The following is a 57,671-nucleotide window of genomic DNA, read 5'->3' as shown; positions in this document are numbered from 1 at the left end:
TGCGCTGCCGGGGCGAGTGGCACGAGGTGGGCTTCCGGCCGGGCGGTCTGCTGCGCATGCCGCACAGCGACGAGGAGCAGCAGCGCGAGCGGGCCCTGCGCGCGTTCGGCGGCGACGTCGCCGGATGCTTCGCCGTGGAGCAGACCTGGGCGTCCGGCGAGGGCCGGCTGCCGAAGGCGCTTCGCGCCCAGCGCCGCGACCTGTACCTCCGCGCCCAGCACGGCGACACCGACGGCGTGGTCCGGCTTCTGGACATGGGCGTGGACCCCCGCGTGCGTGCCGCCTCCGGACGCTCCCTGCTGCATGTCCTGAACCTCCTCGACCACGAGCCGCTGCTGCCGCGGCTGCTTGCGGCGGGGCTCGACCTGGAGGCCCGGGACGCGGAGGCGCGGACCCCGCTGTTCGTGGCGGTCGCCGAGCGCGGCTCCCGCGCCCTCGTCGAGGCGCTGCTCGACGCGGGCGCCCGGATCGACGTCGAGGACCACATGGAGATGTCCCTGGCGCACGTCGCCCGCCGGTACCGCCGCGCCGACCTGTCCTTTCTCGAGAAGCGCGTACGGGAGGAGCACCCGGGCGCCGGGGCCGACTGGTGGGACGACCATATGGACAGCCTCGAGGACGACGAGTAGCGCGTCGAGCGCGACGGCCCCCGACCGCACCCGTCTCCCCGTGGGACGAGCCCGCCGAGTACAGCGAGGAACCCCGTCTTGACCACCGACCCCGCCTCCCGCACCGCGCCCGCCTCCCGCACCGCCCCGGCCTCCCGCACCGCCCTCGACCCGCTGGCCGCCGCCGACGCCCTCGTCGCCCGGCTGCGCGCCCGCCGCACCGAGCCCGTCGCCAGCTCGCAGCTGGAGGCGCTGGCCCTGGCGGTGACGGCCAACCAGCCCGTCCTGCTGTGGGGCGAACCCGGCATCGGCAAGTCGGCCGGACTGGAACAGCTCGCCGCCGGACTCGGCCTCCCGCTGGAGACGGTCATCGCGAGCGTCCACGAGCCCTCGGACTTCGCCGGGCTGCCGATCGTCGGGGACGACCCGGCGGCGACGGGCGTGCCCATGGCGCCGCCCGACTGGGCGGTCCGGCTCCGGGACGCCGGGCACGGGCTCCTCTTCTTCGACGAACTGTCCTCCGCGCCCCCGGCGGTGCAGGCGGCGCTGCTCCGCGTGGTGCTGGAACGCCGGGTCGGCAGCCTCGTCCTGCCCGACGCGGTGCGGATCGTCGCCGCCGCCAACCCGCCGTCGAGCGCCGCGGACGGCTGGCACCTCAGCCCGCCGCTCGCCAACCGTTTCGTCCACCTCCACTGGACCCACGACCCGGCCACGGTCGCGCGCGGCATGGCCGGCACCTGGCCGGAGGCCACGGTCCCCGTGGTCGACCCCGCCAAGGCCCCCGGCGCCGTGGCGCGGGCGCGCGGCGCCGTCTCCGGTTTCCTCACCGCCCGACCCGGCCTGGTCCACCAGCTGCCCGGCGACGCGGAGGCGCGGGGCCGCTCCTGGCCCTCCCCGCGCACCTGGGAGATGGCGCTGCGGCTGCTGGCGACGGCGTACGCGACCGGCGCGGGCCGTGAGGCGACGGCCGCCGCGCTCACCGGGGCCGTCGGGGACGGCGCGGGCATCGAGCTGCTGTCGTACCTGGAGCACCTGGACCTGCCCGACCCCGAGCGGGTGCTCGCCGACCCCGGCGCGTTCGCGCTGCCGGACCGCGGCGACCGGCAACTGGCCTTCCTCATCGCGGTGGTGGCCGCCGTCCAGAGCGACCTCACGCGGCCCCGCTGGGAGGCCGCCTGGGTCGTCCTGGCGAAGGCCGTGGACGCGGGCGTCCCGGACGTCGCCGCCCGTGCCGCCACCGATCTCGCGCAGATGCGCCGGCTGGACTGGCCCGTACCGCCGGGCATCGACGCGTTCCTGGACCTGCTGCGGCTGTCCGGCGCCCTGCCCGGCGGCCGGTGAGGCGTACGGCATGACGGGATCCCGCGGCCGCCTGGACCGCACCAAACTGCTCGCCGCCCGCTACCGCGCGGCGCAGGACCGCCCCTACCTGGCGTCGGCGCTCTACGCCCTCGGCATCGTGGCGAGCGACGAGGTGCCGACGATGGGCGTGGACCGGCACTGGCGCTGCTACGCGTCCCCAGCGTTCGTCGACGCGACGCCCGTCGAGGAGCTTGCGGGCGTGTGGATCCACGAGGTGGCGCACCTGCTGCGCGACCACCACGGCCGCGCCGGCCGGCTCCCCGCCGCCGACCAGCGCGACCACTACCGCGTCAACGTCGCCCAGGACTGCGAGATCAACGACGACCTCCTCGCCGACGGCCTGCGCCTGCCCGCCGGACGCGCGGAGCCCCGCGTCTTCGGCCTGCCCGACGGCCAGTTGTTCGAGGAGTACCTGCCGGCGCTGCCCCCGCACGTACGGGGACACGACTGCGGCTCGGGCGCCCACGGCATCCCCGCGCCATGGGAACTCCCGCCGGCCGAGGGCCCCGACGGGGTCGGCGCGGCCGAGGCGCAGGCGCTGCGCCGGCACACCGCCGAGGCGATGCGCGCCCACCAGCGCTCCCGCGGCACCCTGCCCAAAGGCTGGCAGCGCTGGGCCGAGCAGCTCCTGGAACCCACGGTCGACTGGCGGCAGGCCCTGTCCGGCGCGGTACGGGAGGCCGCGGCGTGGGCGGGCGGCGCCGTCGACTACACCTACCGCCGCCCCTCCCGCCGCACCCCGGCGCTGCGCGGTGTGGTCATGCCGAGCCTGCGCCGTCCCCTGCCCCGGGTGGCCGTGGTCGTCGACACCTCGGGCTCGATGGGCGACGCGGAACTCGCCGCCGCGCTGGGCGAGATCACGGGTGTGCTGCGCGAGGTCGGCGTACGGGGCAACCGCGTCACCGTCCTCGCCTGCGACGCCGACGTGCACGCCGTGTCGAGGGTGACGTCGACCGAGCAGGTCACGCTCGGCGGCGGAGGCGGCACGGACATGCGCGTCGGCATCGACGCCGCCCTCGCCTCGCCCGACCGCCCGTCGATCGTGATCGTCCTCACCGACGGTTACACCCCCTGGCCCGCCGAGACGCCGTCCTGCCGCCTGATCGCGGCCCTGATCGGCGAGGGCGCGCCGGAGCCGCCGCACTGGGTGGAGACGGTGCGGGTCCCGGCCGCCCCGGTCTAGGCGTGCCTAGCCCGCCAGGTCGAGCAGCAGCTCGCTCAGCTCGACAGGCATCGTGATCATGCAGTCGTGCCCGGTGGACAGCTCCCGCACCCGCGCCGGCGACCCGTTGGGCTGAACCGCCGGCACCGGGCGCCGCACGATGCCCTCCGGGGCCGCGCCCACGCAGTGGATGTGCGTGCGCGGCACCTGGCGCAGGGCCGGGTTGTCCATGCGGACCGGCTGGCGCAGGCTCAGCACCGGGTGGTCGGAGAGCATGCCGCGCAGCCACGCCGCGTCCGCCGGGTCGGTCACCCCGAACAGACCGAAGGGCGGCGGCAGTTCCGGCAGCGGCGGTATGCGCCACGGGGTGTCCGAAGAGGCGGCGGCGTCGATCAGCCGTTGCGTCACGGGCTGCGCGTCGACCGCGCTCTCGCCGTGCTCCGGCACCATCGCGTCCAGATACACCAGGTGCGCGACCCGCTCCGGGACCTCGTTGGCCGCCGACGAGATCACCAGGCCCGCGTAGCTGTGACCGACCAGGATCACGTCGGTCAGGTCCTCGTCCTTGATCAGCCGGACGACGTCCTCGACATGGGTGTCCAGACCCACCTCGGGCCCGAGCAGATGCGCCGTGTCGCCGTAGCCGGTCAGCGAGGGCCGGAACACGCGGTGCCCGGCGGCCTCCAGCAGCGGGGCGGTCCGGTCCCAGCACCGGCCGTCGTGCCAGGCGCCATGGACAAGCAGATAAGTCGACACAGGGGAACCTCTCAGGAGGGCGGAGGGCACAAGGAGGAAGACGGTTCCCTTCCGTGCCTCGGTACGCTTCAGGAACCGCCCCTTCATCGTGGTGCACGCGCCCGACCTGGGGCAATAAGGCACATTCCGGTGACCCGGTTCCCTGGAGGTAACCATGACCGCGGCCGACGGCCCGTCGTCCACCCCACGCCGGCAGGACCCCTGCCGCACCAGCGACGTCCTCGGCATCGTCGGCGACAAGTGGTCCCTGCTCGTCGTCCGCAACCTCAGCCAGGGCCCGCGCCGCTTCACCGAACTCAAGCGCGCCACCACGGGAATCAGCCAGCGCATGCTGACGGTGACCCTGCGCAGCCTGGAACGCGACGGCATCCTCACCCGCACCGTCCACAACGTCATGCCGCCGCACGTCAGCTACGCCCTCACGCCCCTGGGCCTGACCCTGCGCGAGGCCACGGCGCCCCTGCTGGAGTGGTCCACCCGCAACCTGGACGGCATCGAGGCGGCCCGCGCGGCGTACGACTCGCGCGCCGAGTCGGCCCAGCAGGCGCCCTCCCAGGGCCAGTCGGACCGGACCTAGGCGACCTGGGGCCGCACCACCGCGAACCGCGCCCCCTCCGGATCCGCCACCGTGGCGACCCGGCCGTGTTCGGTGTCCCGGGGGCCGGCGAGGACCTGGCCGCCGAGGTCGAGCACCTGGGCCGCCGCGGCGTCGGTGTCCGTCACCGTGAAGTACGTCGTCCAGTGCGGCCCCCGGTCGCGGGGGAGCGCGTTGCCCAGGCCGTGGACGCCGGTCACCGGGCGGCCGTCCAGGCGCAGCGTCACGTAGTCCAGGTCGGCGGAGACGACCGGGTCCTCGTCGTAGCCGAACACCGTCTCGTAGAACTTGGCCACGTTCGTCGTCTCGTAGGTGGCCAGTTCGTTCCAGGCCGGGGTGCCGGGCCGGCCGGTGGCGCCCGGGGTCGCCCCGTCCGCCGCCTGCCAGATGCCGAAGACCGCGCCGCTCGGGTCCGAGGCGAGCGCCAGGCGTCCCGCGTCGGCGGCGTCCAGCGGCCCCACGCCCACGGTCCCGCCGCACGACCGCACCGCCTCGGCCGTCAGGTCCACGTCGTCCGAGGCGAAGTAGGGCGTCCACGCCACGGGCAGCCGCCGGTCCGGGGGCAGCACCCCGATCCCGGCCACCGCCTGCCCGTCGAGCTCGGCACGCACGTACGGGCCCAGCGGCCGTGCGACGGGCCGGAACTCCCAGCCGAACAGCGCCCCGTAGAACTGCTCGGTCGCGTCGAGTCCGCGCACCATCAGGCTCACCCAGCAGGGTGTGCCGGGCGTGTGCCGTGCGTCGGTCATCGTCACTCTCTTCTCGGCCGCCCGTACGTCGGCCGTGTCCGCTCGCCCCTGCGGGGCCGTCCCGCGCCGGCCCGGCGGATCGTTCCCGCAACGCAGCCGACACCGTATGTGCCCGATCCCGTACGCGCGGTGACCGGATGTGCCCGGCCGAGCAGAGTAGCCGGACCGGGACGACTCGGCCACCCCGTGCGCGAGGATGGTGACCATGAACGCCATCATCTCCGCCTCCGAACTCGCGGACGCGCTGCGCTCGGAGCGCCCTCCGGTCCTGCTCGACGTCCGCTGGCAGCTCAGCACGGCCGCCGCGACCGGCGAGCCGTTCGACGGCCGCGCCGCCTACGCCTCCGGCCACATCCCCGGCGCCGTCTTCGTCGACCTGGACCGCGAACTGGCTTCCCCGCCGGGCCCGCGGGGACGCCATCCGCTGCCGGACCTCGAGGTGTTCGGCGCGGCGATGCGGCGCGCCGGGGTGTCCGCCGGGAGGCCCGTGGTCGCGTACGACGGCGGCATCGGCTGGGCGGCGGCCCGCGCCTGGTGGCTGCTGCGGTGGACCGGCCACCCGGACGTGCGGGTCCTGGACGGCGGACTCCCCGCCTGGGACGGCCCGACGGAGACGGAGACGCCCGTGCCGGCCGAGGGCGACTTCGTGCTGAAGCCGGCGGACGGCGTGGTGCTGGACGCGGACGGCGCGGCGGCGCTGGCGCGTTCGGGGGTGCTGCTTGACGCGCGTGCGGGGGAGCGGTACCGGGGCGAGGTGGAGCCCATCGACCCCGTCGGCGGCCACATCCCGGGTGCGCTGTCCGCGCCGACCTCGGACAACGTGGGCCCGGACGGCCGCTTCCGGCCCGCCGCCGAACTGCGCGCCCGCTTCGGCGAGCTGGGCGCGACGCCGGACGTCCCGGTCGGCGTGTACTGCGGCTCGGGCGTGTCCGCCGCGCACGAGGTACTGGCACTGGAGATCGCCGGTGTCCCGGCGTCGCTGTACGTCGGCTCCTGGTCGGAGTGGTCCTCGGACCCGGAACGGCCGGTCGCGGTGGGGCCGGATCCGCGGTGACGGAGTCTTGTCAGCCCTGACGGGCCTCGCCCGGGAGCGGCGGACGGGCATCTTCCAGCCCCTCCGGCGTTTGAGGAGCGGGGTCCGGGGCGGAGCCCCGGAAACCCGGCTACTCCTGCTTCTTGCGCCGCGTGCCGAACACGATCTCGTCCCAGCTCGGCACCGCCGCACGGCGGCCGGGGCGGACGCCGTCCGCCTCGGCCTGCCGGTCGGTCGAGCCGATGAGACGGTCCCGGTGACCGCCCACCGAACGGGGCATCAGCACGTCCGCGTACGCGGAGCCCGCGGACGCGGCCGGCGCCGGCGGCTCCTCCGCCTCGGGCTCCGACTCCGGCTCCTCCGCGGCCGGTTCGGTGCGCTCCGGCACCACCAGGTCGCCCCGGAAGCTCGGCACGGCCTCCAGCAGGCTGGTCAGCGAGTCGCGTTCACCCGAGGCGGTGGCCGCGGTCGACTCCTCGGGCGGCTCGGACGCCTGGGCGGGCAGGCTGGGGCGCTCGCGGTCGGCGGGGCGGTCCAGCGGGCGGTCGCGCGGCAGCCGGGCGATGCGCGGCACGAAAGGGAAGCTGGGCTCGGGCGCGGCGAGGTCGTCGGACTCGCCGATCAGCGAGCGGGCCTCGTCGTCGACGGCCTGGACGAGCCGCCGGGGCGGGTCGTACGTCCAGCTCGCCGAGTGCGGCTCGCCCGCCACCCGGTAGACCAGCAGGACCTCCCAGGTGCCGTCGTCGCGGCGCCAGGAGTCCCACTGCACGGTGTCCTTCTCCGCGCCGCGCAGCAGCAGCCGCTCCTGCACGGTCTCGCCCAGCGGGGGGCCGGAGTTCTCACCGGGGCGGCGGACCGGCGTCTTGCGGGCGCGCTCGGCCATGAAGGCGCGCTCGGCGAGGACGGGGCCCTCGAAGCGCCGTACGCGGTCCACGGGGATGCCGGCCATCTGCGCGACCTCTTCCGCGGTCGCGCCCGCCCTTATACGGGCCTGGATGTCGCGGGGGCGGAGGTGGCTCTCCACCTCGATCTCGATCTGGCCGAGGCGGGGACGGTCGCCGCGCACGGCGGCGCGGAGCCGTTCGTCGATCGGAAGCGTGTACTCCGTGCTGTCCGCAGCCTTCAGCACCAGCCGTGTGCCGTCATTCGAGACGGCCACGACACGCAGTTCGGGCATGGGGACCTCCCGGGTGGTGCCTGCCGACGTCACGTGCGTCGCTGCTTCCGCTAGTCGAGTGTGGCCTGCCCGGGTGCAGCCTGCCACAACCTTGCCGAGTTGCCCGGCGTGTCGGGCGCGGGCCCTGGATCGCCGTTATGGCACGGTGACCTATTCGCAACGCTAAGTGACCAAATGCGTCACCCTGTGCAACTAGCCCCCTCCCGGCGGTCCTCCGAGGACCCGGGCACCCTGACGGGAGTCCGGACCCAGGGCTCGCAACAGTACTCCATTTGGGCCACGTGCGTGGATTGGCACGCCGTGCGAGTTCGCGCAAGGGGCGGGACTTGGCCGCCGTTGTCCCCCTCATCCACCCCTGGGCCAGGCGGACTTGTGGGGAACTTCACGCAATCACCGGAAACGGAGGCAATGTCCACGCACCGGACCGCACGCAGACCACGCCCCGGACTACGCGCCCAGAACCCGCCGCAAGTAGTCGTTGCGGAACCGCCGTTCCGGGTCCAGCCGGTCCCGCAGCGCGACGAACTCGCCGAAACGCGGATACACCCGTGAGAGGTACTCGGCGTCACGCGTGTGGATCTTCCCCCAATGGGGTCGTCCCTCGTGCGCGGTGAAGATGCGCTCGGCGGCGGTGAAGTACCGCTGGTACGGCGTCCCCTTGACCATGTGCACCGCCACGTAGGCGCTCTCCCGGCCGGACGCCGTGGACAGGGTGATGTCGTCGGCCGGCGCGGTGCGCACCTCGACCGGGAAGCTCACCCGCAGCGGGGACCGGTCCACCATCGCCTTCAGCTCCCGCAGCGTGTCGACGAGCGCCTCGCGCGGCACGGCGTACTCCATCTCCACGAAGCGCACCCGGCGCGGGGAGGTGAAGACCTTGTAGGGGATGTCGGTGTACGTCCGCGCGGACAGCGCCCGGCTGGAGATCTGCGCGATGGCCGGAATCGTCGCCGGCGCGGCGCGGCCCACCCAGTTGACGGCCTGGAAGAGGCCGTTGGAGAGGAACTCGTCCTCGAACCAGGCGCGCAGCGGCGGCACCGGGCGCTCCGGGCCCGCGCCGCGGTTGTTGCGCTTGGTGTTGGTGTTGCCGGTGTGCGGGAACCAGTAGAACTCGAAGTGCTCGTTCTCGGCGTGCAGCGCGTCGAACTCGGCGCACACCCGGTCGAACGGCATGGGCTCCTCGCGCGCGTTGAGCAGGAAGAGCGGCTCCACGGCGAAGGTGAGGGCGGTGACGATGCCGAGGGCGCCGAGGCCGATCCGGGCGGCGGCGAAGACGTCCGGGTTCTCCTTCTCGGAGCAGGTGAGCACCGAGCCGTCGGCGGTGACCAGTTCGAGGCCCTTGACCTGGGCGGCGATGGAGGCGGACTCCCGGCCGGTGCCGTGGGTGCCGGTGCTGGTGGCCCCGGAGACCGTCTGCTCCATGATGTCGCCCATGTTGGTCAGCGACAGCCCCTCGCGCGCGAGGGCGACGTTGAGCCGCTTCAGGGGGGTGCCCGCCTCGACCGTGACGGTGCCCGCCTCGCGGTCGATCCTCCGGATCCCCGTCAGCAGCTGAGGGCGTATCAGCAGGCCGTCGGTCGCCGCTATGGAGGTGAAGGAGTGGCCGGTGCCGACGGCCTTCACCGGCAGCCCGTCCTCGGCGGCCCGGCGCACGGCGGCGGCCAGTTCGTCGACGGAGGCGGGCGTGACCTCCCGGGCCGGCCGGACGGAGACGGTGCCTCCCCAGTTACGCCACGTGCCGTTCCTCGTGCTCGTCGTGCTGCCCAACGGAGCCTCCCCGACCCGGCGCCGGCCGCTTGAGCCGGCGGTACCCGAGGAAACCGACCGCGACCGCGACGGCCCCGGCGGCCGCCGGCACCCCGTACCCGGCGCGCGCCCCGGCCGCGTCGATCACCCAGCCGCCCGCGGAGGAACCGAGGGCGACGCCGACCGCGAGCCCGGTGCTCACCCAGGTCATGCCCTCGGTGAGCTGCGCGCGAGGTACGTGCTCTTCGATGAGGGACATGGTCGTGATCATCGTGGGAGCGATGGACAGACCCGCAACGAACAGCGCCACGGCCAGAAACGGCAAGTTTCCGACCAGTAGGAGTGGGATCATACTCACGGCCATCGCGCAAACGCCCAGCAACCACCGACGTTCCGGCGCCCCCGCGAAGTGCAGCAGCCCGAACACCAGACCGGCCACGCAGGAACCCAGGGCGTACACCGCGAGCACGAGGCTGGCCGCGGCCTTGTGTCCCTCCTCCTCGGCGAAGGCGACCGTCACCACGTCCACCGCGCCGAAGATCGTGCCCGTCGCCGCGAACGTCGCCACCAGCACCTGAAGTCCGCGCGAACGCAGCGCCGTGCCGCCGCCCTTCCGCTCGCGCGGGTGTGGCTCCGGCTCGGTGGCCCGCTGCGCGGTCAGCCAGAAGACGCCGGCCGCCAGGAAACAGGCGGCCAGCAGTGGGCCGGCCTCCGGGAACCACGCCGTGGACAGGCCGATGGAGACGATCGGGCCGACGATGAAGCACACCTCGTCGACCACCGACTCGAACGAGTAGGCGGTGTGCAGGCTCGGGGTACCGCGGTACAGCGCCGCCCAGCGGGCCCGGACCATCGCGCCGAGGCTCGGCACGCACCCGACTCCCACGCACGCGGCGAACAGCACCCACTCGGGCCACGAGAAGCGGACGGCGAGAAGCAGCACCGCCCCCGCGGACAGCGACAGCAGCGTGGCGGGACGCAGCACCCGGCGCTGCCCGTACTGGTCCACCAGCCGCGAGACCTGAGGGCCCGCCAGCGCGGCGGACAGCGCGATGGTCGCCGAGAGGGCGCCCGCCAGCCCGTACCGGCCGGTCACCTGGGAGATCATCGTGACGACGCCGATGCCCGTCATGGACAGCGGCAGGCGGCCGAGGAACCCCGCGGCGGAGAAGGCCTTGCTGCCGGGGGCGGCGAACAGGGCGCGATAGGGGCTGGACACGGCTGCTCCGGGAGATCGGTACAGATCGGTAAGGTGCTAGCGCAGTCGATACAGATTACCGGCGGTGTCACCCGTTCGCGCCGGTGATCTCCGGCACCTTCCGGGCACATCCCCGGCCCCCGTCCCCGCCGTCGGCGCCGGGTGGGAGGATCGAGACATGTCTGACGTGCTCGATGCCAGCCCCTACGACGCCCTGCTCCTGCTCTCCTTCGGCGGCCCGGAAGGCCCGGACGACGTCGTCCCGTTCCTGGAGAACGTGACACGCGGGCGGGGCATCCCCAAGGAACGCCTCAAGGAGGTCGGACAGCACTACTTCCAGTTCGGCGGGGTCAGCCCCATCAACGACCAGAACCGCGCCCTGCTGCACGCGCTGCGCAAGGACTTCGCCGAGCACGGCCTGGACCTTCCGGTGTACTGGGGCAACCGCAACTGGGCGCCCTACCTCACGGACACCCTCCGCGACATGGTCCGCGACGGCCACCGCCGCGTCCTGGTCCTCGCCACCAGCGCCTACGCCTCCTACTCCGGCTGCCGCCAGTACCGCGAGAACCTCGCCGACGCGCTCGCCACGCTGAAGGAGGAGGGGCTGGAGCTGCCGGCGGTCGACAAGCTGCGGCACTACTTCAACCACCCCGGCTTCGTCGAGCCCATGGTCGACGGCGTGCTCCGGTCGCTCGCCGACCTCCCCGAGGACGTGCGGGACGGCGCGCACATCGCCTTCTGCACCCACTCCATCCCCACCGCCGCCGCGGACACCTCCGGCCCCGTCGAGGCCCACGGCGACGGCGGCGCGTACGTCGCGCAGCACCTGGACGTGGCCCGGCTGATCGCCGACGCCGTCCGCGAGCGCTCCGGCGTCGACCACCCCTGGCAGCTCGTCTACCAGTCCCGCTCCGGCGCCCCGCACATCCCGTGGCTGGAGCCCGACATCTGCGACCACCTCGAGGAGCGGAAGGCCGCCGGCGTGCCGGCCGTCGTCATGGCTCCCATCGGCTTCGTCTCGGACCACATGGAGGTCCTGTACGACCTCGACACCGAGGCCACGGCCAAGGCGGAGGAGCTGGGCCTGCCGGTGCGCCGCTCGGCGACCGTCGGCGACGACCCGCGGTTCGCCGCCGCGGTCCGCGAGCTGATCCTGGAGCGCGCCACCGCCGAGCGGGGGCAGGAGGTCTCGCCGTGCGCCCTGGGCACGCTCGGCGCGAGCCACGACCTCTGCCCGGTGGGCTGCTGCCCGGCCCGCGCCCCACGCCCCGCCGCCGCGGGCGCCGACAGCCCCTACGCATGAGGAGCACCGTGACCGACCCCCTGCACGCGGAACTGCTGGACCTCGCCCGGGAGGCCGCCCGGCGCGGGGGCGAGCTGCTGCGCGACGGCCGCCCGGCCGACCTCGCGGTCGCCGCCACCAAGTCCAGCTCGGTCGACGTCGTCACCGAGATGGACATCGCGGCGGAGAAGCTGATCACCGGGCTGATCGCCGAGCGCCGCCCGGAGGACGGTGTCCTCGGCGAGGAGGGCGCCTCCACGGCCGGCAGCAGCGGCGTCCGCTGGGTGATCGACCCCCTCGACGGCACGGTGAACTACCTGTACGGGCTGCCCACCTGGGCCGTCTCCGTCGCCGCCGAGCAGGACGGCGTGACCGTCGCCGGCGCGGTGTTCGCCCCGATGCGCGGCGAGGCGTACCACGCGGTGCTCGGCGGCGGCGCGTGGGCCACGGGCGCCTGGGAGGGCGAGCGGCGCCTGGCCTGCCGGCCGTCGCCGCCGCTGGACCAGGCGCTGGTCTCCACCGGCTTCAACTACGTCACCGACGTCCGCGCCCACCAGGCCGACGTCGTCCGCCGGCTGGTCCCGCTGGTGCGGGACATCCGCCGCGGCGGCTCGGCGGCGATCGACCTGTGCGACGTGGCGGCGGGCCGCCTGGACGGCTACTACGAACGCGGCCTGCACCCGTGGGACCTGGCGGCGGGCGCCCTGATAGCCCGAGAAGCCGGCGCCCTGACCTCGGCCCGCCACCCCGACGCCCCACCGTCCGGCGACCTCACGGTGGCCGCCTCCCCGGGCGTCTACACGCCCCTGCTCGCCCTGCTGGACGATTTCGGGGCGTGGCACGACTGAGAAGGTCGGCGACCGGCGCCGCCGACTGACGGGATGGCGGCGGCGCAGGTCACCGGGCCGGGGCTGTGCGGTGGCCCTCGAGCGTCCGGGCCGACACAGCCCCGCCCGACGGTGAACAGGTGTGCGTACGCACAACCCCGCGGTGCCTCACGGCATGCGGGGGGTGGCGGTTCGATACCGTCCGCGGCCCGGTGGGGGCTCGGCGCGCAGTTCCCCGCGCCCCTACGGGTGCTGCGGTGAACGCGCCCCGTAGGGGCGCGGGGAACTGCGCGAGCAACCCGCGACAACCCGCACCCGACTACGCCCGAACCGCCGGATGCCGCAGGGGGCGGCGCCGACCGGGCGGGAAACCGCGGCGAGCCCCGGTGGAGTGATCCACCGGGGCCCGCCGGGTGGTGCCGGATGCGGCGGTCAGACGCTCGTCGCGCCGACTTCCACGCCGTGTTCGGCGGCGAGGCGGCGCAGGTCGTCGAGTTCGCCCTGCTCCACTTCGACGAGGAAGTCGTCGCCCTCGTCGCGGGCCCGCGACAGGTCGGACTCGGTCGCCTTTATGCGCTGCAGAAGTCCTGCGGTGAATGCGTCCATGCTGCGCCCCCTCGTCCTGGGTCGGTGGGTCGGTGGCACGGGGGTGTGCCGTCGGAAGGGACGATCACGTCCGTGGCGGATGCCCGGCGCCGCTCGGCCGGGCGGCGACGGTGCCGGACATCCACGCCCGCTCTGCGGAAGCGGACCGTGTGCACCGCATGGTGGTGCGGTACAAGCAGAGCGTGATCGTGGGATGTAAACCCGTCCTCCCCAAGCTCCCTCCCGTGGAAACCTAACCTCGCGAGAAATTCTCGTATTCCCGCCCCGTTCGTCCGCACGTTCCCCGGCCCCGGGGCCGCCGGCCACCCCCTGTTCCGGGCCGCCTTACAGCCGACTTACGGCCGAAAAGGGCAGGATGGAGGCAACAACACCCACCCGTACCCCTGCCCGCGCGTGCCCTCGTGGTCCGCCGGGCGGGTCATGAGAAAGGACCAGGGACGTGCGCGTACTCGTCGTCGAGGACGAGCAGCTGCTCGCCGATGCGGTGGCCACCGGGCTGCGCCGGGAGGCCATGGCCGTCGACGTCGTGTACGACGGTGCGGCCGCCCTGGAGCGCATCGGCGTCAACGACTACGACGTGGTCGTCCTCGACCGCGACCTTCCCCTCGTGCACGGCGACGACGTCTGCCGCAAGATCGTCGAGCTCGGCATGCCCACGCGCGTGCTGATGCTCACGGCGTCCGGCGACGTCAGCGACCGCGTCGAGGGGCTCGAGATCGGCGCCGACGACTACCTGCCCAAGCCGTTCGCGTTCAGCGAGCTCATCGCGCGCGTGCGGGCGCTCGGCCGGCGTACCAGCGTGCCCCTGCCGCCCGTCCTGGAGCGGGCCGGGATCAAGCTCGACCCCAACCGCCGCGAGGTCTTCCGTGACGGCAAGGAGGTCCAGCTCGCGCCGAAGGAGTTCGCCGTGCTGGAGGTCCTCATGCGCAGCGAGGGCGCCGTGGTCTCCGCGGAGCAGCTGCTGGAGAAGGCCTGGGACGAGAACACCGACCCGTTCACCAACGTCGTCCGCGTGACCGTGATGACCCTGCGCCGCAAGCTGGGCGAGCCGCCGGTCATCGTGACCGTGCCCGGCTCCGGATACCGGATCTGATCACCGACCATGGCTGCCACTCCCGCGCCCCCCACCGCGCCTCCCAAGCCCACCTGGGACCCCCGGTCGCCCACCCCGCTGCCGTGGCTGCGTCCCACCATCCGCATACGGCTCACGCTGCTGTACGGCGGCATGTTCCTGATCGCCGGCATCCTGCTGCTGTCGATCATCTACCTGCTCGCCGCGCAGGCCCTGCGCACCGGCAGCCAGCCGCTGTTCAAGATCGTCGACTTCGACGGCCTGAAGGTCTCCAGCAACGACTGTCCGGGCGTCGCCAACGGCAACCTCTCGCTGACCGAGTTCAACGCCGCGATCAGCGAGTGCATCGACCACCAGCGCCAGGTCGCCCTGGACAACCTCCTCAGCCGCTCCCTGCTGGCCCTGCTCGGGCTCGCCGTGATCGCGTTCGCCTTCGGCTACGCCATGGCCGGGCGGGTGCTGTCGCCGCTGGGCCGGATCACCCGCACCGCCCGCGCGGTGGCGGGCTCGGACCTGTCGCGCCGGATCGAGCTGGACGGCCCGGACGACGAGCTGAAGGAGCTGGCGGACACCTTCGACGACATGCTGGAGCGCCTCCAGCGCGCGTTCACCGCCCAGCAGCGCTTCGTGGGGAACGCCTCGCACGAGCTGCGCACCCCGCTGGCGATCAACCGCACGCTGCTCGAGGTGCACCTCTCCGACCCGAAGGCGCCGGTGGAGCTCCAGCAGCTCGGCAAGACCCTGCTGGCCACCAACGAGCGCAGCGAGCAGCTCGTGGAGGGCCTGCTGCTGCTCGCCCGCAGCGACAACCAGATCGTCGAGCGGGGCCCCGTCGACCTCGCGGAGGTGGCCGGCCAGGCCATCGACCAGGTCGCCGCCGAGGCGGAGTCCCGGCACGTGACGATCCGCGGCACCCGCCGGTCCGCCGTGGTCCAGGGCAACGGCGTGCTGCTGGAGCGGATCGCCCTGAACCTGGTGCAGAACGCCGTGCGGTACAACGTCCCGGAGGACGGCTGGGTGGAGGTCTCCACGGAGGTCCAGCACGGCCAGGCGGTCCTCGTGGTGTCCAACACCGGCCCGGTCGTGCCCGCGTACGAGATCGAGAACCTCTTCGAGCCGTTCCGCAGGCTGCGCACCGAGCGGACCGGCAGCGACAAGGGCGTCGGCCTGGGTCTGTCCATCGTGCGGTCGGTCGCCCGGGCGCACGGCGGGCACATCTACGCGCAGCCGAGGGAGGGCGGAGGCCTGGTGATGCGCGTCACCCTGCCGATCTGACATCATGCCCCGGCCCCGGCGCATGTTCGCTCTGCGCGGAATTTTCTCGCGTCGCCGCGATCGAATTCATGTGTGATCGATCACAGGTGCGCCGATTCAGCCATCTACTCTCCGTGATCATGGATCCCGTCGGAAAGCCGGAAAAGTCCCGGTTTTCAGGGGCCCTGTTCACGGGAAGTACACGGTGAGGTGCCTTTGAAGTGCGGCATCGGGACCGTGTACGGTCCCCTTCGCCATCCAAGCCGATCACTCATGAGGAGTCCGGTTGGGTGTCGATTGAGTAACAGACCTTGATGTGAGGCAAAATCTCCGCCTCAGGTCGGGCACAAGTCCGGCCTCTCACGCGTTACGTGCGCTGGAGACACCGCATACACCCAGAGGGGGAGAGCGACATGGCTACCGACTACGACACTCCACGCAAGACCGACGACGACGTCGACTCGGACAGCCTGGAAGAGCTGAAGGCCCGGCGGAACGACAAGTCGGCCTCGGCCGTGGACGTCGACGAGTTCGAGGCCGCCGAGGGCCTCGAGCTGCCCGGTGCGGACCTCTCGAACGAGGAGCTGGCCGTCCGGGTCCTGCCCAAGCAGCAGGACGAGTTCACCTGCATGAGCTGCTTCCTGGTGCACCACCGCAGCCAGCTGGCCCGCGAGAAGAACGGCCAGCCGATCTGCCGCGACTGCGACTGAGGCGGGGTCGGCCGTGACTGGCTCGACCCCACCGCGGAAGCGCCGCTTCTTCTCGAAGGGAGCGGACCAAGGGTCCTTGGCGGACCCGCAGCACGACACGCGTGATGACGAGCGAGGCCCAACCGGTTCCGGGGCGGCCTCGCTCGAAGCGCGGGCCGGCCGGGGTGACCTTCCGGCGTCCGTGGAGGTCACCGCGCCCGTGGCCCGCAGGCGCACCGCCGTCGTCCGGGAGAAGGCCCTGGACGGCGTCCGCAAGGGCGGAGCGCGCGCCCGCGCGGGACTGGCGCACCTCGCCGACCGGATCATCGACATCGCCCCGCGTGTGCCCGTACGGGACCTCGCGACCCTGCGGGAGCAGTTCCCCGGGCTCGGGCCCGAGGAGCTCGCCGACAAGCTGGTGGCGGGCGCCGCCAAGGCCACGGCGACCGTCGGGGCCGGCGTCGGAGCGGCCGCCATGATGCCCGTACCGCCCGCGATGCCGACGGAACTGGCCGCGGAGGTCACCGGCGTCGCCGCGATCGAACTGAAGCTGATCGCGGAACTTCACGAGGTCTACGGCGTACGACCGGCCGGCGGCCTCTCCCAGCGCAGCACCGTCTACCTCACCTCCTGGTCCCAGGAGCGCGGCATCGAGGCGACCAGGCCCTCCACCGTGAGCGCCGCACTGAACAGCCGCGTCAAGCGCGAACTGCGCCAGCGGATCATGAAACGCACGGTGCGCAATTTGCCGAACCTGATGCCGTTCCTGGTGGGCGCGGCCGTGGGCGCCGTGATGAACCGGCGCGACACCAGAAAGCTCGCCGCCCGCATCCGGGACGACCTGCGCAAGATCCAGGTGCCCTGGGACGAGCTGCCCGCGCTCCCGGCGCTGGAGCGCCCCCACGACGCCCTCCCCGAACACGCGCTGGAGCTCGACATGGACGCCGTAAGCCCCCGCAAGGACGACGACGACCCCCGCTGACCGCCCGGGGACGGGCCGCCGGACCGCTACGAGGCGTCCGCCGCGTCCCGCGCCGCCCGGAGCGCCTGCGCCAGCCGCTCGGGCTCACGGGTGGACAGGAAGACGTACGGAGTGGGGTCCTCCGGGTCCGTCACGGCCACGCGCAGCGCACCGGGGATGTACGCCCGCAGCAGCATGAACGCGCGCGGGTCGGCCTTGGGGCCGCGCCAGGCGCGGGCCTCCTCCGCGTCCAGCACCTCCGCGTCGCCGAGCGCCGACGCCGGGATCTTCGCCTCGCCCGCGATCAGATGACCGTTCACGACCCGGATCCGCACCGAGCCGTACGCGCTCACCACGACCGCCGCCGCGGCGGTGCCGCCGGCCAGCCCGGCCAGCATCGGCAGGGTGCCGAACGGCACCATGATCAGCGCCAGCGAGGCCCCGGCCAGGAAGCACAGGAACCACCAGGAGCGGGGAGCGGTGAGGCGTTCGTCGTACGGGGCGGCGGAAAGCTGCATGGATCCAAGCTTGGCACGCCTCCCGCGAGGGCCCCGCGCCAGGGCGGACGCGTGATCGGCCGCCTGGCGGGAGGCGGGTAAGGTCTGCGCCTGTGAGTGGTAATTCCGCAGCTCTTCAGCCCCCCGCCGACGCCGTGCCGCCCGTGCGCCACCCCGACGCCCCCGCACCGGGCGAGCTCCTGGGCGCCCACTACGGGCAGTGCTTCGGCTGCGGCGACGAACAGCCGCACGGGCTGCACCTCCAGGCGCGCGCCGGCGAAGGCGTGTCGATCACCGCCGAGTTCACCGTGCAGCCCGCGCACCAGGGCGCCCCCGGACTCGCCCACGGCGGGGTGCTGGCCACCGCCCTCGACGAGACGCTCGGCTCGCTGAACTGGCTGCTGCGCACCATCGCCGTCACCGGACGGCTGGAGACCGACTTCGTCCGGCCCGTGCCCGTCGGCACCGTGCTGCACCTCCAGGCGGAGGTGACCGCCGTGGCCGGACGCAAGATCTACTGCACCGCCACCGGACGCATCGGCGGCCCCGACGGCCCGGTCGCCGTCCGCGCGGACGCCCTCTTCATCGAGGTCAAGGTGGACCACTTCGTCGACCACGGCCGCCAGGAGGAGATCCAGGCCGCGATGCAGGACCCCGACCAGGTCCGCCGGGCCCGCGCCTTCGAGGTGAACCCGTGAGCGAGCGCGGCGCACTCGAGGTGCTGATCCGGCGCGTCGACCCGGACGTACCGCTTCCGGCGTACGAGCACCCCGGCGACGCGGGCGCCGATCTGCGCACCACCGAGGCCTGCGAGCTGGCCCCGGGGGAGCGGGCCGTGCTGCCCACCGGGGTGTCTGTCGCGCTGCCGGAGGGGTACGCGGCCTTCGTGCACCCGCGATCCGGTCTGGCCGCACGCTGCGGCGTCGCCCTGGTGAATGCCCCGGGGACGATTGATGCCGGGTACCGTGGGGAGATCAAGGTGATCGTGGTGAATCTCGACCCGCGCGAGTCCGTGCGGTTCGAGCGCTTCGACCGGATTGCCCAACTGGTCGTCCAACAGGTCGAGAGGGTGCGCTTCGTGTCGGTCGCACAGCTGCCCGCATCGGCCCGGGCCGAGGGGGGCTTCGGATCCACCGGCGGCCATGCCGCGGTGGAAGGTAAGAGCGGCACAAGCGTTCAGGCCGCCGAGGGCGGTACAGCGGGTGGGAATCGATACGCTTCGGTCGTATCCGACCGGGAAGGACAGTGACGTGTTCGGACGTCGCAAGAAGAGGGATGCCGCCGACGGTGCGGCCGGCGAGGCCGAGCAGGTCGTCGACGGTGTCGACGCTGAGGCGGACGAGGAGACCGGGCGCGTGAGGCTCGAGCCCGCGCCCCGGCCCGACGGGCCCTGGGACAGCTCCGAGGTCCGCGAGCCCGGCGAGGGCCGGGTCGATCTGGGCGGTCTGTTCGTGCCCGGTGTGGACGGCATGGAACTGCGCGTGGAGGTCGCGGGCGACGCGATCGTCGCGGCCACCGTCGTGCTGCGGGACAGCGCCATCCAGCTTCAGGCCTTCGCCGCGCCCAAGCGCGAGGGCATCTGGGGCGAGGTGCGCGAGGAGATCGCGTCCGGCATCACCCAGCAGGGCGGCATCATCGACGAGGTCGAGGGCCCGCTGGGCTGGGAGCTGCGCGCCCAGGTGCCCGTGCAGCTGCCGGACGGCACCGGCGGCTTCCAGGTCGTGCGGTTCGTCGGCGTGGACGGCCCCCGCTGGTTCCTGCGCGGAGTGATCTCCGGGCAGGGCGCGGTGCAGCCGCAGGCGGCGGGGCTGCTGGAGCAGATCTTCCGGGACACGGTGGTGGTGCGCGGGGACGGGCCCATGGCCCCGCGCGACCCGATCGTCCTGAAGCTGCCGAACGACGCGCAGATGGTGCCGGAGAACGTGCAGCAGGAGGAAGGGTCCCGGTTCGCGGGCGGCATGAGCCGGCTGCAGCGGGGGCCTGAGATCACCGAGGTGCGGTAGTTCTTTTTTCGTCGGCCCGCGGGGCCGGCCGTTCGCGGCCGGTTCCGCGGGCCGACGTGTTTTCCGGGGCTCCGCCCGGACCCCGCTCCTCAAACGCCGGAGAGGCTGATTCCCCAGCCCGTCCGGCGTTTGAGGACGAGGCCCGAAGGGCCGAAGGGGGGTCTGGGGGCGCAGCCCCCGGGACGGGGAGGGAAGGGGCGGCGGGGGCGACTTCCTGGTGCGGCAACCCTTGACGGCCGATTGGTCTGGACCTACCGTCCCGGATCAATCCGGGTGTTCAAAGGAGCGCCCACTGTTCATGTACGGGAACGGATGGCCCCCACATGTCCGCTTCACGCCCCCGGCGCCGCCCCCTCCGCGCCACACTGTTCGCTCTCCTGACCACCGCCCTCGCCGCCACCCTCGTCCTCCGCCCCGACGCCCCGCCCGCCGAGGCCGCCCCGCCCGCCAGCGCCGCCGCCCCGGCCACCTTCACGCACCCCGGAGTCACCGTCTCCCGGGGCCAGCTCGACTTCGCCCGCGCCAAGGTGCTGGCCGGCGCCCAGCCCTGGAAGGGCGCCTTCGACCGCATGGCGGCGAGCAAGTACGCCGACCTGAACCGCACGCCCAGGCCCCGCGCCGTCGTGGAGTGCGGCTCGTACTCCAACCCCAACCTCGGCTGCACCGACGAGCGCGAGGACGCGATCGCCGCGTACACGCAGGCCCTCCTGTGGTACGTCACCCGCGACGAACGCCACGCCCGCAAGGCCATCCAGCTCATGGACGCCTGGTCCGCCGTGATCCGCGACCACACCAACAGCAACGCGCCGCTCCAGACCGGCTGGGCCGGCTCCTCCTGGGCCAAGGCCGCCGAGATCGTCAAGCACACCTACCCCGGCGCCTGGGCGAACTCCGGCCGCTTCGCCACCGTGCTCCGCGACGTCTACCTGCCCGAGATCATCAACGGCTCGAACTCCAACGGCAACTGGGAGCTGACGATGACGGAGGCCGCCGTCGGCATCTCCGTCTTCCTGGAGGACCGCGCCTCGTACGACAAGGCCATGGCGACGTTCCGCACCCGCACCGCCGCCTACGTCTACCTGGCCTCCGACGGGCCCCTGCCGAAGACCGTCCCGAGCCAGAACCTCGACACCCGCGACAAGATCGTCCGGTACTGGCAGAACCAGTCCACCTTCGTCACCGGTCTCACCCAGGAGACCTGCCGCGACCTCACGCACACCGGCTACGGCATCTCCTCCATCTCGCACATCGCCGAGACCAGCCGCATCCAGGGCCAGGACCTCTACGGCACCGACGTCGGCGAGCGGCTGCGGCACGCGCTCGGCTTCCAGGCGAAGTACGAGCAGGGCGAGGCCGTGCCGAGCTGGCTGTGCGGAGGCACCCTGCACCTCGGCCTCGGCCCGGTCACCGAGGTCGGCTACAACGCGATGCACAACCGCCTCGGCTTCGCCATGACCAACACCCAGGCGCTGACCGAACGCACCCGCCCCGCCGGCACCAACAACCTGTTCGTCGCCTGGGAGACCCTCACCCACGGCGACAATCCCGCCTGAGCCTGTTGATCGGCCGGGCGCCGGACAGCGATACTGGCGCCCGGTTCACGGGGGGAGACATCCACATGGGACGGACGGTCACCGACGCCATGGTGCGCGTCGAGGACGTGCACAAGTCGTACGGCACGGGGGCCGCCGCCGTGCACGCGCTGCGCGGCGTCTCCTTCGAGATCCCGCGCGGCGAACTCGTCGCCCTCAAGGGACGCTCGGGCTCGGGCAAGACCACCCTGCTGAACATCGTCGGCGGCCTGGACACTCCCGACCGGGGACGGGTCGACGTCGACGGCCGCGACCTCGCCGGCCTCGACGAGGAGGGCCTGCTCGCCCTGCGCCGCGACCAGGTCGGCTTCGTCTTCCAGTCCTTCGGCCTCATCCCGATCCTCAGCGCCGCCGAGAACGTCGGCGTCCCGCTGCGGCTGCGCGGCGCGGACCCCCGCGAGCGCGAGGAGCGCGTCGAGCTGCTGCTGTCCCTCGTCGGCCTCGCCGACCACGCGGCCCAGCGGCCCGGCGAACTGTCCGGCGGCCAGCAGCAGCGGGTCGCCATCGCCCGTGCCCTCGCCAACAACCCCGCCCTGCTCGTCGCCGACGAGCCCACCGGCCAGCTCGACGCCGAGACCGGGCACGCCGTGATGGAGCTGCTGCGCGCGGTCGTCCGCAGCGAGAACGTCACCGCGCTCGTCGCCACCCACGACACGACCCTGCTCGACCTGGCCGACCGGGTCCTCGAACTGAGCGACGGGCAGATCACCGAGCACTGACCGGCCGCCCCGCCGCCCGCGCGTCAGGGTTGCGTCAAGGTCGCACCCCGCGCCCCCGCCCGCCGCCCGGCCACCGCGCGCGGCGGCCTAAGGTCGACTCCGCTGGGAGCACGACCGGAAGACAATGGGGCCATGGGACGCGGCAAGCTTCGGATCCACCTCGGCGCGGCGCCGGGCGTGGGCAAGACCTACGCGATGCTCGCCGAGGCGCACCGCCGCGCCGAACGGGGCACCGACTGCGTCGTCGCCTTCGTCGAGACGCACGGCAGGCCCCGCACCGAGGCCCTGCTCACCGGGCTGGAGCAGGTTCCGTACCGGACGCTGGAGCGGGGCCGTGTGACCGTGGCCGAGATGGACCTCGACGCCGTCCTCGCCCGCCGCCCCCGCGTCGCCCTCGTCGACGAGCTCGCCCACACCAACGCGCCCGGCTCGCGCAACGCCAAGCGCTGGCAGGACGTGGAGGAGCTGCTGGCCGCCGGGATCGACGTGCTGTCCACCGTCGGCATCCAGCACCTGGAGTCCCTCGGCGACACCGTGGAGTCCATCACCGGCGTACGGGAGCGGGAGACCGTGCCGGACGAGGTGGTGCGCCGCGCCGACCAGGTCGAGCTGGTCGACATGACGCCCGAGGCGCTGCGCCGCCGCATGGCGCACGGCAACATCCACCAGCCCGATCAGGTCGACGCCGCCCTCTCCAGCTACTTCCGCCCCGGCAACCTCGCCGCCCTGCGGGAACTCGCCCTGCTGTGGGTCGCCGACCGGGTCGACGCCCACCTCCAGCGCTACCGCAGCGAACACGCGGTCTCGGCGATCTGGGGCTCGCGCGAGCGGATCGTGGTCGGGCTGACCGGCGGACCCGAGGGCCGCACCCTGATCCGGCGGGCCGCGCGGCTCGCCGAGAAGGGCGCCGGCGGGCAGCTGCTCGCCGTGTACATCTCCCGCAGCGACGGCCTCACCTCCGCCTCGCCCGGCGAGCTGGCCGCCCAGCGCACCCTCGTGGAGGACCTCGGCGGCAGCTTCCACCACGTCGTCGGCGACGACATCCCCGCCGCCCTGCTCGACTTCGCGCGCGGCGCCAACGCCACCCAGATCGTGCTGGGCTCCTCCCGCCGCCGCACCTGGCAGTACGTCCTCGGCCCCGGCGTCGGCGCGACCGTCGCCCGTGACTGCGGGCCCGACCTGGACGTGCACATCGTCACCCACGAGGAGGCCGCCAAGGGCCGCGGACTGCCCGTCGCCCGGGGCGCGCCGCTCGGCAGGCTGCGCCTCGCCTGGGGCTGGGCGGTCGGCACGGCGGGCCCCGTCCTGCTGGCGGTGCTGCTCACCGCCTTCGACCCGGGGCTCGCCATCGACATGCTGATGTTCCTGGCGGTGACGGTGGCCGCGGCGCTCCTCGGCGGGCTCGCGCCGGCCCTCGCCTCCGCGGCGGTCGGCTCGCTGCTGCTGAACTTCCTCTTCACCCCGCCCCTGCACACCTGGACCGTCGCCGACCCGCGGAACATCGTCGCCATCGTCGTCTTCGTCGCGGTCGGCGCGTCGGTGGCGTCCGTGGTCGACCTCGCCGCCCGGCGCACCCAGCAGGCGGCCCGGCTGCGCGCCGAGTCGGAGATACTGTCGTTCCTCGCGGGCAACGTACTGCGCGGCGAGACCGGCCTGGAGGACCTGCTGGAGCGGGTCCGGGAGACCTTCGGCATGGAGTCCGCCGCGCTGCTGGAACGGGCCGGGGACGTCGAGCCGTGGACCTGCGCGGGCCGGGTGGGCCGGGGCCGCCCGGTCGAACGGCCCGAGGACGCCGACGTCGAGGTGCCCGTCGGGGACGACATGGCGCTGGCGCTGACCGGCCGGGTGCCGCCCGCCGAGGACCGCAGGGTGCTGGCCGCCTTCGCCGCGCAGGCCGCCGTGGTCCTGGACCGCCGCCGGCTGCGCGAACAGGCCGACCGCGCCCTCGCCCTCGCCGAGGGCAACCGCATCCGCACCGCGCTCCTCGCCGCCGTCAGCCACGACCTGCGCACCCCGCTGGCCGGGATCAAGGCGGCCGTCTCCTCCCTGCGCTCCGAGGACGTCGAATGGTCCGACGAGGACCGCGCCGAGCTGCTGGAGGGCATCGAGGACGGCGCGGACCGCCTGGACCACCTGGTGGGCAACCTGCTCGACATGTCCCGCCTGCACACCGGGACGGTCACCCCGCTGATCCGCGGCACCGACCTGGACGAGGTGGTGCCGCGCGCCCTCGGCGGGGTGCCCGAGGACAGCGTCGCCCTGGACGTCCCCGAGACGCTGCCCATGGTCGACGCCGACCCCGGACTGCTGGAGCGGGCGATGGCGAACGTGATCGAGAACGCCGTGAAGTACAGCCCGCCGGGTCAGAAGGTGCTGGTCGCCGCCAGCGCCCTCGCCGGCCGGGTCGAGGTGCGGGTCGTCGACCGCGGCCCCGGCGTCCCCGACGAGGCGAAGGAACGCATCTTCGCGCCGTTCCAGCGGCACGGGGACGCCCCGCGCGGCGCCGGCGTCGGACTGGGCCTGGCGGTCGCCCGCGGCTTCACCGAGGCCATGGGCGGCACCCTCAACGCCGACGACACCCCCGGCGGCGGCCTCACCATGACCCTCACCCTGCACGCGGCGACAGCCCGGCCCGAGGACGGCCCGCGCGAGGGCACGCACGACGGCCCGCGCGAGGGCACGCGCGCCCCCGTCGCCGCCCGTGACGAAAGGCGAGTTCCATGACCCGCGTCCTGGTGGTCGACGACGACCCGGCCATCGTGCGGGCCCTGGTGATCAACCTCAGGGCCCGGCAGTACGAGGTCGACTCCGCCGAGGACGGGGCGGGCGCCCTGCGCGCCGCCGCCCGCCACCCGGACGTGGTCGTCCTCGACCTGGGCCTGCCCGACATGGACGGCGTCGACGTCATCCGGCGGCTGCGCGAGTGGAGCCGCATGCCGATCCTGGTGCTGTCCGCGCGGCACGCCTCGGGTGAGAAGGTCCAGGCGCTGGACGCCGGGGCCGACGACTACGTCACCAAGCCCTTCGGCATGGACGAGCTGCTCGCCCGCCTGCGGGCCGCCGTACGCCGTGCGGAACCCGCCGACGGGGGTGACCTGGTCGTGGAGACCGAGACGTTCACCGTCGACCTGGCCGCCAAGAAGGTGCACCGCGACGGCGGGGACGTACGGCTGACGCCCACCGAGTGGCACCTGCTGGAGGTCCTGGTGCGCGGCGGCGGGCGGCTGGTGGGACAGAAGCAGCTGCTGCGGGAGGTGTGGGGCCCGTCCTACGGGACGGAGACCAACTATCTGCGCGTGTACATGGCGCAGCTGCGCCGCAAGCTGGAGGCGGACCCGTCCCGCCCGAGACACCTCATCACCGAGCCGGGCATGGGCTACCGCTTCGAGAAGTGACGGCGGGCCGTTCGGACCGGGGCAGCAGCGGGTACGTAACCGTCAGCCCACCCCGGTACGCTTCAGATATGAGTGCTGTTCCTCGGTCCGAGAAGCCGGCAGGCCGGTTCCGCCGCATGCTCGACCGGCTCTCGTCCTCGCAGGAGGACCTGGAGTCGGAGGAGCTGCGCGAGGACGCCGCGACTGCCGGATGCACGCGGATAGGTGACTGCCAGGACCGTGAGATCGTTACGGTTACTGGTACCTTGCGCACGGTCACGCTGCGGCCGCGCGCGGGAGTGCCCGCCCTGGAGGCCGAGCTGTTCGACGGAACCGCCGCGCTGGACGTGGTGTGGCTCGGCAGGCGCTCCATCGTGGGGATAGAGCCGGGGCGCAAGCTGATCGCATCGGGCCGGATCGCCATGACCCGTGGTCGCCGGGTGCTGTTCAATCCGAAATACGAACTGAGACCCCTCGGACGGGAGTAGCCGGTGACGTCGCTCGACAAGCCGACAACCGAAGAGACATCCGCGGACACGTCCGCGGAAGACGCCCGGGCGGTGACGGAAGCCGCCCTGTTCGAGGCGTTCGGCGGTGTCCGGGGCATGGTCGAGACGGTGCTGCCGGGGCTGCTCTTCGTCAGCATCTACACGGTCAACAAGAACCTGCACATGTCGGCGCTCGCCGCGCTCGGTGTGGCGCTGGTCATGGTCGTGGTCCGGCTGGTGCGCCGGGACACCGTCAAGCACGCCTTCAGCGGTGTCTTCGGCGTCGGCTTCGGTGTCGTCTTCGCGATGATGACCGGCAACGCCAAGGACTTCTACCTGCCGGGCATGCTCTACACCCTGGGCCTGGCCCTGGCGTACATCGTCACGGCGCTGGCGGGCGTGCCGCTGATCGGGCTGATGCTGGGCCCGGTGTTCAAGGAGAACCTCTCCTGGCGCACCAGGAACCCGGGCCGCAAGAAGGCGTACACCAAGGCCAGCTGGGCCTGGGGCCTGATCCTGCTCGCCAAGTGCGCGATCCTCTTCCCGCTGTACTGGTGGGCGGACACCACCCAGCTCGGCTGGGTGCTGGTGGCGCTGAAGATCCCGCCGTTCCTGCTCGCCGTCTACCTGACCTGGGTGTTCCTGGCGAAGGCCCCGCCGCCGATCGACGTCTTCGCCGAGATGGAGGCGGAGGAGCGGGCCGAGGAGGAGCGGAAGGCCGCGGCCGCCGAGGTGGAGAGCGAAGGCGCGCCGGCGGGCCGGCACCGCCGCCGCTGAGTCTCCCGTACGAACGTGAGGGGCGCCCGGATCACTCCGGGCGCCCCTCACGTGTGCCGGCGTACGGCCGCCGGCTGCCGCTACGACTCCTTGCGGACCGAGAGCAGGTCCTCCAGCTGCTCCTCACGGGCCGGCGCGGCCACGAAGAGCAGCTCGTCGCCGGCCTCCAGGGAGTCCTCGCGGGTCGGGGTCAGCACCCGCGTGCCGCGGATGATCGTGACCAGCGAGGTGTCCTGCGGCCACTGCACGTCCCCGACCTGGGTGCCGGCCAGCGCCGACTCCTCCGGCAGGGTCAGCTCCACCAGGTTGGCGTCGCCATGGCTGAAGCGCAGCAGCCGGACCAGGTCGCCGACGCTCACCGCCTCCTCCACCAGCGCCGACATCAGCCGCGGGGTGGAGACGGCGACGTCCACGCCCCAGGACTCGTTGAACAGCCACTCGTTCTTCGGGTTGTTCACCCGGGCGACGACGCGGGGCACGCCGTACTCGGTCTTGGCGAGCAGCGACACGACCAGGTTGACCTTGTCGTCACCGGTCGCGGCGATCACGACGTTGCAGCGCTGGAGCGCCGCCTCGTCCAGGGACGTGATCTCGCAGGCGTCGGCGAGCAGCCACTCCGCCTGCGGGACGCGCTCCACCGAGATCGCGGTCGGCGCCTTGTCGATCAGCAGGACCTCGTGGCCGTTCTCCAGCAGCTCTCCCGCGATCGAGCGGCCGACCGCGCCGGCTCCGGCAATGGCGACCCTCATGAGCGACCGCCCTCCTCTTCGGGTCCCTTGGCGAAGGCCGCCTCGACCCGGTCGATCTCGTCCGTGCGCATCATCACGTGCACCAGGTCGCCCTCCTGCAGCACCGTCTGCGAGCTGGGCAGGATGGCCTCCCCGAGCCGCGTGAGGAACGCGACCCGCACGCCCGTCTCGTCCTGCAGCCGGGAGATGCGGTGCCCCACCCACGCCGCGGAGGTGTGCACCTCGGCGAGCTGGACCCCGCCGGTGGGGTCGCGCCACAGCGGCTCCGCGCCCGAGGGGAGCAGCCGGCGCAGCATCTGGTCGGCCGTCCAGCGGACGGTGGCCACGGTGGGGATGCCCAGGCGCTGGTAGACCTCCGCGCGGCGGGGGTCGTAGATGCGGGCCGCGACGTTCTCGATGCCGAACATCTCGCGGGCCACCCGGGCGGCGATGATGTTGGAGTTGTCGCCGCTGGACACGGCGGCGAAGGCGCCGGCGTCCTCGATGCCGGCCTCGCGCAGGGTGTCCTGGTCGAAGCCGACCCCCGTGACCCGGCGGCCGCCGAACGAGGAGCCCAGCCGGCGGAACGCGGTCGGGTCCTGGTCGACCACGGCGATCGTGTGCCCTTGTTCCTCCAGGGCCTGGGCCAGGGCGGAACCCACCCTGCCGCAGCCCATGATGACAATATGCATCGCGTTACACCGCGCTTCCTGCAGGCCGTGCGACCTTCATGACCTTCGTGCTCATGTCTCTCTTTCGGCTCGCCAGGCAACACGTCGCGGCCGGTTGGCGGCCGCCAGGCAACATCATGCCGGGGTCCGCCGCCCCTGACGCCCCTCGGGGGCGCCTCTGCCCGCCGTAACCGACGGTACGCGGGCGCGGCGGGGGTGTTCCGTGAGCCCGGCCCCCGGACCCGCGGTTCCCCTCGCCCCTACGGGTGCTGCGGTGAACGCGCCCCATAGGGGCGCGGGGAACTGTGCGAGCAACCCCCGACGGCCCGCACCCGACCGCACCCGACCGCGCCCGAACCGCCGCGTGCCGCAGAGGCGCCCGCCCTCTAGCGTCGAGTGATACTCCGCACGCTGGCGATCGCCAGGACGCCGAGGACGACGAGGCCGGCCGCCGCTCCGATCAGTTCTGCGGTCGTGTGCATGGGACCCTCCACGAGGCGTGGCGACAACGGCCGGGCATGTGGTCGTACAGGCATGGGAATCCCCCGACCTGCGCAATACGCACCCCGGCGCCCCGACTTTTCACCCGGAGGGCAGCGGCCGTATGGATGCCGTATGGATCTGGGGTGGCGGGTGCGCCACTCGTCGCCGCACGGCCTACGATCCTCACTTGTGTCCAAACTGACCGACGTGCCCAAACGCATCCTCATCGGGCGCGCCCTACGCAGCGACCGGCTGGGCGAAACGCTCCTGCCGAAGCGCGTCGCACTCCCCGTCTTCGCCTCCGACCCGCTGTCCTCCGTGGCGTACGCGCCCGGCGAGGTGCTGCTGGTCCTGTCCATCGCTGGCCTGTCGGCGTACCACTTCAGCCCCTGGATCGCCGTAGCGGTCGTCGTGCTGATGTTCACCGTGGTCGCCTCCTACCGGCAGAACGTGCACGCGTACCCCAGCGGCGGCGGCGACTACGAGGTGGCCACCACCAACCTCGGACCGAAGGCCGGCCTGACCGTCGCGAGCGCCCTGCTCGTCGACTACGTGCTCACCGTGGCCGTGTCGATCTCCTCCGGCATCGAGAACCTCGGCTCGGCGATCCCGTTCGTCGTCGAGAACAAGGTGGCCTGCGCGATCGGCGTGATCGTGCTGCTGACGCTGATGAACCTGCGCGGGGTCCGGGAGTCCGGCACACTCTTCGCGATCCCCACCTACGTCTTCGTCGCCGGCGTGTTCCTGATGATCGCGTGGGGCGCCTTCCGCGGGGTCGTCCTCGGCGACGACATGCGCGCGCCGACCGCCGACTTCGAGATCAAACCCGAGCACCCGGGACTGGCCGGCTTCGCCCTCGTCTTCCTGCTGCTGCGCGCCTTCTCCTCCGGCTGCGCCGCGCTCACCGGCGTCGAGGCGATCTCCAACGGCGTCCCCGGATTCCGCAAGCCGAAGTCGCGCAACGCGGCGACCACCCTCGCCCTGATGGGCCTGCTCGCCGTCACCATGTTCTGCGGCATCATCGCGCTGGCCGCAGCCACCGACGTCCGCATGGCCGAGAACCCCGCCAAGGACCTGGTCCACGACGGCGTCCCGCTCGGCCCGGACTACGTGCAGAACCCGGTGATCTCCCAGGTCGCGGAGGCCGTCTTCGGACACGACAGCTTCCTGTTCGTCGTCCTCGCCGCCGCCACCGCGCTGGTGCTGTTCCTCGCCGCGAACACCGCGTACAACGGCTTCCCGCTGCTCGGCGCGATCCTCGCCCAGGACCGCTACCTGCCGCGCCAGCTGCACACGCGCGGCGACCGCCTCGCCTTCTCCAACGGCATCGTGCTGCTGGCGGGCGCCGCCGTACTGCTGGTGTGGATCTACGGCGCCGACTCGACCCGGCTGATCCAGCTGTACATCGTCGGCGTGTTCGTGTCCTTCACGCTCAGCCAGATCGGCATGGTCCGGCACTGGAACCGGCTGCTCGCCGTCGAGAAGGACCCGGCCGCGCGCCGCCACATGGTCCGCTCCCGGGCCATCAACGCCTTCGGCGCCTTCTTCACCGGCCTGGTGCTGGTCGTCGTGCTGCTCACCAAGTTCACCCACGGCGCCTGGGTCGCGCTGCTCGGCATGTGCATCTTCTACGCGACCATGACCGCGATCCGCCGCCACTACGACCGGGTCGCCGAGGAGATCGCCGCGCCGGACGCCCCGAGCGAGGACACCGTACGGCCGTCCCGCGTCCACTCCGTCGTGCTGATCTCCAAGGTGCACCGCCCCACCCTGCGCGCCCTCGCCTACGCCAGGCTGCTGCGCTCCGACACCCTGGAGGCGCTCAGCGTCAACGTCGACGCCGACGAGACCAGGGCGCTGCGCGAGGAGTGGGAGCGGCGCGGCATCGACGTCCCCCTGAAGGTGCTCGACTCCCCGTACCGGGAGGTCACCCGTCCGGTGATCGAGTACGTCAAGAGCCTGCGCGCGCAGTCGCCGCGGGACGTGGTGTCCGTGATCATCCCCGAGTACGTGGTCGGCCACTGGTACGAGCACTTCCTGCACAACCAGAGCGCCCTGCGGCTCAAGGGCCGGCTGCTGTTCACACCGGGTGTGATGGTCACCTCGGTGCCGTACCAGCTGGAGTCCTCCGAGGCCGCCAAGCTGCGCGCCCGCAGGCGGCAGGACTGGGCCGCGCCCGGCTCGGCGCGCAGGGGACCGGCGGAGCGGGCGAAGGACACCCCGCCGCGCACGTAGACTGGTGGGCTGTTGTCCCGGGCCGCCAGGCCCGCCCGCCCGTACCCGATGTTGTGGAGTCACCCCGCCATGCAGGCAGAACCGAGGAAATCACTGGTGGGGGAGGAGTACGAGGTCGAGATCGGCCCCGTCGCCCACGGCGGCCACTGCATCGCCCGTACGTCCGAGGGGCAGGTCCTCTTCGTCCGCCACGCCCTGCCCGGCGAGCGCGTCGTCGCCCGCGTCACCGAGGGCGAGGAGGGCGCGCGGTTCCTGCGCGCCGACGCGGTGACGGTGCTGGAGGCGTCCAAGGACCGCATCGACGCGCCCTGCCCGTTCGCCGGCCCCGGCCGCTGCGGCGGCTGCGACTGGCAGCACGCCAAGCCGGGCGCGCAGCGGCGGCTCAAGGGCGAGGTCGTCGCCGAGCAGCTCCAGCGGCTGGCCGGGCTGACGCCCGAGGAGGCCGGCTGGGACGGCACGGTGATGCCCGCCGAGGGCGACAAGGTGCCCGCGGGCCAGGTCCCGTCCTGGCGCACCCGTGTGCAGTACGCGGTGACCGCGGACGGCCGCGCGGGTCTGCGCCGGCACCGCTCGCACGAGGTCGAGCCGATCGACCACTGCATGATCGCCGCGGAGGGCGTCAGCGAGCTGGGCATCGAGAAGCGGGACTGGACCGGCATGGACTCGGTGGAGGCGATCGCCGCGACCGGCTCCCAGGACCGCCAGGTCGTCCTGACGCCGAAGCCCGGCGCCCGCCTGCCGCTGGTCGAGCTGGACCGCCCCCTCTCGGTGCTGCGCATCGACGAACGCAACGGGCAGGTGCACCGGGTGCACGGCCGCCCCTTCGTCCGCGAGCGCGCCGACGGCCGCACCCACCGCGTCGGCAACGGCGGCTTCTGGCAGGTCCACCCGAAGGCCGCCGACACCCTCGTCACCGCGGTCATGCAGGGCCTGCTGCCGCGCAAGGGCGACATGGCGCTCGACCTGTACTGCGGCGTGGGCCTGTTCGCGGGTGCGCTGGCCGACCGGGTCGGCGAGCAGGGCGCGGTGCTGGGCATCGAGTCCGGCAAGCGCGCGGTGGAGGACGCCCGGCACAACCTGGCGGAGTTCCCGCGCGTGCGGATCGAGCAGGGCAAGGTCGAGTCGGTGCTGCCCCGCACCGGCATCACCGAGGTCGACCTGGTCGTCCTCGACCCGCCCCGCGCGGGGGCCGGCCGCAAGACGGTCGAGCACCTCACGTCCCTGCGCGCCCGCCGCATCGCCTACGTGGCCTGCGACCCGGCCGCCCTGGCCCGCGACCTCGCGTACTTCAGGGACGGGGGGTACAGGGTGCGGACGCTGCGGGTGTTCGACCTGTTCCCGATGACGCATCACGTGGAGTGCGTGGCGATCCTGGAGCCGGCGGCCAAGGGCGCCTGACCTTCTCCCGACCGGGCCTCTGCGACCACGCCGACTCACATGGCTTGACCAGCGCGGCAACCCGCCTGACAGAGATGCGTGGTCGCGGACCGTGGCCCTTGCAGCGCGCGAGTACGAGCCGTCGGTCAGGTCGTGCGGCCTCGGGTGGTGCGGTGGTCGGTGTAGTGGCGGGCCGCGCGGACGCGGTTGCCGCAGCGGTCCGAGCACCAGCGGCGGGCGCCGTGGGTGCGGACGAAGAGGCGGGTGCAGCCGGGAGCCCCGCAGGTGGAGAGGCGGCCGCTCGGGGGGCCGGTCAGAAGTTCCACGGCGTTCTCGGCCAGCGCGGTGAGGGCCGCGCCGACGGGGTCGCCGGCCGGTCGGCGGACGACCGCGACCGGGCCGGTGTGTTCCCAGTGGATCTCGTGGACGGCGGGGGCCGCCGCGAGGGTGGTGTTGAGCGTGGAAAGGGCGGTCGGGGCGGGGGTCCCGCCGCTCAGGTGGGCGTCGAGCAACTCCCGCAGTGAGCGCCGGAGTTCGATCAGCCGTTCCAGTTCCCGGGTGGCGACCGGCGTCCCGGAGGGGAGCAGTCCCCGGTTGTTCAGCCAGGCGGCGGCGCTCTCGGTGTCGCGCAGTCCGTCATAGGGGCCGTTCGGCCGGCTGAACTCGGTGTTGACCAGTGCCAGAGCGCCGTGGCGGTCCTCGCCGGGAGCCTGCGGCGGGGCCGTCGCGGTGGAGGATTCGGCAGCGTCCATGACCTAACGCTAGCACTTGAGAGTTTCCGTGAGGCTGGGATAGGGTCGCGATGCCTAACGGTAAAGACTTGACGTTTCCGTTAGTCGCGTTCTCCAGTCACCCCTGGTTCCGTTGTCAACGATGGGGATCCCCGTGGAAAAACCAGACAAAGGCCTTACTTGGCGGTTCGTCACGCTGGCCATCGGCATGTTCGCCATCGGGACGGACAGCTTCGTGGTCGCCGGCATCCTGCCCAGCGTGGCCAAGGACCTCGACGTCGACGTGCCCACCAGCGCCGAGCTGATCACGGCCTATGCGCTGTCCTACGCCATCCTCTCGCCCGTCGTGGCGGCGGTGGCCGCCCGGGTGCCGCGCAGGCTGCTGCTGATCGGCGGGCTGCTGGTGTTCATCGCGGGCAACATCGGCACCGGGCTCGCGTCCGGGTTCGAGGTGGCGCTGGGCTTCCGGGTGATGGCCGCGCTCGGCGGTGCCATGTTCACACCCACCGCGGCCGGCGTCGTCGTCGCGCTCGCCGGGCCGGAGCGGCGGGGCACCGCCCTGTCCATCCTGTTCGGCGGGCTGAGCGCGGCCACCGCCCTCGGTTCCCCCATCGGTACCGCGATCAGCGGATTCACCGACTGGCGCGGCACCATGATCTTCGTCGCGGCGGTCGGTCTGGTGGCCGCGATCGCCGTCTCGGTGGCCCTGCCCTCCGTGCCCAGCCCGCCGGCGGTGACGCTGAAGCAGCGTCTGTCGCCCGTCACCGATCTCCGGATCGCCCTGACGCTGCTCCTGGTCCTGGTCGGCTACAGCGGCCTGTTCGTCCTGTACACCTACGTCAGCCAGATCTTCGCCCCGGCCACGGACGGCAACGGCCGGACCCTGGCCTGGCTGCTGTTCGCCTGGGGCATCGCGGCCGTCGTCGGCAACATGACCGCCGGACGCCTGACCGACAAGTACGGCAACCGTGTCGTGATCAACACGGCCGGTGTCATCGCGGTCGCCGTCTTCGCCACCACCCCGTGGAGCAGCCGGCACCTGGCGACCGCGTTCGTCGCCGCGATGCTGTGGGGCGCTTGCGGATGGGCGATGCTCGTCCCGATCCAGCACCGGCTCGCCGGGGTGAACCCCGCGGTCGCGCAGATGTCCATCTCCCTCAGTTCCTCGGCGAACTACGTCGGTGTCTCGCTCGCCCCGGTGGTCGGGAGCTTCCTCCTCGACCACGACGTCGAGATGCGCTACCTGGGTGTGCCTTCCGCCGCGATCGTCGTCGCGGGCCTGCTGATCGGTGAGGCGGGGCACCTGCTGATCAGGCGGAAGCAGCGACAGGCGGAGGCGGAGGCGGACGGCGGTGACACTCCGGCCGAGGGGCGGGCCATCGCGGCGCGCTGACCCGACCGAAGGCGCGGGGGCCCCGCACGGACCGGGCGACGGTGCCGTGCGAAGCCCCCGCGCGGAGCCGTGGGTCAGGCGATCCGGCCGCGCGGCTGCGGTTCCAGCACTCCGATCAGCTGGCTCACCTCGGCCGTCGCGGACCTGACGGCCAGCACACAGCGGTCACGGGTGGCTGCCGACTGGTGGGCCGGCTTCAGCAGGACGAGCGAGCCCAGCACGGTGCCGTCCCACAGCACGGGAGAGGCGAAGGAGTCCCAGCCGCGCGCGCACTCCTGGAAGCCGAGCGCGTAACCCTTGACCCGGATCTCCGCGAGGGAGACGAGCAGTTGACCGCGGTCCCGGTACACGCCCGGTCCCACGGTCGCGGGCAACTGCTCCGCGAGCACGCGGTGTTGGAGGTTCTCGGAGAGGTGGGCGAGGATCGCCCGGCCCGAGGCGCCGATCCGCAGCGAGCGGTTGACCCGCATGATCTCCCGCGGAGACATCCCCAGTTCGGTCAGGTCGTGGGCGCCCACCGCCATGTCGATGCAGTGCCGCTGAGGGTGGCCCAGGTTGGTCAGGCCGTACAGGAACACCATCCCGCCGTCGGCGCTGAGGCGCAGTTGTTCCAGACAGTCGCCCAGCGCGTCGTGGTCCAGCCGGGGCGTCAATGCCTGGGTGCCGAGCCGCGCGGCGGCCGGGCCGAGCCGGTACCGGCCTCGGGCGACCTGCACGAACGCGCCCTGCTCGATACCGGAACGCAGGATCCGGTAGACGGTGGAGTCGTCCAGCGAGGAGGCCCGGGCCAGTTCCGCGAGTCCGTGCACCTCGCCGCCCAGCTGGGTGAAGGCGTGCTGCACGCGGAAGACGCGCTCGGCGTGGCTCGACCCGGCGGTGTGCGACGTATTCTTGGGCTGGTTTTTGAATTTATTTTGCTGAGGGGTAGGAAATGGGGTCCGTGTGACACCGGACTGATGGATGGCACCGTGGCGCACGGTATGACCTCTCGACACAGAAGATGGGGGGAATGCGGTCGGCGGGCGTCGGAGTCACCGCGTGACTTCAGTGACGGTTGGACGAGTGCCTTCGCGCGAGAAGCTGACGTGGGCGATATGTGTCCGGCCCTGGTGCCGTCAAATGGGTTGTCGATGGCGAGAAATGCATGCACAGCCCCCGTTGGTTCTTTGTGCAACTACTTGCGGTGCTGGTGGGATGGTTTCCCGTACCTGCCGCAGGCGAGTTACGTGCGTTTCGGTGGACGGTATATTGACCTGGCGGGCGGGAGTGTGACGGGCTTCACTCTCTAACGGATTCGGCTGAATTTTGCCGTGCCGTGTGCTCCGTCCCGGCGCGGACCGTCGACCGTTGCCCCATCAGAAACGGGACGCAGGATCCGACTGGCGTGCGAGGGGGCGGATCCAAGCCACCGAGCCGGTCGGTCCGGATGGCCAGGTGTCAGATCGGCCCGTTCGGCTCCGCGTCGGCCCGGTGTGTCATGACGGGCTCGTCCGGCCCGCCGGCCGGCCGGGCCACCGCCGCCAGGAGGCCGGGGGCCGGCAGGAGGTCGCTGACCCGCCAGTCGCCCCCACGCCGCCCCGTGCCGCGCGAGACGCGCGCCGTCCGTTCGCGCGGCCGCACGTCCAGCTCGGTCAGGTCGCCCACGACCCCGGTGCCCACCGCCTTGAGGACGGCTTCCTTCCGTGTCCAGCAGCGCAGGTAGGCGAGCCAACGGCGTCGGCCGGCAGGCTCCTCGGCCACGTAGGCCAGCTCGTCCGCGCTCAGCGTCGTCGGCGCGAGCACGTCCACGGGCATCGGCCGCAGCAGTTCGATGTCGAGGCCCACCGGATGGCGTGGCGACAACAGCAGGGCCGAGTACTCCTCGCTGTGCGAGAGGCTGAGGTGCATCGCGCCGTCCGCGAGTTCCGCCACCAATGGCCCGTGTCCGGTGCCGCCGCAGCAGGGACACGGCTCCCGGATCAGCCGTACGTCCCGGGCGGGCACCCCGGCGGTGGTACCCACGATCCGCTTGGTCAGGGCCCGCGCCCGGATGAACCGGGCGCGGTGCGCCGGGAAGCGGAAGGCGGCGGCCCGCGCGCGTTCCGGCGCGTCCAGCAGCTCGGTGAAGCCCTCGGGCGCCGGTGTGCCGTGCCGCCACCACCACAGTTCCACGTGACCGGCCCCGGTCAACCGGGCAGGCGCCGCAAGCGGGCCGACAGGTGCTGCTGGAGCGGCTGCCCGACCGCCTGCACCTCCGTCACGACCGTCAGCTCGTCCTCCCGCAGCGTGAGGCGGCGCCGGGACGCGGTGACCTCCTTCGCGAGCGGGGTGACGACCGTGTCCCGCGACGCCATCTCGATCTCGTCGCCCGAGATCCGGCCGACGTACGTGGTGGCGATCCCGATGGGATGGGCGACCACCGCCTCGAGATAGCCATCGGCGCCGATCCGCCACCAGCCGGTCTCGCGTCCCGACGGGCGGTCCGGCCGGCCCTCGCTGTCGGTCAGCCAGGCGCGCGCCTCGTACCGCAGGAAGGGCCGGCCGTCGTGGCTGAAGGTGATCTCCTGCTCGTAGGAGAAGCCGTCGGCCAGAGTGGCGTATCCACCGGTGCCGGACCCGCGCCACATGCCGAGCAGGGGGAGGGCGGGCGCGATCCACGGATGCGGTTCCGGGCCCACGCCCACGACGTGGCTGTCAGGGAAAAAGGCTTGCGTGTAACCCAATTTTTACTCACTCCGCCGTGTTCGCCGGTACCGGCGGTACCGGAATCAGCTGCAACCGGAATCAGTCCTACCCGGAGCAGCGTAGCGGAATGCGAGCCGAGTTTCCCCGGCAACCGCCTCTTTCTCGGCACACGAGAAACCGGGCGCCGGGTGACGGTCGACGATATTTCTCATCCGCCGAGAAATCGGTTCGAGTTTTCTCGGGAGGCGAGAAAGCGCAGGTGAGGGGCCGGTCAGAAAATGATTGACGAATACTCGGGGTGTCTTGTTACGCTGGCCGAGCCGGATTTCCATCCGGAGATCTTCATTCGTGGACGGGGGCTTTCGTGTACGACGCCATTGTTGTAGGCGCACGAATATCCGGCGCATCCACGGCTCTGCTGCTGGCGCGGCTCGGCCACCGGGTGCTGCTGGTCGACCGGGCGCGTTTTCCCAGCCCGACGTCGTCGTCCACGAACCTCATCCACCCGCCGGGCGTCCAGCGGCTCACCCGGTGGGGGGTGCTCGACCGGCTCGGCGATCCGACGATCCCGCGGATCAGTCGCTACCGCCTGGAGAGCGGCCCCGTCCGGCTGGAGGCCCCGCTGCCCGCCGTCGAGGACGTGGACTACGCGCTGTCGCCTCCCCGGGTCGCACTGGACGAGGCCTTGGTGCGCTGCGCGGCCGACGCCGGTGCCGAAGTGCGCGAGGAGACCTCCGTCCAGGAGCTGCTGCGCGACGCCGACGGCACCGTCGTGGGGATCGCGGGCACGGCCAAGGGCTTGGGCCGCTTCCAGGAGAAGGGCACCGTCGTCATCGGCGCCGACGGCAAGAACTCCAAGGTGGCCCGGCTGGCCGGGGTCGGCCGGTACCGCGCCGAACCGGTGCTGAGCAAGAGCCTGTGGACGTACTGGGAGGGGCCGGCGCAGCCCTCGCTGGTCCGCACCTACCGCAAGAACCGCCGCCACCCCTTCACCTGGCCCACCCACGACGGCCTGTCCATCGTGGGAGTGGCCTGGCCCACGGCGGACTTCCCCGCGCCGGGCAGTGACGAGGCGGCCGACCGCACGGTCATCGCCGCCCTGGCCGACGTGGACCCGGAGTTCGCCGAAGAGGTCCGGGCGGGCCGGCGGGCCGGTCGCTGGCTCACCGGTTCCGTCCCCAACTTCCTCCGCTCGCCGCACGGTCCGGGCTGGGCCCTCGTCGGCGACGCCTCCGCCACCCGCGACCCGATCACCGCGTCCGGCATCACCCACGCCGTGCTCGGCGCCGAACTCCTCGCGAACGCCGTGCACCGGGGCCTGTCCGGCGGCCGAGGCCTGGACCTGGAGCTGGCGGCGTACGCCCGAGCCCGGGACGCGCTCGTCCGCGACCACTACGACTACACCCGGGACTACGCGCGCATCCTCGACCACACGCGGGAGGAGCGGGCGCTCATCGAGGCGATGAGCCGCAGCCCCTGGCACGCGCGCACCATGATCGGACTGTTCGCCGCGGTCGTCCCGCCGGAGGAGTTCTACTCCCGCCGCAGCTTCCGCGAACTGTTCGACTATCTCGACGAAGAGGGCGGACTGCCGCACACCATCCGCATGCTGCGCTGGCTGCTGTACGCCGTCCCCGGCCGGCCCGAGGCCACGGCCCGGCTCGCCGACCGGCTGCTGGCGTCCCGGCTCGGTCTCATGGGCGAGCTTCTCCTGCGCACGGCCGCCTGAGCCACGCCCCGGTACGACCACCGGCCCTTCGCCATCCCCGATGACACGCCCGCGCACCGACGCCGTTGTGCGGCTGCTCGGAGCACAGCCCGTGACACCTTGTTCTGGAGGAATTCCCACCATGCCCGGTACGCAGCAGTATGCCGGCCCCGTTCTTCTCTTCCCCGGCCAAGGCGGCTTCGACGGTGTCGCGCTCACACGCGCGGCCGACGGCTACCCGCAGGTGCGGGCCGTCTTCGAACGGATCGACACCGTGACCCGGCAGATCCACGGCCGGGAACTGTCCGCGACACTGTTGTGCGACACACCGGTGGAACTGACCGACCTGCTGAGGGACGAGCCCTGGGTGTCCCAGCTCGCCATCTACGCGTCCGGTCTCGCGGCCCACCGCGTGCTCACGGAGCACGGAGTACGGCCCTCCGCCCTCGTCGGCCACAGCCTCGGCGAAATCACGGCGCTGGTCGCCGCGGGCGGCTACTCCGTCGAGGACGGCGCCCGGATCGTACTGCGCCGCACCGCCGCCATCGCCGGGCTGGACGGGGGCAGCGGGGCGATGATCGCGCTGGCCGCCGCACCCTCCCGCGCCCGGCATCTGATCGCGCTCGTGGAGAACGACCGTCTCGCCGTCGCCACCGAGAACCACGCCACCCAGACCGTGCTGAGCGGCCCCCGCGAGGCCATCGGCCAGGTCAAGGCCGTCGCCGAGCAGCTCAGGATCGGCTGCGCCGAACTGGACGCCGCGTTCGCGTTCCACAACCCGTCACTCGCCTCCGTGGCACCCGACTTCGCCGCCGCCGTACGGGACCTGCCGCGCGGCCCGCTGAGCGTGCCCGTGTACTCACCGATCCTTCAGCGCTTCTACGACCCGGACGAGAGCCTCGGCGACCGGCTGGCCGACCACTTCACCCTGCCCGTGCGGTTCTCCTCGGCCGTCACCCTCCTCCACGAGCGCGGCGCGCGCGTCTTCGTGGAGGCCGGCGGACGCGCCACCCTCACCTCGCTGGTGCCCAAGGTGCTGGGCGGCCCGGACGACGTCACCTCGCTGTCCACGCTGTCCGTGGGCCGCGGCAACACCCTGCGGCTGGCCGACACCCTGGCCGAGCTGCGGCGGGCGGGCCTGTCGGCCGGTGACGGACTGGACTCCCTGCGCCAGTACCTGGCCCCCGAGCTGACCGCCGCCGAGTTCTCCACCTTCTGGACCACGACCGGCCACGAGATCACCGCCCTGGTGAGCCGGCGGCTGTCGGACTTCCGTACCGCGCCGCAGAACGAGCCGGCCGGTACGGCCGAGCCCGCAGGCACGGACGGCGCGGCCGAGGCGCCGGACACCGGTGCGCGGCCGGCTGCCTCCGTGGAGGTTCCGGGGCGGGAGGAGGTGTTCGCGACCGTGCGGGGGTTGTATGCGCGGGCGTTGGAGTATCCGGAGGAGGTGTTCACGCCGGGTGTGCTGCTGGAGGCGGAGCTGGGTGTGGACTCGGTGAAGCAGGTGGAGCTGCTGTCGCGGGCGTCGGAGCACTTCGGGCTGGAGCCGCGGGGTGCGGACTTCCGGCTGGCGGACCACGAGACGCTCGACAAGGTCGCCGACCTCATCCACCAGGAACTCGGCACTCGGCGCGGCGCCGTCGGGACCGAGGCGCCGGACACCGGTGCGGGGCCGGCTGCCTCCGTGGAGGTTCCGGGGCGGGAGGAGGTGTTCGCGACCGTGCGGGGGTTGTATGCGCGGGCGTTGGAGTATCCGGAGGAGGTGTTCACGCCGGGTGTGCTGCTGGAGGCGGAGCTGGGTGTGGACTCGGTGAAGCAGGTGGAGCTGCTGTCGCGGGCGTCGGAGCACTTCGGGCTGGAGCCGCGGGGTGCGGACTTCCGGCTGGCGGACCACGAGACGCTCGACAAGGTCGCCGACCTCATCCACCAGGAACTGAACGGCCGCCGGCTCCAGGGCGCCGCGGCGTGAGCGGGCGGACCGGGGGGACGACGTCCATGCAGGACCTGACCGGCAAGATCGCACTCGTGACGGGCGGTGCCCGCAACGTGGGCAAGGCCATCGCGGCCACCCTCGCCGACCGAGGCGCCCACGTCCTCGTCAACTACTTCCACTCGCACGAGCAGGCCAAGGAGACCCAGCGCGAACTGCGTGCCCGAGGCGCTCGCGTGGACCTGCTCCGCGCCTCCGTGGCCCGTCCCGAGCAGGTCGACCGGATGTTCGCCGAGATCGAGCAGCGGTTCGGCCGGCTCGACATCCTCGTCAACAACGCCGCCAACGGGGCACTCGTCCCCGGCTCCGAGGTCACCGACGCCCATCTCGACAAGGCCCTCGACACCAACCTCAAGGGCGGCCTGCGTTGTGCCCGGGCGGCCGCCCCGCTGATGCGGAAGGCCGGCGGCGGTTCCATCGTCAACATCTCCGCCCTCGGCGGCTCACAGCTCGTCATGGCCAACTACCTGGCCTGTGCCCCCGCGAAGGCCGCGGTCGAGGCCGCCGCACGCTACCTGGCCGTGGAGTTCGCACCCTTCAACATCCGGGTGAACACCGCCTCGGCCGCGATGCTGGTCAGCGAGGTCGCCGAGGCCTTCCCCGACGCCGAGGCGATGCAGGCCGCCGTCGCGGCGAGCACCCCGCTCGGACGCCTGGGCACGCCCGAGGAGTTCGCCGAGGTCGTCGCCTTCCTCGCCTCCGACCGGGCCCGCTGGATCACCGGACAGGTGGTCCTCGCCGACGGGGGACTGTCCCTCGGCGCACCGCTGCTCTCGCCGCCCGCGGGCACGGAAGCGGTGGAACCCGCGGCCGTGCGGGCCACGGCTGAGGCCGAGGGGGCGGCCGAGGCGGAACCCGCGGCCGTTCCCGCCGCTCTCACCTCGGCGGAGGCCGACCGGGACACGCGCACGGACACGGATTCCCCCGAGGACGACGAGATAGCCGTCGTCGGCATGGGGCTCGTCGTCAGCGGCGCCGACAGTCCCGAGAAGTTCTGGCAGCTGCGCACCACCGGTCGTGAGCTGTTCATCGAGGTGCCCGAGGACCGCTGGGACCGGGCCCGGTTCTCGTCGCCCGACCGGTCCGCCGAGGACAAGTCCTACCAGGACACCTGCGTGTTCATCACGGACTTCGAACCGGGCCGCGCGGTCCTGGACGGTCTGCCGCCGGTACCGCACGAGACCGAGCTGACCACTCTGTGGCTGCGCCACTCGCTGGTCCAGGCCCTGGACGGGGTGCGCGTCGGTGACACCGACCGCTTCTCCTTCCACGTGGGCTACACCGCCGACGGCAGCCAGCACCTGGAGGAGGCGGGCGTCCTGCACGCCGCCCGGCGTCTCACCGAGGACATCGCCGCCGGGCTGGAACTCACGCAGGAGGACCGCGCCCGTCTGGTGGGCCGCGTCGACACGGTGCTGTCCGGCCGCTACCACCGAGGTGCCACCGACGCGCCACTGTTCCTGCCGCACCAGGTGGGCCTCGCCGCGATGGCCGGCGTCCTGCCGGACGCCACCCAGCTCCAGATGGTCGACACGGCCTGCTCCTCCTCGCTGTACGCGATCGACATCGGCATCAAGGGCCTGCTGATGGGCAAGCAGGACATCGCGGTGTGCGGCGGTGCGTTCGCGCTGGCCCCGCGCGGAACCGTGCTGTTCTCCAAGCTCAAGGGCCTGTCCCAGCGCGGCGCGGTGCACGCGCTGGACGCCGAGGCGGACGGTGTGATCTTCGCCGACGGCGCCGGCGTCGTCGTACTGAAGCGGCTCAGCCGGGCCAAGGCCGACGGCGACCGTGTGCTGGGCGTGCTCAAGGCGTTCGGCAGTTCCTCGGACGGCAAGGGCAAGGCGATCTACGCGCCCAGCTCCACCGGGCAGAACCTGGCGGTGGAGCGAGCGCTGGAGGCCGGCGGCCTGGACGGGGCCGAGGTCGACTGGATCAACGCGCACGCGACCGGTACGCCGGCCGGCGACCTGGCCGAGTTCACCACGCTCCGCGAGCACTACGGCAACGCCCGCGCCACCGCCGTCACCTCCAACAAGTCGCTGATCGGGCACACCGGCTGGGCGGCGGGCGTGATCTCGCTCATCGAGTCCATCCTCGCGCTCCAGGGGGAGACCATCCCCGGTCAGTACCGGTTCTCCTCCGCCCCCGCGATGTTCCGACTCGACCGCACCAGGCTGGAGATCTCCGGCAGTCCGCGGCCGTGGCCCGCTGTCCCCGGCCGGGCTCGCACGGCGGCGATCTCCGGCTTCGGGTTCGGCGGCACCAACGCCCATCTGATCCTCACGGACGGTACTGACGGTACTGAGGGTGCGGAGCGTATGGAGGGGACCGACGGGGAGCGGGGCCGTACGGCCGCCGCGGCCCGGTCCGCGACCGACCGCATCGCGGTGGTCGGCTGGTCGGTCAAGCTGCCCGGAGTCGAGGACCGTGACCAGGTCCTGCAGTGGCTCTCCGGGGACCGGGACGTCGAGCGGAGCTTCGGCGAGCAGTACCCGGCACCGCCGTTCCAGCAGGTGCGGATGCCTCCGGCGACGGTTCGGACCATCGACCGCTGCCAGCTGATGATCCTGGCCTGCGCGCACGACCTGCGCGACCAGTTGGGCGACTTCTGGCAGCGGCACACCGAGCGCACCGGTGTCGTGGTCGGCCACATGGGCCCCACCCGCGCCGCCATGCTCTACGCCAACCGCTGCTACCTCGACGACATCGAGCACGCCCTGCGCCAGGACCCCGAACTCGCCGCCACCGCGCAGCTCACGCCACTGTTGGAGCGGATGCGCGAACGGGTCCGTTCGCTGGTCCCGCCGTCGAACGAGGACTCCTTCCCCGGGATGATGCCCAACATCATCTCGGCCCGGGTGGCGAACTACTTCGACCTCAAGGGCCCGAACATCACCGTGGACGCGGGACTCGCCTCGACCGTGTCGGCGTTCGCGACGGCCGTGCGCTATCTGCGCAGCGGCGAGCTGGACTTCGTGCTCGCGGGCGGCATCAACGGCAACAGCCTGCCCGAACTCGGCGGGCTGCTCGCCGACGTCTTCGAGGAGCCGGTGCGCCCGGCGGAGGGCGCCTTCCTGTTCGGGCTGACCACCGAGCGCGCCGCACGGGAAGCCGGACTGCGTGTCCTCGGCATCGTCGACGAGGCCGATGTGCGCGAGGCCGGCACCGACGAGGGGGCGCCGGACGTCCTCGACTGCGGCTCGCGCGGCGGCTACGGCCACTACCTCGGCGCGGCCGGCGGGGCGCAGATCCTGCGCGCCCTCCAGCGGACCGGCACCACCACCCGGATCCACTGCCGGGAGAACGGCCACGACATGGCCACCCACCTCGTCGTCACGGTCGGAGAGCCGGCACAGGACGCGCGGGGCTCCGCCCCCGTGGCAGCCGAGGCCGCCGAGACCGCCATGCGGACCGAGGCCGCCAAGCGAACCGAGACCGCCGAGCGAACCGAGACCGCCGAGCGAACCGAGACCGCCAAGCGGACCGAGACCGCACCCACCGGTTCCGCCCCCGACCTGGTCGAGCGGTACGCCGTCACGCTCACCCCGGCGCCCGCCGCCCCCCGTGGCCCGGTGCCCGCCGCGGTGCCCGACGGTGCGCTGATCCTCACCGACCGGCCCGGCCTCGCCGAGCGCCTCGTCCAGGGCGCCGCGGACTGCACCGTGTTCAGCACCACACCCGTCACCGGGGAGCGGCCCGCCGTGCGGCAGGTGACGAGCACCCCGGAGGGCGTGAGCGCGGCCTTGGACGCGCTGGGCCGCCCGGTGCGCCACGTCGTCCTGGTCACGGACCTGACCGCGTCCGCGCCGCCGCGCACCGCGCTCACCGCGGACCACCCCGGCCTGACCGCGCTGCACGACCTGGCGTTCCTCGTCGTACAGCACCGCTACGCCGACCTCGGCGAGGCACCCGCCTCCGTGGTGTTCGCCCTGCTCGGCGCCGAGCCCCAGGGCACCACCCACCCGCTCGCCGGACTCTTCACCGGTCTGCTGAAATGCGTCCGCCTGGAACGCCCGGACGCCGACTGCTTCGCCCTGCTGACCGTCACGGGCGACCCGGAGGCGGCGGCGGAGCTGATCGCGGCCGAGCGGGCCTGCGAGCGTGCCTTCCCGGTCGTCCACCGCGACGGGGACCTGCGCCGGGCGCCCGCCCTGACCGCACGGCCGGCCACCGCCGCCGCGGACCGCCCCGCCCCGCTGGACCGGGAGTCCGTGGTGGTCGCCCTCGGCGGGGCTCGCGGCATCACCGCCGAACTGCTCACGGCGGTCGCCGAGCGCCACGGCAGCCGTATCTACGCACTCGGCAGCAATCCGGTCGACAGTTATCCGGCCGGCATCTTCGAGGGCACGGACGAGGAGTTCGCGGCCACCCGGGCCCGGTACATCCGCGAGCAGCTCGCCGCCGGCGGCCGTACCGTCGCGGAGATCAACAAGAGCTTCGACCGCATGGCCGACGCGCGCGCCGCGCGGCGGAACCTGGACCGGATGGCCCGGCACAGCGGTGCGGGCCGGGTGACGTACCTGCAGTGCGACGCACGGGACGAGGAGTCCGTGCGCCATGCCCTCGACACCGTCCATGCCGCGCACGGCCGGATCGATCTGCTCGTCAACGCGCCCGGCCTGAACCGCTCCGCGCTGATCCAGGACAAGAACTTCGACGAGTTCCGGCGCATCCGCGACCTCAAGCTGGTCGCGCACCGTAACCTGCACCGCGCGCTCGCCGGCCGGCCACCGCGCCTGTGGTGCGACTTCGGGTCCCTGCTCGGCTACTTCGGGCAGCGCGGCGAGCCCGACTACGCGTCCGGCAACGACTACCTGGCCACGGCCGCCGCCTACGCCGCGAAGGCGACCGGCAGCGACGAGTTCGTCATCGGCTGGACCCTCTGGGACGGCGTCGGCATGGGCGCCGACGAGCTGACCCGCGAGTACTTCAAGCGGGCGGGCTCCTACAGCCACATGCCGGTCGCCGAAGGCGTCCGGCACTTCCTGGCCGAACTCGGCACCGGGGACCGCACCCCCTCGCTCGTGCACATGGGGGCGGCTGAACGCGCCACGGTGGGCACGTTCTACCCCGGCTACCTGACCGAGCGGCCGGCGACCGCCGTCACCGCGCCGGCCCCGGCGGCCGCTGCCGGTGAGCCGGACGGGCCCGCCCGGGGCCGGTTCTATCTGCGCCGTACGCTGCCGGCGGACACCGGCGACCGCGACGGCACGGGCACCGTGCTCTTCGAGTGCCCCTTCGGCCTGGACACCGACGGCTATCTCGCCGGGCACCTGGTGCGTGGCGTGCCGACGCTGCCCGGCACCTTCGTCACCGAGATCGCCGCCGAGGCCGCCCTCGCCCTCGTCCCGGACGGCTGTGTGGTCGCCTTCGAGGACCTGCGCTTCCTGCACTTCCTCCAGGTCCGGGAGGGCGTCGCCCAGGCGCCCAAGCGGATCACGGCCCGGATCAGCGAGCGGGTCGGCGACCTGACCACGGTGGAGGTCTCCGTCACCCACGACGTGATCGCCCCGTCCGGAGTGCTGCTGGTGTCCGGCAAACCGCACTTCACCGTGCGGGTCCTGGTCGCCGGTGCGTACCCCACGGCGCCCAAGTGGCAGCGCTGGGACGGTGAGGGCGAGCAGCCCGTCGTGGACCCCTACCACGTGCCGTCGGCCCCCGTGCTGCTCAGCGGACCGTTCCGGGCCACCACCGACACCCGGCGCCACCGGCTGGGCGCCCGCTCGGTGTTCCGGCCGCGACTGGACCCCGCCACCGGGCCGTGGCGGCAGTTCCTGATGCCGACCGTGCTGCTGGACGCGCTGGCGCGGACCGGGGTGCTGGACCCGGTGGACGGACTCGTCCCGGTCGCCGCCCCGCTGTCCGTACGGCGGATCGACCTGTACCAGAGCGCCAACGACCTGGACCTGGCGCAGACCCACGGCGCGTTGGACCTGTACGTCACCCGGCCCGGGTTCTCGGCCGCGCCGCGGTTCGGCAACCGGTTCGTCGCCGTCGCCCCCGGCGGGCACGTCGTGGCCCAGATGAAGGACGTCGACGCCACCGTGATCGGGTATCTCGACCCGGACACCGGCGAGGTGCGTCCGTCCGCGCAGGCTCCGGCCGGGGCGGGGGGCCGTACCGCATGACCGCGCTCACGGACCTTCCGCCCCTCGGCGATCGCACCGCGGACGGACCGGCGTCCGCCGGTACCGGCGGATCCGACGCCATGACCCGTCCGGTGCGCCGCATGCTGTGGCGGCTCACCCCCGCCCCGGCCCCGGGCAGTCCCCGAGGCCTCACCGGCAAGCGGGTGTTCGTCCTGGGCGGCACCCCGGACGACGCGGAGCGGGTGCGCGGCGAACTGCGCGCCCGGGGCGCGTCGGTACTGCCCGGCCCTTCGCTCCTCGGCTCCGCGGCCGAAGCCGGACCGGTGCCCGACACCCTGGTCGACCTGACGCTCGCCGAACGGTTCTCGGTCGACGCCGACCCCTGCGCCGGCCGATGGCGTACGGCACTGCTGCGCACCTTCGAGACGCTGCGGCACTGCTACCCGGAGTGGAGCCGGGAGACCTCGGCGCAGCGGCTCACCTACCTCGCCGTCACCTACCACGGCGGCGGCATGGGACACCACCCCGACGACGACATCGCCCAGCCGCTCGGCGGGCTGTGGGCCGGCCTGGCCAAGACGCTGCACCGGGAGCTGCCCAACTGCCGGGCCCGGGTCCTCGACATCGCCCTCGGCGACCGCGCGGACCTGCCCCGGCTGGTGGGCGACGAGCTGGGCCGCCCGTACCTGAGCGAGATCGGGCACCGGGACGGCGCGCGCTGGACCCTGACGCCGGAGGCCGTACGGCCCGGTCCGCCCGCCGTGCGGCTCGGCCCCGACGACACCGTGCTGATCAGCGGCGGCAGCCGGGGCATCGGCATGGCGCTGGCCCGGCGGCTGTGCGCCGAGTTCGGGCTGCGGGTCGTGGTGACCGGGCGCGGGCGGCTGCCCGCCGAGGACACCTGGGACGACCACACCCCCGAGCGGCTCGCCGAGCGCCGCGCCGAGCTGTGGGCGGGGCACCGGCAGGGGCGCGGCGTGGCCGACATCCGCCGCGACGTCGGGCGTGCCGAGAGCACCTGGGAACTGGTCGGGCATCTGCGCACGGCCCGCGCCGAGGGGCTGCGGCTGGAGTACCGGCGGTGCGATTTCACCGACCCCGGCCAGGTGCGGACGCTGGTCGCGGGGCTGCCCGGCCTGACCGCCGTGGTGCACAACGCGGGCGTGGACCGGCCGACCCGGCTGCCCAACAAGTCCGACGACGACGTGGTCGCCGTGGTCGCGACCAAGGTCGACTCCTTCGTCCACCTGGTGCGGGCCCTGCGCGAGCGGCCGCTGAAGCTGCTGTGCACAGTCGGCTCGCTCACCGGGCGGCTCGGTGGCATGGTCGGCCAGTTCGACTACGCGGCCGCCAACGAGTGCCTGGCCCGCCTGGGCCTGTGGGCCGCGCGGCAGCTGCCGTACCCGGTGATGACACTGGCCTGGCCGACCTGGGCACGGCTGGGGCTGATCTCCAACTTCGAGGCCAGCCTGCGCTACATGGCGGCCCTGGACGTCTCCGAGGGCCTGGACCACTGGCAGGCGGAGCTGCTGGCCGGCAGCCGCGGCGAGATCACCTTCGTCGGTCCCCTGGGCCGGGCGCTGGACCCCGTGCAGGCCACCGGCTATCCCATGCCACCGTCCCTGCCCGGGTACGCCGAGACCTACCCGAAGGTCTTCCACCTGGGCGAGGCGGAGGTGTTCCAGCCGCACGAACGCCTGTGTTCCGTCGTCACGTTCGACCCGGCGACGAGCCCGGCGATCTGCGACTTCACCGTCCACGGCACGCCCGCCGTACCGCTCGGCATGCTGGTGGAGAGCGCCGTGCGCGGTGCGGAGTGGGTGACCCCCGCCGACCTGCCCGACCACGTCCTGCACGCGGTGGAGGACCTGCGCGTCCCGTGGAGTGTGCTGCGCTGTCCGGCCGGCGGGCCGCTGCGGCTGCGCCGGGACATCCGGGCGCGGCGGAGCACGGACGGCCGCTGGCGGCTGGACGTCGCCTTCCGCCGGGTGGACCCCGCCGGGGCCGTCACGACGGGCGCGGACGACGCGGACACCGCACGCCTGCGGCTGGTCTTCGGCGCACGCGGCGAGGCGGCCGCCGCCGCGACCCCGGCACCGCGCCCGCCCGCCGGCCACCACGCGGGTGCCGGCGGCACCACCCTGCTCAGCGCCGCGCCCGTGCTCCGCTGGCACGGGGTGGTGGTGCCGTTGGCGCGCTGGCGCCCGGACGGCCGGCACCGGATCGTCGCCGAGGCCGGCCGCTGCACGGCACCCGACCTGTGGGTGATGCCGCAGCCGCCCGAGTGCCTCGTGCCGGTCGCCGCCGTCGAGAACGTCGTCCGTGCGGTCACCGAACGCGCCCCCGGACTGTCCGTCACGCACGACCCGCTGACGATCCGTCATCTCTCCTTCCCGGCGGCCGGCACCGCCGCGAGCGGACCCGTCCGGCTCGAAGGGGACCCGGCGCTCGGTGTCTGGAGTGCCCGGCACACGGACACCGGCCGGACCGTGATCCGCGTCCGCGGGCTCGCGGCCGACAGCATCTGACCCATCCGCCCTCCGACCCGTCCGACCCGTCCGACCGCAACCGATCACGGCCGATCCGGCCCGCTACCGAGGAGTTCCCGGCATGAGCGACAACCAGCACGTCAGCGCCAACCGCAAGCTGCTGGAGCACTACTACGAGGAGTGCCTGAACAAGGGCAACCTCGACGCCGTCTACGACAAGGCCGTCCCGGACCACATCAGCCACGGCACCCGCGCCGACGGCTTCGAGGGCGTGGAGCACCTCAAGGAGTGGGTCCGCATCCAGCGCGCCTCCTTCCCCGATCTGCACGTGGTCGTCGACGAGTGGATCGAGGAGGGCGACAAGGTCGTCCAGCGGTTCACCGCCCGCGGCACCCACTCCGGCGAGGACTACTACGGCATCCCGGCCACCGGCCGGAAGATCGAGATCTCCGGGATCGTCATCGACCACTTCGTCGACGGCAAGATCGTCGAGAGCTGGTTCTCGATGGACGGCATGGAACTCGCCCAGCAGCTCGGCGCGCTGGGCTGACCCCGCGCGGAGCCGGTCCCCGGCTCCGCCCACCCGGCCCGGACGGCCGGGGGCGCCCCCGTCGATGCCCGCGCCCCCGGCCGTCCGGAACCCACCCGCTCCGCCCGCCCGGCACCACCCGTGCCGGACCCGTCGAGGCCCCCAGCAACCCCCAACAGGCTCCTGACAACGCAGACCCCCAGGAAGGGGAAGGCACGATGACCCAGCGCTCGACCGCCCTCGTCACCGGGTGCTCGTCGGGGATCGGACGAGCCACCGCCCTGCGCCTGCACGCCGCCGGCCACCGCGTCCACGCCAGCGCCAGGAACCCCGCGACGCTCGACGAGCTCGCCGCGCGCGGCCTGCGCACCCTGGCCCTCGACGTCACCGACCCCGCATCCGCGAAGGCCGCCGTCGAGGCCGTCGAGGCCGAGCACGGCGCGGTGGACGTCCTCGTCAACAACGCCGGGTACGGGCTGTCCGGGACCTTCGAGGAGACCCCGCTGGACCAGGTCCGCGACCAGTTCGAGACCAACGTCTTCGGCCTGGTCCGGCTCACCCAGCTGGTGCTGCCCGGCATGCGCGCCCGCGGCGCCGGCACCGTCGTCAACGTCTCGTCGATCTTCGGCCGCTACGCGGCCCCGGGCGGGGGCTACTACCACGCGAGCAAGCACGCCGTCGAAGCCCTCAGCGACGCACTCCGGCTGGAGACGGGGGCCTTCGGCATCCGGGTCGTCCTCGTCGAACCCGGACCCGTGCGCACCCCTTGGGGCCAACGGTTCCTGGACCACATCCCGGACGGACGGACCCGCGCCGACTCCCCGTACCGCCGCTTCCACGAACGGAGCGCGGCCTACTACGACGCCATCTACAACGGCACCCGCAGAACGCTCGCCGGCACCTTCGCCATCGAGGCCGAGCAGGTCGCCGACACCATCGTCCGGGCCGTCAGGTCCCGCTCCCCGCGCTCGCGCTACCCGGTCGGCTTCCTCGCCGCCGGCACCATCGCGCTGCGCCGGCTGACCCCGGACCGGATCTTCGACAACGCGTTCATACGGCGCCAGTTCCCGGTCCCGTGAGCGGCGGATCCGACAGCTGACCAGGCGAACCAACGAGGTGACGAGAGACATGACCACCCTGGCACCGACCCCCGCGACCGCCCCGCGCGGCGCCGTCGCACCGGGCCCACGAGGAGTCCCCCTGCTGGGCAACCTGCCCCAGTGGAAGTCGGACACCGCCCAGTTCCTGCTGCGCGCCCAGCGCGACCACGGCGAGGTCGCCCGACTGCGCCTCGGCCCCTACACGGTGCACCTGGTGACGGCTCCCGACGCCGTGGGACGGGTCCTGAAGGAGAACAGCGGCAACTACACGCGCGGGGTGCTCTACGAGCAGTTCCGGATCGTCATGGGCGACGGGCTGCTCACGACCGACGGCGACTACTGGAAGGCCCACCGGCGCGCGGTCCAGCCCGTCTTCCTGCGCAAGGCGGTCACCGCCATCGGCCCCAACGTGGTGCGCGCCACCCGCGAGATGCTCGACGACTGGGAGGTCCGCGCCCGCCGCGGCGAGCCCGTCGACCTGGTCACCGAGACCCTGCGCCTGACCCTCGTCACGCTCAGCCGCTCACTGTTCGGCTACGACATCCGCCCTGCCGCGCCGGTCATGAAGGACATCGTCGACAACGTGATCGAAGTGATGTTCAAACACGGGTCGGTCGGCGAGATGCTGCCCTCCTGGCTGCCGACCAGGCGCAACCGGCTCATCGCCCGCGACCGGCGGATCTTCACCCGGCTCGTCACCGAGATCCGCGACCGGCACGCGGCCACCGGGGAAGGGCCGCTGATGGAGCTCATGGAGGCGGCCACCGACCCGGTCACCGGCGCCCGCTGGACCGACGACGAGATCCGTGACGAGATGCTCACCATCTATCTCGCCGGACACGAGACCACCGCGGTCGCCCTGCTGTGGACGCTGGTCTCCCTCGCCCGCCACCCGTCCGTCGGCGAGGAGCTGGACGAGGAACTGGCACGGGTGCTGGGCGGCGCCGAGCCCGCCGCCGAGGACGTGGAGCGGCTGCCGTACACCAGCCGGGTCGTCGACGAGAGCCTGCGGATGTACCCGCCGATCTGGATCTACCCCCGGGACGCCGTGGCCGACGACGAACTCGGCGGCTTCCACATCCCCGGCGGCTCCTCCGTGCTGCTCTCGCCCCTGGTGTCCCACCGCAACCCCCGTTACTGGGACAACCCCGAGGCCTTCGACCCGCACCGCTTCGACCCGGAGCGGGTCAGGGAACGGCCCCGGATGACCTACTTCCCGTTCGGCGCCGGCGCCCGCATGTGCATCGGCAACTTCATGGCTCTGCTGGAACTGCGGATGATCACGGCCATGATCCACCAGCGGTTCCGGCTCAAGCTGGTGCCCGGCGACTTCCTGCGCTACGGAGACACCTCCATCTCGCTGCGCCCGCTGACCAAGGTGCTCGCCCTGCCTGAGCCGCGCGAGGCGGGGGCCCGGGCATGACCACCGCCGCCGATCCGCCGCACGCCGCCCCCGCGGCCACCTCCGGCACACCCGACGTCGCCGCCGCGGTGTCCGCCGCCCGCGGCGCGCAGCCCGCCTGGGACGCGCTCGGCTTCGCCGGGCGGCGCAAGGCCCTCCATGCCTGGTGCGCGCTGATCCTGCGCCGCTCGGACGAACTGGTCGACCTCATCCGCGCCGAAACCGGCAAGACGGCCGACGACGCCCGGCTCGAGGTGATCCTCGCCGCCCACCACCTGCGCTGGACCGCCGCCCACGCCGCCCGGGTCCTCGGCCGGCGCCGCGTCTCGCCCGGCCTGCTGATGTTCCACCACGCGGTCACGGTGGCCCACCGCCCGCTCGGGGTCGTCGGCGTCATCGGCCCGTGGAACTACCCGGCGTTCATCCCCGTCGGCCCCGTCTCGGCCGCCCTCGCCGGGGGCAACACCGTCGTGCTGAAGCCCAGCGAAGTCACCCCGAGGACCGGCGAGTGGCTGGCGGCCACCCTCGCCGAGGTCACCGGCGGGACCCGGGTGCTGCACGTCGTCACGGGAGACGGGACGGCCGGCGAGGCGCTGTGCCGGGCCGCCGTCGACAAGATCTCCTTCACCGGCTCCAGCGCCACCGCACGCCGCGTCATGGCGGCGTGCGCGGACCGGCTGACCCCGGTGGTGATCGAGGGCGGCGGCAAGGACGCCATGATCGTCGCCGCCGACGCCGACCTCGATGCCGCCGCCGACGCCGCGGTCTGGGCGGCCATGACCAACGCCGGGCAGACCTGCGTCGGTCTGGAACGCGTCTACGCCGTCGACACCGTCGCCGACCGCTTCCTGGACCTGGTCACCGAGCGCGCGGCCGCCCTCCGCGTCGGCGACGGGCCCGACGCCGACCTCGGCCGGATCGTGCTGCCCGGGCAACTCGACGTCATCGCGGCCCAGGTGCGCGACGCACTCGCCCGCGGCGCCCGCGCCGTCCTGGGCGGCCCGCGGTCCATCACCCCGCCGTTCGTCGCGCCGATCGTCCTCGCCGACGTCCCCGAGGACGCGGCCGCCGTCACCGAGGAGACCTTCGGCCCGGTGCTCGTCGTGAACCGGGTGACCTCCGTGGCGGAGGCCGTGGAGCGTGCCAACGCCAGTGACTACGGGCTGGGCGCCTCCGTCTTCACCCGCGACCGCGGCCGCGGCCGGGGCGTCGCCGCCCGGCTGCGGGCCGGAATGGTGTCCGTCAACGCCGTGATCGCCTTCGCCGGAATGCCCGCCGTCCCCTTCGGCGGGGTCGGCGACTCCGGTTTCGGCCGGGTCCACGGCCCGGACGGCCTGCGCGAGTTCACCCGCACCCAGGCCGTCACCAGCCAACGGTTCCGGCCGCCGATGCAGCCCACCTCCTTCCGCCGACGCCCCGGCACGATGCCGACCCTCGTGCGCCTGGTGCGCACCCTCTACGGCCGGTGACGGCGCTCCCGGCCACCTGGCGCCGACGCGTCGCGCACCCGCCCTCCAAAGGAGCACGCATAACGTGACCACCACCCTGACCACCGGGCTCACCCGGCTCGCCGACCCCGCCACCCGGGCCCACCCCTACCCGCTCCTGCGCGAACTGCGGGAGGCGTCACCTTTCACCGACCCCGCGAGCGGCATCGTCGTCGTCGGCCGCCGGGCCGACTGCGAGACCGTGCTGCGCAGCCCCCGGGTCGGGAGCAATCGGCTGGGCGCCGGAATCACCAAGGTGCCTCAGCAGCCCAACCTGATGAACCTGGACGCGCCGGACCACACCCGGTTGCGCCGGCTCGCCGGCAAGGCGTTCAAGCCGCGGGTCGTCGAACGCTGGCGGCCCCGGGTCCGTGCCATCGTGCGCGAACTGCTCACGGACGTCGCCGCGAGCGGCGCCGACGGCGTGGACATGGTCTCCGCCTTCGCCTACCCACTGCCCGTCCGGGTCATCTGCGAGATGCTCGGCGTGCCCCGCGAGGACCACCCGGTCTTCGAGAAGTGGGCGCACTCCATCGCCTACACCGTCGACCCGCAACTGGTCCCCGGCGAACTGACCACCGAGGTCGAACGCAACGTCGAGGAGGCCCGGGCAGGCTTCGTCGGCTACTTCTCCCGGCTGATCGCGGAACGCAAGCGGGAACCACGCGCCGACGTCCTTTCCGAGCTGATCGCCGCCGAGGAGGGAGGCGACCAGCTCGACGAACGGGAACTGATCCTCACCTGCGTCCTGCTGCTGGTCGCCGGCCACGAGACCACCGCCAACCTGATCCTCAACGGCGTCCTCGGCCTGCTGCGCCACCCCGACCAGTTGCGGCTGCTGCGCGAGCGGCCCGAACTCGCCGAGGTGGCCGTCGAGGAGGTCCTGCGCCACGACGCCCCGGTGCAGATGGTCACCCGGATCGCCCGGGAGCCCTTCACCCTGGGCGACCACGAAGTGGCCGCCGGACAACCGCTGCTGCTGCTGCTGGCCGCCGCGAACCGGGACCCCCGCCAGCATCACGACCCCGACCGCTTCGACATCACCCGGGGCGATCCGGGGCACCTGGGCTTCGCCGCCGGACCGCACTTCTGCCTCGGCTCGGTGCTGGCCCGCATGGAAGGCGCCATCGCTCTCGACGCCTTCGCCCAGGCGTTCGTCGAGCCGGAGCTGGACGAGGCGTCGCTGCACTACCGGCCGCACGTCGCCGTACGGGGCCCCGACCACCTGCGGATCACCTTCCAGGGCATCCGGCTCGGCTCGCTGCCCGCCGCCGGCCCGGCCGAGGAGAGCGAGGCCGCACATGGCTGAGCGGCAGTGGGAGGTGACCGTCGATCAGGAGCGGTGCGCCGGCTCCGGCGTGTGCGTGGCCGTGGCGGCCGGCCACTTCGTGCTGCGCGACCGCCGGTCCCACGCGCTGCGCCCCGTCACCGCGCCCGACGACGCGGTCCTGGACGCCGCGGAGACCTGCCCGATGGAGGCCGTCATGGTCCGCGAGTCCGGCACCGGCACCCTCCTCGCCCCGGTGGAATGACCGTGCCCGACGCGGTCAGGCCGGGTGACCTCGTCACGGTGACCCACCGGCCGCACCCGCTCGCCGGCCGGCGGCTGCCGGTCCGCGCGGTCCGCGGCCGCAGTGCCGAGAGCCTGCTGTGCGAACGCCCCGGCGGCGGGCTGGTGACCGTCCTGCGGTCCTGGACGGACCGGGCCTCGGACGCCCGGCCCGTCCAGGACCGCGAACCACGCCGTGCGGCGGGACACGAGACACGCCCCGCGGCACGTCCCGAGATCACCGGCGGCGGTGCCTTCCAGGTCTCCGACACCGCCCTGCACCGGCTGCGCGCCTCGCTGGCACTGTCGGTGGAACGCCTCGCCGGCCTGGACGCCGCGAAATACTCCGCCGCCACCGGAATTCCGCGGCCGCCGCACCGGCTTTTCTCGGCAGCTGAGAAAGAGGGGCCGCTTTCTCATCCCGTGAGAAAGCGCGGACGGAATGGGCCGACGTCTGATTGACGAGGCCTCAGCACCCGTTGTTAAGCTGCCCGGACCGATTTTTAGGCCGGGGGCCGGGGATGTTCCGGCGGCGAGAAAAAAACACCCCGACACATGGGAGTTGTCCGCATGACGAAAAGGCCTGCCGCCCTCCTGCGAGGCTGCGGGAGACTGCTCCTCGGCATGGAGTGGGACCCGGTACTGGCGCGTGCGGCAGTGGTGCACCTGATCAGCGGTGCCTCCTTCTCCACCTTCTGGAGTTATGCCGGCGTCTGGGCGATCGAGGCATTGGGCGCCACCACCGGTCAGGTGGGCGTCATGTTCCTCCTCAGCGCCGTCCTCAGCCCGCCCGCCGCCTGGCTGGGCGGTTTCGTGTCCGATGTGGTGGGGCGCCGCAGCGTGCTGGTGATGAGCACCGGCATCCAGTCCCTGCTGATCCTCGGTCTGTGCCTCGTCGGACACAGCGCGGCCTGGGGCATCGCCCTGGTCGTCGTGGCCGGAGTGGTGTGGGCACCGGGACGCTCCGCCGTCAACGCCATCGTCGCGGACGTCACCCCGCCCGAACGTCACGACCAGGCGTACGCGGCCCTGCGCACCGCCAACAACCTCGGCGTCGTCGTCGGCCCCCCGCTGGCCGCGCTGTTGCTGTTCCTCGGCGACTGGACCGCGTTCGTGCTCGGTATCGCCCTGCTCGGCGCTCTCACCTGCGGGCTCGCCGTGCGGCTGCTGCCCCGTGACCGGGTCCGCGGCCACCGCGGCGGTACCGCCGCGCAGACCGCGCGCGTGGTACTGACGGACCGGTCCCTCCTGCTGCTGCTGGTGGCGACGCTCCTCGGATTCATGGTCTACATGTCCTTCGAGACGGTGCTGCCGGTCGTCGCCGTCACATCGTTCGGGTTCGCTCCCGAGACCTGGGGCCTGCTGTACGCGGTGAATCCCGTGGTGGTGCTGCTCTTCCAGATGCCCCTGACCCGCGTGACGCGGAGCTGGCCGGCCTCGGTCACGCTGAGCCTCGGCGTGCTGCTGATGGGCCCTCCGTTCCTGATCTTCCTGGTCTCCCATCACATGGCGGCCGTGGTGCTGGTGGTGCTCGTCTTCGCCTTCGGCGAGATGCTCTGGGTGCCCACCATGCAGGCCACCGTCGCCCGCCTTGCGCCGCCCCACCTGCACGGGGCCTACCTCGGCGGCTACACCGGCAGCCAGCTTCTGGCCTGGATGGTCGCGCCGCTCACCGGACTGCGCCTGGAGGAGGCCCTCGGGGAGCGCGCCATCTGGGTCTTCTTCACCGCGCTGTCGGCCGTCAGCGTCGTCGCCGGGCTCGCGGCGGTCCGCCGCCGGCACCGCACCGCGAGGGGCGAGGGCGACGGCCACCGGATCGACGACCGCGGCAGCCATCGCCTCGCCGCCCGCACCGCCGACCGGGCCGATGTGCAGCCATCCGTCCACCCCGCCCCCTCGCCGGAGAAGTCCTCATGAGCCACGAACCGCGCGCCGTCAGCTGGACGGGTACCGCCCTGTCCCTCCTCGACCAGACGGCCCTGCCCCGAACCGTCCGGCGTCTGGACGTCCGTGACGTGGACACGCTGGTCGACGCGATCGTCCGGCTCGCGGTGCGCGGAGCTCCCGCCATCGGGGTGGCCGGCGCCTACGGTGTCGCCCTGGCCGTGGCCCAGGCCCGCAGGGAGAACTGGACCGACCGCGAACTGGCCGACGCCGTCGCCCGCCTGCGCGCCGCGCGCCCCACGGCGGTGAACCTCGCCGTCTGCGTGGACCGGGCCGCCGCGCGGATCCCGGAGGGGCTGGACGCCGTACTCGCCGAGGCCGACGCCGTCGTCCGCCAGGATCTGGCGGCCAACCGGGCCATGGCCGAGGCCGGCGCCGACTGGCTGCTCAAGCGGGTGGACGCCGACCGGCCGCTGCGGATCCTCACCCACTGCAACACCGGCGCGCTCGCCACCGCGGGCGTCGGCACCGCGCTCGGTGTCATCCGGGAACTGCACGCGCGGGGCCTGCTCGAAACGGTGTACGTCGACGAGACGCGTCCGCTGCTGCAAGGAGCGCGGCTGACGGCG

49 protein-coding genes (2 of these 49 running past the window's edge) are annotated in these 57,671 nt (G+C 73.0%); 36 read left to right on the top strand and 13 right to left on the bottom strand.

The genetic code is table 11. The features are described 5' to 3' along the window. The 3 genes from ACFOSY_RS11280 to ACFOSY_RS11270 form a co-directional block, all read left to right on the top strand. Positions 1–629: the 3' end of an ankyrin repeat domain-containing protein gene (locus tag ACFOSY_RS11280; protein WP_394306620.1), read on the top strand. 1,126 nt of this gene lie to the left of the window's left edge; only the last 629 of its 1,755 coding nucleotides appear in the window; its start codon lies beyond the left edge, outside the window; its stop codon occupies positions 627–629. Positions 630–782: 153 nt separating this feature from the next. Next, the gene (locus ACFOSY_RS11275) at positions 783–1,949 is read left to right on the top strand and encodes an AAA family ATPase (protein WP_394306705.1); all 1,167 of its coding nucleotides are present in this window, start codon (positions 783–785) and stop codon (positions 1,947–1,949) included. A 10-nt stretch (positions 1,950–1,959) separates the two neighbouring features. Continuing rightward, positions 1,960–3,153, top strand: coding sequence for a vWA domain-containing protein (locus ACFOSY_RS11270; RefSeq protein WP_394306619.1), 1,194 nt, complete (start codon positions 1,960–1,962; stop codon positions 3,151–3,153). 6 nt (positions 3,154–3,159) lie between these two features. Here the strand turns inward: ACFOSY_RS11270 and ACFOSY_RS11265 are convergent, their stop codons facing one another. Continuing rightward, the gene (locus tag ACFOSY_RS11265; RefSeq protein ID WP_394306618.1) at positions 3,160–3,888 is read right to left on the bottom strand and encodes an alpha/beta fold hydrolase; all 729 of its coding nucleotides are present in this window, start codon (positions 3,886–3,888) and stop codon (positions 3,160–3,162) included. Between the two features lie 154 nt (positions 3,889–4,042). Here ACFOSY_RS11265 and ACFOSY_RS11260 point away from each other — a divergent pair, with 154 nt between their 5' ends. Next, positions 4,043–4,465 carry a winged helix-turn-helix transcriptional regulator gene (locus ACFOSY_RS11260; protein ID WP_394306617.1) on the top strand — a complete coding sequence of 141 codons (423 nt, stop codon included), beginning with the start codon at positions 4,043–4,045 and terminating at the stop codon, positions 4,463–4,465. Here the strand turns inward: ACFOSY_RS11260 and ACFOSY_RS11255 are convergent. Next, positions 4,462–5,232, bottom strand: a complete 771-nt coding sequence (locus ACFOSY_RS11255; protein ID WP_394306616.1) for a VOC family protein — start codon at positions 5,230–5,232, stop codon at positions 4,462–4,464. The genes ACFOSY_RS11260 and ACFOSY_RS11255 overlap by 4 nt on opposite strands. A gap of 205 nt (positions 5,233–5,437) precedes the next feature. On the opposite strand from ACFOSY_RS11255, the gene ACFOSY_RS11250 reads away from it, so the two are divergent. Then, positions 5,438–6,286, top strand: coding sequence for a sulfurtransferase (locus tag ACFOSY_RS11250; RefSeq protein ID WP_394306615.1), 849 nt, complete (start codon positions 5,438–5,440; stop codon positions 6,284–6,286). Between the two features lie 109 nt (positions 6,287–6,395). On the opposite strand, the gene sepH is transcribed toward ACFOSY_RS11250, so the two are convergent. The 3 genes from sepH to ACFOSY_RS11235 all read right to left on the bottom strand — a co-directional run bounded on the left by sepH (position 6,396) and on the right by ACFOSY_RS11235 (position 10,407). Further along, complete coding sequence (gene sepH, locus ACFOSY_RS11245; RefSeq protein WP_225652205.1) at positions 6,396–7,442, bottom strand: septation protein SepH; 1,047 nt, start codon at positions 7,440–7,442, stop codon at positions 6,396–6,398. A gap of 447 nt (positions 7,443–7,889) precedes the next feature. Next, positions 7,890–9,209: a D-arabinono-1,4-lactone oxidase gene (locus ACFOSY_RS11240; protein ID WP_394306614.1), complete on the bottom strand. Its 1,320-nt coding sequence runs from the start codon at positions 9,207–9,209 to the stop codon at positions 7,890–7,892. After that, positions 9,169–10,407 carry an MFS transporter gene (locus ACFOSY_RS11235; RefSeq protein ID WP_394306613.1) on the bottom strand — a complete coding sequence of 413 codons (1,239 nt, stop codon included), beginning with the start codon at positions 10,405–10,407 and terminating at the stop codon, positions 9,169–9,171. The genes ACFOSY_RS11240 and ACFOSY_RS11235 overlap by 41 nt, the downstream gene beginning before the upstream one ends. 157 nt (positions 10,408–10,564) lie before the next feature. Between ACFOSY_RS11235 and ACFOSY_RS11230 the strand changes: the two genes are divergently transcribed. Next, the gene (locus ACFOSY_RS11230; protein WP_394306612.1) at positions 10,565–11,692 is read left to right on the top strand and encodes a ferrochelatase; all 1,128 of its coding nucleotides are present in this window, start codon (positions 10,565–10,567) and stop codon (positions 11,690–11,692) included. 8 nt (positions 11,693–11,700) lie between these two features. Then, positions 11,701–12,519: an inositol monophosphatase family protein gene (locus ACFOSY_RS11225; RefSeq protein WP_394306611.1), complete on the top strand. Its 819-nt coding sequence runs from the start codon at positions 11,701–11,703 to the stop codon at positions 12,517–12,519. A 411-nt stretch (positions 12,520–12,930) separates the two neighbouring features. Here the strand turns inward: ACFOSY_RS11225 and ACFOSY_RS11220 are convergent, their stop codons facing one another. Continuing rightward, on the bottom strand, positions 12,931–13,104 hold the full coding sequence (locus ACFOSY_RS11220) for a hypothetical protein (RefSeq protein WP_006136389.1): 174 nt from the start codon (positions 13,102–13,104) through the stop codon (positions 12,931–12,933). A gap of 439 nt (positions 13,105–13,543) precedes the next feature. Here ACFOSY_RS11220 and ACFOSY_RS11215 point away from each other — a divergent pair, with 439 nt between their 5' ends. The 4 genes from ACFOSY_RS11215 (at position 13,544) to ACFOSY_RS11200 (ending at position 17,101) form a co-directional block, all read left to right on the top strand. After that, entirely contained in the window at positions 13,544–14,197 is a 654-nt protein-coding gene (locus ACFOSY_RS11215; protein WP_003993508.1) for a response regulator transcription factor, read from the top strand. Positions 14,198–14,206: 9 nt separating this feature from the next. Beyond that, a complete protein-coding gene (locus ACFOSY_RS11210; protein WP_394306610.1) occupies positions 14,207–15,451 on the top strand; it encodes a sensor histidine kinase in 1,245 nt (414 codons plus the stop codon). 392 nt (positions 15,452–15,843) lie between these two features. After that, complete coding sequence (locus ACFOSY_RS11205) at positions 15,844–16,140, top strand: DUF4193 domain-containing protein (RefSeq protein ID WP_003993510.1); 297 nt, start codon at positions 15,844–15,846, stop codon at positions 16,138–16,140. A 13-nt stretch (positions 16,141–16,153) separates the two neighbouring features. Beyond that, positions 16,154–17,101 carry a hypothetical protein gene (locus ACFOSY_RS11200; RefSeq protein WP_394306609.1) on the top strand — a complete coding sequence of 316 codons (948 nt, stop codon included), beginning with the start codon at positions 16,154–16,156 and terminating at the stop codon, positions 17,099–17,101. Between the two features lie 26 nt (positions 17,102–17,127). Here the strand turns inward: ACFOSY_RS11200 and ACFOSY_RS11195 are convergent, their stop codons facing one another. Continuing rightward, entirely contained in the window at positions 17,128–17,598 is a 471-nt protein-coding gene (locus tag ACFOSY_RS11195) for a DUF3093 domain-containing protein (RefSeq protein WP_394306608.1), read from the bottom strand. 92 nt (positions 17,599–17,690) lie between these two features. Between ACFOSY_RS11195 and ACFOSY_RS11190 the strand changes: the two genes are divergently transcribed. The 9 genes from ACFOSY_RS11190 (at position 17,691) to ACFOSY_RS11150 (ending at position 26,530) form a co-directional block, all read left to right on the top strand. Next, entirely contained in the window at positions 17,691–18,275 is a 585-nt protein-coding gene (locus ACFOSY_RS11190) for a PaaI family thioesterase (RefSeq protein ID WP_394306607.1), read from the top strand. Further along, complete coding sequence (gene dut, locus ACFOSY_RS11185) at positions 18,272–18,826, top strand: dUTP diphosphatase (RefSeq protein ID WP_394306606.1); 555 nt, start codon at positions 18,272–18,274, stop codon at positions 18,824–18,826. Before ACFOSY_RS11190 ends, dut begins: the two co-directional genes overlap by 4 nt. Position 18,827: 1 nt before the next feature. Next, positions 18,828–19,580, top strand: a complete 753-nt coding sequence (locus tag ACFOSY_RS11180; protein WP_225652214.1) for a DUF3710 domain-containing protein — start codon at positions 18,828–18,830, stop codon at positions 19,578–19,580. Between the two features lie 323 nt (positions 19,581–19,903). Then, the gene (locus ACFOSY_RS11175) at positions 19,904–21,133 is read left to right on the top strand and encodes an alginate lyase family protein (RefSeq protein ID WP_394306605.1); all 1,230 of its coding nucleotides are present in this window, start codon (positions 19,904–19,906) and stop codon (positions 21,131–21,133) included. Positions 21,134–21,198: 65 nt separating this feature from the next. Then, entirely contained in the window at positions 21,199–21,891 is a 693-nt protein-coding gene (locus tag ACFOSY_RS11170; protein WP_394306604.1) for an ABC transporter ATP-binding protein, read from the top strand. A 132-nt stretch (positions 21,892–22,023) separates the two neighbouring features. Then, entirely contained in the window at positions 22,024–24,615 is a 2,592-nt protein-coding gene (locus ACFOSY_RS11165; protein WP_394306603.1) for an ATP-binding protein, read from the top strand. Beyond that, positions 24,612–25,286, top strand: coding sequence for a response regulator (locus tag ACFOSY_RS11160; RefSeq protein WP_394306602.1), 675 nt, complete (start codon positions 24,612–24,614; stop codon positions 25,284–25,286). Before ACFOSY_RS11165 ends, ACFOSY_RS11160 begins: the two co-directional genes overlap by 4 nt. Before the next feature lie 68 nt (positions 25,287–25,354). After that, a complete protein-coding gene (locus ACFOSY_RS11155) occupies positions 25,355–25,753 on the top strand; it encodes an OB-fold nucleic acid binding domain-containing protein (RefSeq protein WP_394306601.1) in 399 nt (132 codons plus the stop codon). Positions 25,754–25,756: 3 nt separating this feature from the next. Next, on the top strand, positions 25,757–26,530 hold the full coding sequence (locus ACFOSY_RS11150) for a DUF3159 domain-containing protein (RefSeq protein ID WP_394306600.1): 774 nt from the start codon (positions 25,757–25,759) through the stop codon (positions 26,528–26,530). An 80-nt stretch (positions 26,531–26,610) separates the two neighbouring features. On the opposite strand, the gene ACFOSY_RS11145 is transcribed toward ACFOSY_RS11150, so the two are convergent. Then, entirely contained in the window at positions 26,611–27,279 is a 669-nt protein-coding gene (locus ACFOSY_RS11145) for a potassium channel family protein (protein WP_394306599.1), read from the bottom strand. Next, positions 27,276–27,950: a potassium channel family protein gene (locus ACFOSY_RS11140; RefSeq protein WP_394306598.1), complete on the bottom strand. Its 675-nt coding sequence runs from the start codon at positions 27,948–27,950 to the stop codon at positions 27,276–27,278. Before ACFOSY_RS11140 ends, ACFOSY_RS11145 begins: the two co-directional genes overlap by 4 nt. Before the next feature lie 651 nt (positions 27,951–28,601). Here ACFOSY_RS11140 and ACFOSY_RS11135 point away from each other — a divergent pair. Further along, complete coding sequence (locus tag ACFOSY_RS11135) at positions 28,602–30,647, top strand: APC family permease (protein ID WP_394306597.1); 2,046 nt, start codon at positions 28,602–28,604, stop codon at positions 30,645–30,647. A gap of 69 nt (positions 30,648–30,716) precedes the next feature. Further along, positions 30,717–32,045, top strand: a complete 1,329-nt coding sequence (locus tag ACFOSY_RS11130; RefSeq protein WP_394306596.1) for a class I SAM-dependent RNA methyltransferase — start codon at positions 30,717–30,719, stop codon at positions 32,043–32,045. Positions 32,046–32,170: 125 nt separating this feature from the next. Here ACFOSY_RS11130 and ACFOSY_RS11125 read toward each other — a convergent pair whose 3' ends face one another. Beyond that, entirely contained in the window at positions 32,171–32,776 is a 606-nt protein-coding gene (locus tag ACFOSY_RS11125) for a CGNR zinc finger domain-containing protein (protein WP_394306595.1), read from the bottom strand. Between the two features lie 133 nt (positions 32,777–32,909). On the opposite strand from ACFOSY_RS11125, the gene ACFOSY_RS11120 reads away from it, so the two are divergent. Then, positions 32,910–34,148 (top strand): MFS transporter, encoded by a 1,239-nt coding sequence (locus ACFOSY_RS11120; RefSeq protein ID WP_394306594.1) that lies wholly within the window; start codon positions 32,910–32,912, stop codon positions 34,146–34,148. 74 nt (positions 34,149–34,222) lie between these two features. On the opposite strand, the gene ACFOSY_RS11115 is transcribed toward ACFOSY_RS11120, so the two are convergent. From ACFOSY_RS11115 to ACFOSY_RS11105, 3 genes are all read right to left on the bottom strand, one after another. Beyond that, positions 34,223–35,125: an IclR family transcriptional regulator gene (locus ACFOSY_RS11115; RefSeq protein WP_394306593.1), complete on the bottom strand. Its 903-nt coding sequence runs from the start codon at positions 35,123–35,125 to the stop codon at positions 34,223–34,225. A 460-nt stretch (positions 35,126–35,585) separates the two neighbouring features. Next, a complete protein-coding gene (locus ACFOSY_RS11110; protein WP_394306592.1) occupies positions 35,586–36,299 on the bottom strand; it encodes a 4'-phosphopantetheinyl transferase family protein in 714 nt (237 codons plus the stop codon). A gap of 14 nt (positions 36,300–36,313) precedes the next feature. Next, positions 36,314–36,805, bottom strand: a complete 492-nt coding sequence (locus ACFOSY_RS11105; RefSeq protein ID WP_394306591.1) for an FABP family protein — start codon at positions 36,803–36,805, stop codon at positions 36,314–36,316. 371 nt (positions 36,806–37,176) lie between these two features. Here ACFOSY_RS11105 and ACFOSY_RS11100 point away from each other — a divergent pair, with 371 nt between their 5' ends. From ACFOSY_RS11100 to mtnA, 13 genes are all read left to right on the top strand, one after another. After that, positions 37,177–38,541 carry an NAD(P)/FAD-dependent oxidoreductase gene (locus tag ACFOSY_RS11100; protein ID WP_394306590.1) on the top strand — a complete coding sequence of 455 codons (1,365 nt, stop codon included), beginning with the start codon at positions 37,177–37,179 and terminating at the stop codon, positions 38,539–38,541. A gap of 121 nt (positions 38,542–38,662) precedes the next feature. Next, positions 38,663–40,492 (top strand): acyltransferase domain-containing protein, encoded by a 1,830-nt coding sequence (locus ACFOSY_RS11095; RefSeq protein WP_394306589.1) that lies wholly within the window; start codon positions 38,663–38,665, stop codon positions 40,490–40,492. A 26-nt stretch (positions 40,493–40,518) separates the two neighbouring features. After that, positions 40,519–46,641, top strand: coding sequence for an SDR family oxidoreductase (locus tag ACFOSY_RS11090; protein ID WP_394306588.1), 6,123 nt, complete (start codon positions 40,519–40,521; stop codon positions 46,639–46,641). 80 nt (positions 46,642–46,721) lie between these two features. Next, entirely contained in the window at positions 46,722–49,130 is a 2,409-nt protein-coding gene (locus ACFOSY_RS11085) for a KR domain-containing protein (RefSeq protein ID WP_394306587.1), read from the top strand. An 82-nt stretch (positions 49,131–49,212) separates the two neighbouring features. Continuing rightward, positions 49,213–49,641, top strand: coding sequence for an ester cyclase (locus ACFOSY_RS11080; RefSeq protein ID WP_394306586.1), 429 nt, complete (start codon positions 49,213–49,215; stop codon positions 49,639–49,641). 197 nt (positions 49,642–49,838) lie between these two features. Further along, a complete protein-coding gene (locus tag ACFOSY_RS11075; protein ID WP_394306585.1) occupies positions 49,839–50,699 on the top strand; it encodes an SDR family NAD(P)-dependent oxidoreductase in 861 nt (286 codons plus the stop codon). A 49-nt stretch (positions 50,700–50,748) separates the two neighbouring features. Continuing rightward, positions 50,749–52,143 (top strand): cytochrome P450, encoded by a 1,395-nt coding sequence (locus tag ACFOSY_RS11070; RefSeq protein WP_394306584.1) that lies wholly within the window; start codon positions 50,749–50,751, stop codon positions 52,141–52,143. Continuing rightward, complete coding sequence (locus ACFOSY_RS11065) at positions 52,140–53,591, top strand: aldehyde dehydrogenase family protein (protein WP_394306583.1); 1,452 nt, start codon at positions 52,140–52,142, stop codon at positions 53,589–53,591. Before ACFOSY_RS11070 ends, ACFOSY_RS11065 begins: the two co-directional genes overlap by 4 nt. 64 nt (positions 53,592–53,655) lie before the next feature. After that, positions 53,656–54,918, top strand: a complete 1,263-nt coding sequence (locus ACFOSY_RS11060) for a cytochrome P450 (RefSeq protein WP_394306582.1) — start codon at positions 53,656–53,658, stop codon at positions 54,916–54,918. Beyond that, positions 54,911–55,141 (top strand): ferredoxin, encoded by a 231-nt coding sequence (locus ACFOSY_RS11055; RefSeq protein ID WP_394306581.1) that lies wholly within the window; start codon positions 54,911–54,913, stop codon positions 55,139–55,141. Before ACFOSY_RS11060 ends, ACFOSY_RS11055 begins: the two co-directional genes overlap by 8 nt. Positions 55,142–55,143: 2 nt before the next feature. Further along, positions 55,144–55,620 (top strand): hypothetical protein, encoded by a 477-nt coding sequence (locus tag ACFOSY_RS11050; protein WP_394306580.1) that lies wholly within the window; start codon positions 55,144–55,146, stop codon positions 55,618–55,620. 108 nt (positions 55,621–55,728) lie between these two features. Beyond that, the gene (locus ACFOSY_RS11045; RefSeq protein WP_394306579.1) at positions 55,729–57,075 is read left to right on the top strand and encodes an MFS transporter; all 1,347 of its coding nucleotides are present in this window, start codon (positions 55,729–55,731) and stop codon (positions 57,073–57,075) included. Continuing rightward, positions 57,072–57,671, top strand: partial view of an S-methyl-5-thioribose-1-phosphate isomerase gene (mtnA, locus tag ACFOSY_RS11040; protein WP_394306578.1) — the 5' portion only. 441 nt of this gene lie beyond the right edge of the window; only the first 600 of its 1,041 coding nucleotides appear in the window; the start codon lies at positions 57,072–57,074; its stop codon lies off the right edge, out of view. The genes ACFOSY_RS11045 and mtnA overlap by 4 nt, the downstream gene beginning before the upstream one ends.

The organism is Streptomyces lusitanus (assembly GCF_042647945.1).
Lineage (GTDB): Bacteria > Actinomycetota > Actinomycetes > Streptomycetales > Streptomycetaceae > Streptomyces > Streptomyces pseudogriseolus.
Note: the sequence above shows the minus strand (reverse complement) of the source record. Positions and strands in the feature narration are given on the sequence as shown.

What these genes read in the sequence shown, in the direction of transcription:
- ACFOSY_RS11270 (WP_394306619.1), top strand. Translation starts at nt 1,960, where the DNA reads ATGACGGGATCCCGCGGCCGCCTGGACCGCACCAAACTGCTCGCCGCC.
- ACFOSY_RS11260 (WP_394306617.1), top strand. Translation starts at nt 4,043, where the DNA reads ATGACCGCGGCCGACGGCCCGTCGTCCACCCCACGCCGGCAGGACCCC.
- ACFOSY_RS11255 (WP_394306616.1), bottom strand. Translation starts at nt 5,232, where the DNA reads ATGACCGACGCACGGCACACGCCCGGCACACCCTGCTGGGTGAGCCTG.
- ACFOSY_RS11250 (WP_394306615.1), top strand. Translation starts at nt 5,438, where the DNA reads ATGAACGCCATCATCTCCGCCTCCGAACTCGCGGACGCGCTGCGCTCG.
- sepH (WP_225652205.1), bottom strand. Translation starts at nt 7,442, where the DNA reads ATGCCCGAACTGCGTGTCGTGGCCGTCTCGAATGACGGCACACGGCTG.
- ACFOSY_RS11230 (WP_394306612.1), top strand. Translation starts at nt 10,565, where the DNA reads ATGTCTGACGTGCTCGATGCCAGCCCCTACGACGCCCTGCTCCTGCTC.
- ACFOSY_RS11220 (WP_006136389.1), bottom strand. Translation starts at nt 13,104, where the DNA reads ATGGACGCATTCACCGCAGGACTTCTGCAGCGCATAAAGGCGACCGAG.
- ACFOSY_RS11210 (WP_394306610.1), top strand. Translation starts at nt 14,207, where the DNA reads ATGGCTGCCACTCCCGCGCCCCCCACCGCGCCTCCCAAGCCCACCTGG.
- ACFOSY_RS11205 (WP_003993510.1), top strand. Translation starts at nt 15,844, where the DNA reads ATGGCTACCGACTACGACACTCCACGCAAGACCGACGACGACGTCGAC.
- ACFOSY_RS11195 (WP_394306608.1), bottom strand. Translation starts at nt 17,598, where the DNA reads ATGCAGCTTTCCGCCGCCCCGTACGACGAACGCCTCACCGCTCCCCGC.
- ACFOSY_RS11175 (WP_394306605.1), top strand. Translation starts at nt 19,904, where the DNA reads ATGTCCGCTTCACGCCCCCGGCGCCGCCCCCTCCGCGCCACACTGTTC.
- ACFOSY_RS11170 (WP_394306604.1), top strand. Translation starts at nt 21,199, where the DNA reads ATGGGACGGACGGTCACCGACGCCATGGTGCGCGTCGAGGACGTGCAC.
- ACFOSY_RS11165 (WP_394306603.1), top strand. Translation starts at nt 22,024, where the DNA reads ATGGGACGCGGCAAGCTTCGGATCCACCTCGGCGCGGCGCCGGGCGTG.
- ACFOSY_RS11160 (WP_394306602.1), top strand. Translation starts at nt 24,612, where the DNA reads ATGACCCGCGTCCTGGTGGTCGACGACGACCCGGCCATCGTGCGGGCC.
- ACFOSY_RS11155 (WP_394306601.1), top strand. Translation starts at nt 25,355, where the DNA reads ATGAGTGCTGTTCCTCGGTCCGAGAAGCCGGCAGGCCGGTTCCGCCGC.
- ACFOSY_RS11145 (WP_394306599.1), bottom strand. Translation starts at nt 27,279, where the DNA reads ATGAGGGTCGCCATTGCCGGAGCCGGCGCGGTCGGCCGCTCGATCGCG.
- ACFOSY_RS11140 (WP_394306598.1), bottom strand. Translation starts at nt 27,950, where the DNA reads ATGCATATTGTCATCATGGGCTGCGGCAGGGTGGGTTCCGCCCTGGCC.
- ACFOSY_RS11130 (WP_394306596.1), top strand. Translation starts at nt 30,717, where the DNA reads ATGCAGGCAGAACCGAGGAAATCACTGGTGGGGGAGGAGTACGAGGTC.
- ACFOSY_RS11125 (WP_394306595.1), bottom strand. Translation starts at nt 32,776, where the DNA reads ATGGACGCTGCCGAATCCTCCACCGCGACGGCCCCGCCGCAGGCTCCC.
- ACFOSY_RS11095 (WP_394306589.1), top strand. Translation starts at nt 38,663, where the DNA reads ATGCCCGGTACGCAGCAGTATGCCGGCCCCGTTCTTCTCTTCCCCGGC.
- ACFOSY_RS11090 (WP_394306588.1), top strand. Translation starts at nt 40,519, where the DNA reads ATGCAGGACCTGACCGGCAAGATCGCACTCGTGACGGGCGGTGCCCGC.
- ACFOSY_RS11085 (WP_394306587.1), top strand. Translation starts at nt 46,722, where the DNA reads ATGACCCGTCCGGTGCGCCGCATGCTGTGGCGGCTCACCCCCGCCCCG.
- ACFOSY_RS11080 (WP_394306586.1), top strand. Translation starts at nt 49,213, where the DNA reads ATGAGCGACAACCAGCACGTCAGCGCCAACCGCAAGCTGCTGGAGCAC.
- ACFOSY_RS11075 (WP_394306585.1), top strand. Translation starts at nt 49,839, where the DNA reads ATGACCCAGCGCTCGACCGCCCTCGTCACCGGGTGCTCGTCGGGGATC.
- ACFOSY_RS11070 (WP_394306584.1), top strand. Translation starts at nt 50,749, where the DNA reads ATGACCACCCTGGCACCGACCCCCGCGACCGCCCCGCGCGGCGCCGTC.
- ACFOSY_RS11065 (WP_394306583.1), top strand. Translation starts at nt 52,140, where the DNA reads ATGACCACCGCCGCCGATCCGCCGCACGCCGCCCCCGCGGCCACCTCC.
- ACFOSY_RS11055 (WP_394306581.1), top strand. Translation starts at nt 54,911, where the DNA reads ATGGCTGAGCGGCAGTGGGAGGTGACCGTCGATCAGGAGCGGTGCGCC.
- ACFOSY_RS11045 (WP_394306579.1), top strand. Translation starts at nt 55,729, where the DNA reads ATGACGAAAAGGCCTGCCGCCCTCCTGCGAGGCTGCGGGAGACTGCTC.